Source organism: Arthrobacter sp. 10L430 (assembly GCF_056395245.1).
Window position 1 is genome coordinate 57382 of the sequence record NZ_JBFTJD010000007.1, and the last position, 57470, is coordinate 114851.

Genomic DNA, 57470 nt, shown 5'->3' on the forward strand with positions numbered 1-57470 from the left:
ACCTTGCCGGGATCCGTGACGGCGGGGAGGAACTCGATGTCCGCCTCCTCGCGGGACGGGGCGCTGCGGAACTCTTCACCGACGGTGCCGAAAATGCCCTGCTCGACGGCGGCGCGGAGTGTGCGGGCAAGGTTGGCTCCGCTGGGGCCGAGATCGTAGGCACGTCCGTCGGCGATGATGCCCCAGGTGGGGGAGCCGTCTGGGGATACGAAGCTTGCGTAGTTCATGATGGTGGTTCCTTTCGCGGCGGCGGCGCGCCGGGGAGGTGATGCAGTCCCTCCCTGTCGGCGGCTGTGCCGGGCAGGAGGAATGTGCATCCTTAAATAAGGAATACATTATCTTGGTTTTACGCATTATGGCTAGGCCGTGGGTGGAATCCCTCGTAGCAGGGCCCGGCGGCGAGCTTCGCCACGTTGATACCGCTGGCAATACGGCCGGCAGCCAACGCGATCACCTCCGGCGGACCAGGTTGCGACGCATCAACCCCCTCCTTAGGGGGTGGGAATGAGTTTTTTGCGGGTCGACTCCCATTTTTTCCTAGGGCGCGACGCTGACAGTGGGATGGTCCTGAAGTTGGTGGTTTGGGAGCCCCGCTCAGGACTACCGGGCCCGATGCACTTAACTGCACCGGACACGGCGCCAAGTCCAACGACGGTCTGAAGCAGGTCTCAAACATGCGCGATCAACGGGAAACTGGGGCGTTGACTCGCGCCTCGGCTACAAAGGTGTCCTCCAGGCGCTTCGGCGGCCACGGTTCCTCATACGGGGCAGGCAATGTTTAACGAGGCCGCGAAGGGAGAAGGACGCTCGCGGCGCTCTTTGCAGCTGCAACGCCGACGCGCGTGGAGTGCTCTTTTGTCGGCAGCCCTTGCATTCGCCGGCCTGTCCGTCAGCGGAATCGCCGCCGCGGACGTCGGCACGATTGGCCGCGACACGCTTCGGACCGGGTGGGATAGCACCGAGAGCACGCTCTCGCCGTCGTCCGTCTCGTCCTCGAACTTCGGCAAGCTGTTCTCCACGGCGGTGGACGGACAGGTCTACGCCCAGCCACTCGTTGTCGCCGGCACCGTGATTGCCGCGACGGAAAACAATACCGTTTACGGGCTGGACAGTGTCACAGGGGAGACGAAGTGGCAGCGTTCCCTCGGGCCGGCCTGGCCGGCGTCGACCGTCAGCTGCGGTGACCTCACGCCCAACATTGGAATCACCTCCACTCCGGTGTTCGACCCGGAAACAAACAGCGTCTTCCTGCTGGCGAAGACGAACGACGGAGCCAGCCCACAGCTCCCGCACTGGTACATGCACTCCCTCGACCAGGTGACCGGGGCGGAGAGGCCCGGGTTCCCCGTCCTCATCAGCGGCGCCCCCACCAACGATCCGACCCGCCCCTTCAATGCGATGACCGCCATGCAGCGGCCCGGACTGCTGCTTATGGACGGGGTGGTGTACGCGGGCTTCGCCAGCCACTGCGACTACACCCCCTTCGTCGGCTACGTCATCGGGGTGTCCACCAGCGGACGGCAGACAACGATGTGGGCCACGGAATCAGGGAACGCCAACGCGGAGGGCGGAATCTGGCAGTCCGGCGGAGGGCTGGTATCCGACGGCCCCGGTCAAATCCTGTTCGCCACCGGGAACGGCATCTCCCCGAAGGCTGGCCCGGGCAACATTCCTCCCAGCACCCTGGCGGAATCGGTGGTCAGAGTCCAGGTTGGAAGTGACGGCAACCTGAGCCCAACCGACTTCTTCAGCCCCGCCAACAACCTCAAGCTGGACCAGAGCGACGCCGACCTGGGTTCCGGGGCCCCGGTTGCCATCCCTGACGGCTATGGCACGGCCGAGCACCCGCACCTGCTGGCACAGGTCGGCAAGGACGGGCACGTCTACCTGCTGGACCGGGACAATCTGGGCGGCATGGCGCAGGGGCCGGGCGGAACCGACGCAGTCCTCGACGCAGCCGGACCGTACAACGGAGTGTGGGGACGGCCCGCGTTTCTCGGGACGGCCGACGGCGGGTATCTCTACACCGTCGAGAACAGGGGTTTTCTGCGCGCGTTCAAGCTTGTGCCGACCAGCACGGGCGGGATCCTGCTCGCCTCCGTCGGGACGTCCGCAGGCACATTCGGGTACACCTCCGGCGCGCCAGCGGTGACCTCTTCCGGCACGGACGGGTCCTCCGCCCTTGTCTGGGCGGTCTACTCCACCGGAGCAACCGGGGTCAACGCGGAACTGCGGGCCTACCGCGCCCTCCCTGACACCACCGGGTCCCTCCAACAGGTGTTCAGTGCCCCGTTAGGCACAGCCGCCAAGTTCTCCTCGGTGGCCACTGACAACGGTCGGGTGTACGTCGGCACCCGCGACGGCCACGTGCATGGCTTCGGCGCCCCGACAACTGCAGCCGTGGGCGCGGCGGACACCGACCTGGGCGCAGCCGAAGTGGGCGCCACCCAGACCGGCAATGTCACGATCACCGCCACCCGGGCGGTGACGCTCAGCTCCGTCACAACAGGGGCGCCGTTCGGGATCGGAGCTTCGAGCAGCCTGACCGGCACCCTGCAGAGTGGTGATAGCCTGACCGTCCCGGTGACCTTTTCGCCGACAGCTCCCGGGCAGGCTGACGGGACGCTGGCCGTCACGACGGCCGACGGCGAGACCGTGCTCCTGGGCATCCACGGCGTCGGCACACGAGACGGCCTGGGCGCCACCCCCGCCGCGCTCCTGTTCACTGACGTGCCGACCCTGACGAGCAGCCAGCAAACTGTCAACATCGTCAACACCGGTGCGACCGTCGTCGAGATCACCGGCGTCACCCTGCCGGCCAACGCGGAGCTTAGCGTCGACCCGACCACGCTGCCGGTGGCGGGCCAGCAGATCCAACCCCTCGCGTCGGTTCCGGTGTCTGTGACCTTCAGCCCCACGACGGCGGACCCGGTGGCCGACTCGCTGGTCATCGTCAGCGACCGCGGTTCCGTGACCGTGCCGCTGACCGCGACCGCCGTGTCCGGCACGGCGCACCTGGAGATGCCGCCCTCGCTGGACTTCGGTGACGTCCCCGTCGGAACATCGGCCACGGCGGACTTCACCATCCTCAACACCGGCAATATCCCGATGATGATCACCAAGGCGAAGGCGCCGCAGGGCGACTTCTCGACGACCGCGCCCATCTCCGAGGGCCTCACCATTCCGCCAGGTGAATCCGCGTTCCAGAGCGTGACCTTCACGCCGACGGCCCTCGGGCAGGCCGGCACACAGGACACCTTCTATCTGATCACCACCGATGACGGCCAAGGCGCGCTGAAGGTGATGCTCACCGGCAACGGCACCGACGACCCAATCGCCGTCAAGGCACAACAGATCAGTGCCGGCCGCCCCGCGTCGTCCCTCGGGCGCGCGCTCACCGGACAGTACGCCGTCGCGGATGGAAAGTGCCAGGACTTCGTCAGCGGGGTGATCTGCTGGTCACCGGCGACAGGTGCACATGAGGTCCATACAGCGATCTACACCAGCTACAAGGCCGCGGGGGGCGCCACGGGCACGTTCGGCTTCCCGACTACCGACGTGACGGTCACGCCGGATGGGGTGGGGCGGTACAGCAACTTCTCCGGTTCGGGCGGGACCTCGATCTACTGGTCGCCGAAGACCGGTGCGCATGAGGTGCACGGTGCCATCCGGGCCTTGTGGGCGTCGCTGGGCTCGGAGAAAGGCCTGCTCGGCTATCCGACCACCGACGTGACGGGCACTGCGGATGGGGCGGGACAGTACAGCCACTTCTCCGGTTCGGGTGGGGCCTCGATCTACTGGTCGCCCAAGACCGGCGCGCATGAGGTCCACGGCGGGATCCGGACCAAGTGGGCGGCGCTGGGCTGGGAGAAGGGCCCGCTCGGCTATCCAACCAGTGACGAGAAAGGCACTCCGGACCGGGTGGGGCGGTACAGCCACTTCTCAGGTTCGGGTGGGGCTTCGATCTACTGGTCGCCGAAGACCGGCTCGCATGAGGTTCACGGAGCGATACGGACCAAGTGGGCGGCGATGGGCTGGGAGAAAGGCCCGCTCGGTTATCCGCTGACTGACGAAATGGGCACCCCGGACCGGGTGGGGCGGTATGCCCACTTCTCCGGTTCGGGTGGGGCTTCGATCTACTGGTCGCCGAAGACCGGCTCGCATGAGGTCCACGGCGCGATCCGGGCCAGGTGGGCGGCGCTGGGCTGGGAGAAAGGCCGGCTCGGCTATCCAGTCACAGACGAGTACTCGGTTCCCGGCGGCCGGGAATCGGATTTCCGCGGCGGCCGGCTGGTCTGGAAGGCGCGGACAGGAGTAATTAGCGGATAGCGTGAAGGGCCCGGCGTTGGGGCGGAGGCAGGATCGGAACCGTCGACGTCGCTCTACTTCCACTCGAAAAGGCGGCCTTCGGACTTGCCGTCCGCCACCTGGTACTCGAACAAGACTGCGATCCCGTTGAGGCGGCTCAACTCGTCTGAAGTCGTTTCGTAGAACAATGCACCCCGCCAGGTGAGTTGACCCGGACCGGTGAAGCTACCGACACCGTGGCCGGTGAAGGTGGCTGTCTGCCCGCTTGCGGTGACCACAAATCCGTTTCCGTTGCCGACGACTGTGCCGCTGGGGCGAAGCGTGCCGACATAGGTGACATTGACGTCAACTTGGGCACCGCAGAGCGTGCCGACCTGATGGTCGGTCACTTCGGTGCGCGGACCGCGGCCAGTGTCTTCCAGAACCCGCGTGCTGATGGTCTCGCCGTTGAGTTCCCCGATTTGTTCTCCGAGCATGATGATCTCCTTGCCAGTTGGATCGGTGGCTGGACAGGAACGACTGCCACGTCAACGTGACGTTCCAGTCCGGATCAGCCGGGAATACGCGTCCGTGTTCAGGCAGCATCGGGAGCCGCGGACGCAGAGGGCAGACCGTCCCCGGTGCAGATTTCCCGCCCGGGGGACGGCCGCCGTCGTCGGTTATTCAGAACCGTGGGTGGCGCTATGTGGCGCTTCCCCTCGTCCTCTCCATCGCATCCCTGCCGAGCCAGAGGCCCAAACCGATCATGGCGACGCCGAGGAGCAGATGCAGCCAATTGTCGGCAGTGTTAAGCGGGACAAAGTTGGCGCCCCCGTCCATGTCAATGAACAGGCCGTAGATCCACAGAACCACGTAGACCGCGCCGCCGCCGAGCAAGAACCAGCGGGCCATCTGGGCGGTCCGGGCCATTGCAATGCCGGCCGCGCCGAACAGCAAATGGACGATGTTATGCAGTACGGACACCTGGAAGACTCCAAGCAGCATTGCCCCGGACTCATGTCCGGCAAAGTTCATGGCGCCGTAATTGGTGGTGATTCCCGGGATGAACCCGAGGACTCCAACCAGCAGGAAAACCGCACCAAGACCCATGGCGGTGTTGTGGAGGGACAGCCCCATCATGTGGTGGTGCTCGGTGGGGTGTGAAGCGGTAGTCATTGGTCTGCCTTTCACGCTGGTTACCGGCTCTTCAGATGGAGAACCGGCCTCGCGGCAGGAGTCGCCGGACTTCTGCCGACGCCCAAATCCTACTCCTGAAAACCGCGCCTGTGCAGGGAATAAAGGGGCTTTCCAGAGCATTCCGGGCGGCCGTGTTCTAGGCAGGGGAGGAGGAGGCGGATCCGCCCTCGGCCAGGCCCATGAACATGGTCCGGTGCAGGATGTCCACGTGCTTGCGGGCGACCTCGGCTTCGTCCCATTGGCCGGCGCGCAGGGCTGCCACGAGCGCGACGTGGTCGCAGTTTGATTTGTGCAGCAGCTCGATCGAGTAGGGGATGAAATAGGCATAGAGCTCGGCCAGCGTCTCGTGGTAAACCTCGACGGCGGTCCCCAACTCCGACGCGGTGCCCACCAGCCCGGTGGTGTTCGAATCCGGAAATCCTTGAGTCCGATTCTGGGACGGGTTCCAGCACTTTCCGCGTCCATATAGGACACACGGACGTGAAGTGTCAGTGGACGGACAAAAGGGATAACCGCCCACGTTGGAGGAATGCCGGCTATTTCGTCACATGGACGACAATAGCCTTATCGACGGACTGCTTGGTGCCAGGTCGGTCTATACCCGTAACTGTCCAGTTGCTGAGAAGCAGAACGGTTTTACCTGTATCGGAATTGTAGATAACCTTCTTGAATCCCAACGCGGTTAGGTCGTCGTCGAGGGCTTCGGCATTCATCCCCGCCACATCTGCAGGAATGACAGCCGTTGCTGGCACGGCCGGTGCAGCTGCTGCGGGTGCCGCGGCCATCACCTCAGCAGGCTGTGGTGCAGCTGTCACAGTTGCGGTAGCGGTGGCCGTCACGGTTTCCGTGGCTGTCTGCGTCACAACTTGGGTGACTGCGGGAGCCGCTTGCGTTGCGCCGCCGGCGCAGCCGGTGAGTGCCATACACAAGAATGCTCCAGCGGCTAATGCCTTCTTCATATAAATGGGTTCTCTTTCCATTGTCGTGAACGATAGTTTCCGGAGTGATGTAGCTGTTAATTCTTCAGCACACTGATCTTAAGGAGAATCATGTGGAGGATCCGACGCAGAAAATCCTGTCTCAATTGTTGGATCTTGATATTCATCCCATTACTCGGAATCGCAGCTTCTAAAACTATTCTCGCTCCAAAACTGCCGGGATTGGCCGAGCTTGTGCCAATCCTCAGAGAACGCTGGGGAAATGCTTACACTCGAACAGAGATACCCCGGCCAGAAACGGCCGGGGCATCTCTGAGTTCCAGCGGCGGCGTCAGGCTCGACACCATCACGAATAGAACTGAGACAGGCTGCTAGAGACCCGTCTTGCTCACTCCGTACTCGGCCTGCGCCGGAGTGTAGCCCTCGAAGGTCAGCTGGTCGATAAGCCCGGAACGCGAGAAGGCGGAGTATTCCAGGTAGCTTTTAGCCTTTTTGGCTGCCTGCTCGTTCCAGTTGACTGTCACGCGGTCCACTGCCCAGGTCGCATCTGCCGTCGAGTAGTCCTCGAACTCCAGTTGCCCGATCAGACCGGTGCGCGAGAAGGCGGAGTATTCCAGGTAGCTTCCAGCTTTCCGCAGGGCGTTCTGCTGACTGACCGTCCCGAGTTTGGCAGCGGCCTCAGCAGCAGCTTTGGCGGCAGCAGCAGCCTCAGCCTTTTCGGCCTTGGCTTTAGCGTCAGCTGCGGCCTTTTCGGCTTTGGCGTCAGCGTCAGCGTCAGCTTTAGCCTTTTCAGCTTTGGCAGCAGCGTCAGCTGCGGCCTTTTCGGCTTTGGCGTCAGCGTCAGCCTTAGCCTTTTCGGCTTTGGCCGCAGCGTCTGCTTCAGCCTTCGCGGCGGCCGGATCCTGCGTTGCGGTCTCTGCGGGGGCAGCAGCAGAGTCATTCACAGTGGAAATGGACGTTGGGGCAGCTGCGCCGCGGCTGGCGTTGAAGATAATGCTCAGGAGGAAGAAGACGCCGGTGACGATCAAGGCCACTTTCTTGTGCTTGTCGTATCCTTCCAGCGGCAGACCCTGCTTGTCGCGGGTTTTGTTCGTCAGTACGAGGATCAGGTCGATCAGGGCCCATATGCCCAGACCACCGAAGGTGATCAGCTTGAGGATGCCGGTTCCGACTTTGCCCAGATAGAAGCGATCCACGCCGAACACACCGATGAGCAGGGAGAGGAGCCAGGTAACGAGGAAAGACTTGTTGCTGACGCCGTATCCGCCCAGCACTGGGCCTCCTGGATAGGGTGCCGGGGCACCGGGGTAGAGCCCAGGGGCGCCTGAATACGGCGGTGTGGCCACTGGTGCTTGCCCGTAGGGAGTCTGCGGCTGCTGCGGCGTTCCGTAGGGGTCGGTTGAGCTCATTGGGTTCCTTTCAATGGGCGCCTCTGGGCAAGGCGCGCCCGGAGGGCGTAGTGGGTGCGGAGATGTGCGGTCTGCTGGAAGGGGTTCGCCGGTGATTCGCCGTCGGACTGTGCGGAAGGATGGCTTGGCGCCATGGCATGCACATGCGTCTATCGCTTCCCCCCAGAAGTGCGTCTACGGTGTAGCCGCCAGGGTTAAAGCATGCCTCGGTGCAGGCTTGGATATAGGCAGTATTGGCACAGGACTGTGAAAGGCTTTGCCCAGTAATGACGCATGAACAGTGTTCTGCGCAGCTTTGAGCACACCACCTGCCGTGTCATGGGAAGACTCTGGCGCCTGTGGGTGCCAGAGTCTTTGACAGAGGCTAATTTCGTGTTCGGTTCAGGTTCCATCTGGACGAAGACGAATAACTCCCGCAGCGGATTGAACTCGGGACCGAGTTGGTGTCCGGCGTTCGACGGCCCCGCAGGTTAGGGGTATAGCAGCGACCCGGAGGGCGGCAGCCACCGCCCGTCGACGCCGTCGTGCGCCGGCTGGAGTTCGTCACTCAGGCGTGGTTTGAGCTTGGCCATCCGTCAGGCCCATGAACATGCGGTGCAGGATGTCCACGACGTGGTCGCAGTTTTATTTGTGCAGCAGCTCGTCGGGTAGGGGATGAAGTAGGCGTAGCCGTCTGGTCTTGAGTCTGGAGAATCCCCATAAAGGGGCAAACGATCCCGTACACTTTCTTCGCCGTGTCCGCACTGGGGGAGGCCCCTCGCGGGGAATCGCTCCACCCGCGGGGGATAGCGCCGTTTCGCTGCCTGGATCCGGCCAAATGGGTCTTGAGCCTGACGGGAGCGATCTGACCCCAAGAACGTGTGGCTAAATGCGGGAGCAGGCCGTAGTCACTGCCGGCGTGGGCGGGCGATCCACGAACGGGAGGAGCAATGGGAATTGGCGTCCCGGCCAGACTACGCGCAGCCTCATATTCACCCCGTCCATGCCGGCCGGCATCGCGCCCTGCGGGCCTACCCGTCGCCGCGTACCGGTTCGGGGCCCGAACTAAACGAAGGTGGTGTAGTTCCACGGATACCAGGTTCGTGCCTCTGACCTGGGACGAGTTCCGAACTCCTTAGGTGGATGATTCGGGGGCGCTCTCAATACCGAAGTGCCACAGCGCGGCGTCCAGGTCCGCAGCGCGCCACCCTCGTGACTCTGCAGCAGCGCGGATCACGGCCGACATGTTGTCGTAAGAGGTGTCCTCGATACCGGCGGCCTCGGCCACTCGCCGAATCCGCACATCAGTAGTCACCCCCGTTGAGAGTCCACTGAGACTGTCGATGTAATCCAGCGTCTTAGGGCTCACATGACGTACAGCTGCGAGGGCATCACGAAGAACCGGCCTTTCTGCTGGGTCAGTGAGTCTGGCGCGGAGTTCCTCTACAGTTTCGATGCCCTGATCCTCAAACACACACGTTAAGTCGTCTATCTGAGCGAGGCGGCCCGGCGATGGCCAATCGATGACGTCCGAGAGGGTTCCCGTAGCAAGACGTTTCCGGAACCCACTCGTGGTTCTTGCATCTGGCCATGCGGCAAGAAGAGCGTCAACGCGCGGCTTCACGGTTGCCTCGTAATTTTGCCGTCGCTGCAAGGAGGCATCGACAATGATCGCTCCGATGGAAGCCCAACCACGGCTAACCTCAGTCGAGGCGTCGATGCCGTGGGAGTCAACGAAGGCTAGTAGTTTGGCGGTGTCGCCATCGATAGTCATAGGTGAATACTTCCACGGAACAAGGCGACCCCTGAGTGTCGCCGTCATCCACGTACGACGACGGCACCCGGTTTGGCCGGGGAGTTCACGTCGGCTGCGTGATCGCCCAGCGCAGATCGGATACTGCCGCGGTTGCGCCGCTCTCGGCCACGGCACACCTGTATCCTGACAATGCAGGTTGAATGGTTCCAGCGGCCATCAACCAAGCTCGGTTCGCGGCCGGATGACGGTCCGGAAGCTTGGGCCGTCGCCATCCACGTTGTCGAATCACCGCCGCAATCGTCAGTCGCCGATCGGTCCCCGGACTCTTGGAATGGATCCTTATCACTACCGACACGCCAGCTCCCGTGGGAATCCCGACGCCGGTCCTCAAGCCCGCGCGCACAGCTGCGATGAATGATCCCGCCGTCGTGACCTGGGCCGAGGCTGGTGAGAGCATGACCGCGCGATGGCGTTCGGCGAACGGCAGACCGGCGCCGACGCGCGTCGAAGTGGTCTCCGACTCTCTCACGGCCGATGATGCGAACCGGATGGCGTCACAGGGGATCGCGATGCTCTGGCACGGTGACTTCCACAACGCACGGCAGATCCTCAACGCCATGGACCGGCGGATAGGCGCCGGAAAGAAAGAGACCGCAGCAACTCCGGCCGATAACTTCTATCGGCACCGCCAGTCCCGCTCGCACCGTGCACGCATTCTCGGCCTGCTGCTGATTCCTCTTGATCCGGGTCCGGTGGTGCCGCTGCGCCGCGCACCGGACATCCGGCAGGCCGCCGCTGAAGCGTACGGTGATATCGGCGAACCTTCCATTGTGTCCCTGCACGAGCTTGTCGGGGCCATTGGCGCCCACGAGTGGCGCCGTAATGGCGTCCACGTCGATGCCCTGCAGGGCCGCATCCACCCGCACTATGGCACGTTCTTCCCCACCCGGAGCGAGTATGTGGATCTCGTGGCCGCCGCTGCGCTTCCCTCTGACACGCTGGCGTTCGACGTCGGAACCGGCACGGGGGTGCTCGCTGCCGTCCTCGCCCGCCGTGGCGTCCACCGCGTGGTGGCGACGGACAATGAACCGCGTGCAATCGCCTGCGCCGCTGAGAATTTCCGGAACCTCGGCGTCCAGGACCGTGCTGAGGCCGTCCTGACCGACATGTTCCCGCCCGGGCGGGCACCCCTCATCGTGTGCAACCCGCCCTGGATTCCGGCCACGCCGCATTCCACCCTGGACAACGCCGTCTACGACCCCGGGAGCAGGATGCTGTTCCGCTTCCTGAACGGACTCTCCGACCATCTGGAACCGGGCGGTGAGGCCTGGCTTGTCCTCTCCGACCTGGCCGAGCACCTTGGCCTGCGGACGCGTGAGGATCTGCTGACCGCCATCGCGGCGGCTGGGCTGAAGGTTGTGGAACGGCTAGACACCAAGCCAACGCATCCGAAGGCATCGGACCGCGACGATCCCCTGTTCGAGGCGCGCACGGCCGAGGTCACCTCGCTGTGGCGGCTTGTTCGCCGATAGTCCGGTGCGATAGGGCGTAGCCGTCAGGTCACCTGGCCAGCGGCCGCGGTCGGGAGTACGACGGCGGCGCGTGGGCTGGGTGCCGACGACGGCGCTGCGTGCCGCCCCAATGAACGATTCGAGGTCGGACAGGCCCGTGAGGAAACCGCCGGCCGGAGGCCAGCACCAGGGTGCGGCCGTCCTCTACCGCGCGGGTTGCCCCGACGGCGCTGGCAACGTGAGTCTCCCCACCTTATTTTGAGTAGCTCACATTAAGCCGTAAAATTAGGTACAGGCCACCGTAGCCCTTGAGTACCGCACCGGTGAACATACCCGGGCCAGCGGGGCAAGCGACACGACGCGCAACCGCCCTCCTGCTTGAGCGGCACAAGAACCTGTATGGCCCTCATCCCGAAACCCCACGGAGAACCCATGACTTTGTTGACCGAACGCCCCGCAACCTCCTCATCCACCACCGAAACCACTCTCACGAACGCTACCGGCATCACTGTCGCTGACACCGCAGTGCGCGGCGGCAGCTACGTGACTCTCCCCGCCGGCAGCGTCCCCGTCGGCGTCGAGGGCAGCTATGTCACCGTCGCCGGCGGCCGAAACTTGCCCCCCGTCACCCGTGGCAGCTATGTCACAGTGGACGGCACTCCCGTTGTTGCCGCCAGCGTCATCGAGGGCAGCTACGTATCGCTTCCAATGGCGGCATAGGGTCCAGCGGCCTGCGGGGGATAGCACCGCCGGGCATAAAAAGGAGGCCGACGGCGACACTGGGTGTCGTCGTCGGCCTCCTTTTTCGTGCCAGCCGGGCAACTACCCCGCCACCGCAGCCTTCACGGCCCGGGAGGCCTCCATCCATTCGCTCAGCCACGGGGCCCGGACGCTCGACGTGATGCGGCAGTCGGCCACGAAGGTTCCATCGGGGGGTCCTAGACGCGAGTTCTGCTGGGAAGAGGGTCTTGTCCGGTCTTGTGGCAGCGGGAAGAGCACGGCGTCGCCGGTTGATCAGCTCGCCGGCTCTTGACCCTGGCTCCGCCGCCTGCTGGCCGCGCCGGAGTGGTGGTTCAGGTTGGAAGGCTGGCCCTGATCTGGATGAGGGTGAGCTCCAACAGTGGCGTCGGGACGTTGAGGCTGCGGCCTCTGCCTGCAAGGTCGCCGAGGATGTGCTCGGCTTCCGATGGGAGCCCTGCGCTGAGGTCCCGGTACAGGGAGGAAGTGAACGCCGATCCCGGTTCAGTCAGGATACCGACCGCCTGCGCATGACCGGCGTCGGAAACGGGATGTCCTGCCGCCGCCGCCACCGCTTCGGTTTCACTGATGGCCTCCAGGATCCTGGACCGCCCGCCGGCCTCGATGATCCGTCCAACCGGCGCCCGGAACAGGCAGTTGACGATTCCCGCGGCCGCGATGAATACCCATTTCTCCCACAGGGCGCCGGCTACGTCGTCCACTACCGAGAAGTCGACGCCGGGCACGTCCAGAGCCTCGGAAACATCCGTAGGGACAAGGTTTCCGTTGAGCCCGCCCACCGTGAGGGAAGTGAGGGGCATCTGCTGGCGGACCACATCGCCGTCAAGAGTGGCGACGATCCGGGCCAGGCCGCCGAGCACGTGGCCCGGGTACAACTGCTCAAGCCGCTCCACATGGGCCATGCCGTTGAGGATGGGAATGATGCTGGTTCCAGCCCCCACGAAAGCGCCAAGCTCGCCGAGTACGCCCTCGAACGCGGTGGCTTTGACCGTGACGAGGATCAGATCGAAGGCCTCTGACCCGTCCGGTGCCGTGATGGTTTTTACCGGGTGCGTCCGGTCAGCGGTGGGGGAGATGAAGCGTAACCCGTCGCGGCGAAGGACGTCCTGCTTGCGCGGCCGCACCAAATAGGTGACATCCCGTCCCCCTTCCTGCAGGAGCGTGCCGAACGCCCCGCCTGTGGCTCCGGCTCCGACGACGAGTATCCGCATGGGTACATACCTTTCCGGGGTGGTTTTCAAGGATTAACCGGAAACAGGAGCCTGGAACAGCAGATGAGGCTTTGTATCCGATGTTCCAAGGCTAGGGGTTTCAACGGGACTGTGCGGGTGGCATTCGCCTGGCATGCCTGATCACTTCGTTATCGCCAGGGTTAGCTAGCCCGCCACCGCCGCCTTCGCCTCCTGCTTGGCCTTCATCCACTCGCTCAGCCACGGGGCCCGGACGCTCGACGTGATCCGGCAGTCGGCCACGAAGGTTCCCTTGGCTCCGGCGTCGATCCAGTCCGTGAGCGCGGAAAGGTCCGCCAGGGAGCGGATGATCGCTGACTCGGCACCGAGCGCGCGGGCGATGCCGCTGAAGTTCACCTCGGGGATCAGCATGGGCTTTTCGGTCAGGCCCTGGGAGCCGTACTGGTGGATTTCGGCTCCGTAGGCGGCATCGTTGTAGATCACAACGACGGCGCTGCTCGCCGCACCAATGAGCGATTCGAGGTCGGACAGGCCCATCAGGAAACCGCCGTCGCCGGAGACCAGCACCAGGGTGCGGCCGTCCTCCACTGCGCGGGCTGCCCCGACGGCGCTGGCCAGGCCGAGCCCGATGGCCTGGTAGGCGGTCCCCACCATGACCAGGTCCTGGGGGCGCGGGATGCGCCAGTACATGGGTGCCCAGCCGACGAAGTGCCCACCGTCCTGGACCACCGTGCGGCGCTCCGGCAGCACCGAATCCAGTGCCGTGGCAAGCGAACGCGGATCCAGCCGGCCGTCCGGGGTCTCGTCGGAGCCTGGATGGTGGGCCGGTCCTTCGGCCAGGCGCTTGCGCGCTTCCGCGCGCCAGGCTTCTGCGCGGCTGGCGTCCGGCGAGGCCGTGCCATCCAGGATCCGGAGTAGGCGTCCCGCAGCAGACTTCACGTCCGCGCTGACGAAGGTGTCCACCCGGGGGTGCGTCGGCTGCAGGGCGGCATCGATCTGGATAACGGTGCTGTCCGGGCCGAGCAGGTGCCCGAACCGCATGGTGAAGGGGCTCAGGCTTGCCCCGGCCACGAGGACCACATCAGCCTCACCCATGAGCCCGGCCGCGGTGTCCGTGCCGAAGCCGCCCGCGACGCCGAGATACCCCTCGCCCTGGAGGAGGTTGAGCGCCAGGGCGGTTCCGGCGGTCAGCGCGCCCAGGCGGTCGGCAAGCTCCCGGAGCTCCGGGCCGGCGCCGGCAAGATGCGCACCGCGGCCGGCGAGGATCAGCGGCCGCTTCGCCCCGGCGAGCAGCCGGGCTGCCTGCCCGAGCCCGCCGTCGACGTCGTCCGTAAACTTTGGTGCCGACGGCGCGGGAAGCTCTTCGTCCGCAGCTTCGAGTGCCGCGAGGTCGTAGGGAATGGCAAGGACGACGGCGGTCCGCTTGGTCAGCGCGTACTCCACCGCCTGCTGCGTGATGGAGCCCGCGGCGTCGCGGGTGACGGTGAAGGTCGCCGCGCCGAGGCCTGCAGCGATTGCCGCCTGGTCCACGTCCTGAGGCCGGGCGCCGCTGCTCGGGGCGTCCCCGGTGACCAGCACCACGGGGATCTGGGCCTGGACCGCCTCGGCGAGGGCGGTGAGTGCATTGGTGTAGCCGGGGCCGTAGGTGGTGGTGCCCGCTGCGAGGCGTCCTGATGTCCGGTAGTAGGCGTCGGCCGCGGCGATGGCGGCGCCTTCATGGCGGACGGGGGAGAAGCGGAGGCCCAGCTTTTCCGCGGCGTCCAGGAAGTAGACGTTTCCGTTGCCCATGACGCCGAATACATCGCTGAGATAGCTGCTGAGAACCTGCGCCACGCGGCCGGAGACGGTAAGTGAAGTCATGCAGGAATCTTGTGTGCTGGTTCACAGATAGGCAAGAGAGCCGAGTTGGATTGGGATATTTGGCAGGCGAGTGCCAATTGAACTGAAAATATGCGCACTTGTGGTGTGCATCACCCGCATTTAGTTCGAAGAGCGGGTTTCCTGCTCGGAAAGCCGGCTCAGGAGGCCGTCGTAGCGGGGCGGCATGAGTTCCAGTACGGAAATGGCCGTGCTGGTCCGTTGGATCCCCTCGATTTCCAGGATCTCGTTGGTGATGCGGTAGAGATCGGCCGTGCTGCGTGCCACCACCTTGGCCATGAGGTCCGCATCCCCGGTGGTGGCGTGCACCTCGATGACCTCGGGAATAGCGGCGAGCCCGTCTTCCACTGCACCTGTCCGCGTCTGGCTGATGGACAGTGAGAGGAAGGCCATCAGGTCGTATCCAAGTGCGGCGGGATCCAGCCTCCGGCTGAAGGAGCGGAGGGCGCCGCTGCGCTCGAGCCGTGCCAGCCGGGCGTGGATCGTGTTCCGTGCGACGCCGAGCGTCCGGGAGAGTGCCAGGGCGCTGGCTTCGGGATCCTTGTCGAGCGCCAGGATGATCCTGCCGTCGAGGGAATCCACGGTGCGGGGGTTCGGGATGGTCATATTTTCACCACAGAGAGTAGAAGTTGAGCAGAAGTCCCAATGGGTAGAGGGTATCTTGCAATGTGGGCCGGGTCACAATCATGATCAGTCCTCATGACCCGTGATCAGCTCCTGACCGCACCGGACACCGCGCTTCCCACCCTTCGAGGTGCGGTGGCCGGCCTCCCGCCCTACGTCCCGGGCCGGCGCAGCGCCGGCATGGACATTGCGGCCCTCGCCAGCAACGAAAGCCACTACGAGCCCCTTCCCGCTGCCACCGCCGCGGTGGCCGCAGCGGCCGGTACCATGAACCGCTACCCTGACAGTGCCGCCGTCGAACTCCGTGAACGGATTGCCCGCCACCTCGGCGTCACGGCCGGAGAGGTAGCGGTGGGACCCGGAAGCGTCGGCGTCCTCCAGCAGATCATCACCGGCCTTTGCGACGCCGGAGATGAAGTGATCTTCGCGTGGCGCTCCTTCGAGGCCTACCCCATCCTGGTTGAGCTGGCAGGCGCCCGGCCGGTCCGCATTCCGCTGGACGCCGCTGAGGGGCACGACCTCGGTGCCATGGCTGCGGCCGTCACTGACCGCACGAAGGTTATCCTGCTCTGCACCCCCAACAATCCGACCGGCGTGCCGATCAGCCAAGAACGCATCGAGGCCTTCCTGCAATCCGTCCGCTCGGACATCCTTGTGTTGGTCGACGAGGCCTACGTGGAATACGCCGAAGCGGGCAGCGGCCCCGATTCCCTGGCGCTCTACCGCCAGTACCCGAACGTTTGCATCCTGCGGACCTTCTCGAAGGCGTACGGACTCGCCGGCCTGCGCGTGGGATACGCCGTGGCGGCACCGGACATCGCCGAGGGACTGCGCCGGACAGCCCTTCCCTTCTCCGTGAGCGCGCTGGCCCAGAAGGCGGCCATCGCTTCGCTGGATGCGGGGGAGGAGATGGAAGCCCGCGTCGCCGCCGTCAAGTACGAGCGCGCACGGATGACCGCGCAGCTGGAAGCCCAGGGCTGGAAACTCCAGGCGAGCCAGGGCAACTTCCTGTGGGTCCGTGCCGATGAAAGTCTTCGGGCGAGGCTGGTGGATGCGTTTGACCGCGCGGGCATCCTGGTCCGGGCGTACCAGGGGGACGGTGTGCGGATCACCGTTGCCGACGCAGCCTCCAACGATCGCGTGCTCCGGCTCCTGGAAGCCCACACGGCCTGAAAACCGACTGACCTGAAATCCCATCCGTTCCACCTACAACCAGAGGACTCACCATGGAACAACAGACAATGACGTCTGCCCGCCCCCTGGGCGCCGCACTCAAACCTCGCCAGCTCACGATGATGGGCCTGGGAAGCGCCATCGGCGCGGGCCTCTTTATCGGCTCCGGCGCCGGCATCCAGGCGGCCGGCCCGGCCGTGCTGATCTCCTACCTCGTGGCCGGCACCCTCATCATCCTGGTGATGTGGGCCCTCGGCGAGATGGCCGCCGCCAATCCGGACAGCGGTGCCTTCTCCGTCTATACCGCCAAGGCCTACGGGCCGGTGGCCGGCGCCACGGTGGGCTGGCTGTGGTGGCTGCAGCTCGTGGTCGTGATCGCGGCCGAGGCGCTCGGTGCGGCAGGCCTGCTGGCCACCATCTTCCCGGCGCTGCCGGTGTGGCTGATGGCGTTCGTGTTCATCGTGGTGCTCACTGCCGTGAACCTCACCAGTGTGAAGAACTTCGGCGAGTTCGAGTTCTGGTTTGCGCTGCTCAAGGTGGCGGCTATCGTCGGGTTCCTCCTGGTGGGCGCTGCCCTGCTCTTCGGCTGGCTGCCGGGCGTCCCGTCGCCGGGCCTGGCCCACTTCACCGGCGACGGATTCGCGGCCAACGGTTTCGCCGGGATCGCCACGGCACTCTTCGTGGTGGCATTCGCGTTCGGCGGCACCGAGATCGTGTCCGTGGCGGCAGCTGAGACCGCCGAGCCTGCCCGCAGCGTGAAGAAAGCAGTCCGGACCGTGCTGTGGCGCATCCTGGTCTTCTACATCGGCGCCATCTTCGTCATCGCAGCCGTGGTTCCCGTCGGTTCGGCGGGGCTGAAGAGCCCGTTCGCCGCGGTCTTGGACGCGGCCGGCATGCCCGGCGCGGCCACCGCCATCACCCTGGTGGCCGTGGCGGCACTGCTTTCCGCCCTCAACGCCAACCTCTACGGCGCGTCACGGATGGCGTACTCCCTGGCCGAGCGCGGGGAAGCGCCGCGTCTGCTTGCCTCCGTGTCCAAGGCCCGGGTCCCGGTAGTCGCAGTCCTGGCCAGCGTCGCTTTCGGCGTTGTCACGGTTGTGCTGGAGTTGGCTTTCCCGGAGAAGGTCCTTCCCGTCCTGCTGAACATTGTGGGTTCGACCTGCCTGCTGGTGTGGACGTCCGCGCTCCTCGCCCAGCTCGCGCTGCGCCTCCGCGCCGACCGCGAGGGAACGGAGCTTCCCCTGCGGATGCCCGGCTTCCCGTGGCTCACGGTGTTTGGTCTGGTCATCCTCGCCGCGATCTTCACGGTGGGATTCATCGGCGAGGATTCCCGTCCCCAGCTCCTGAGCACGTTCGCACTCGTGGCGCTTTTGGCGGTGGCAAACTGGCTGCATCGCCGTTCTATGAAGCGCTCTGCCAACGCCGTCCCTGGCCGCGTCGAGTCTTCGGAGCGCGCCGAGCCTCCGGTGCTCATCGACTGAAGTCTGGCAACTTCACGGCCCCCGGAGGTCCTGATTACTCCCACCGGGCCGTGACGGTCAGCAGCTTCCCGTCCGTCACGGCCTGGCGGGAGAGCGTCTTGTAGCCCTCCTGTTCGAACAGCACGGTGATCACGGCCAGGACCTCTTTGCAGAACTGTGCTGGTCATCCGACGGGCGGCGGTTGGCAACGATCAGTGGCAGCAGGGCTGCAGGCGAGGCGACAACGGCGGCCGCCTGCGACGCTTCGCCCGCGTCCCCGTAGCCCCAGTGCGCGAATATTGTCGGGATTCCGTGGTGGGCTGCTCCGGCGATGTCGTAGCTCCGGTCTCCGACCATTACGGGACTGGAGATGTCTATGCCTTCGGATTGAAGGCGGAGCAGCAATTCGGCAATGACCTCTGCCTTGCTCGCTCTTCCGTCGCGGTCGGACGCCCCGCAGATGTTGATGAAGTGGCCTTCGATTCCAAACCTTCGTGCGAGTCTTACCGCTTGGTCTTCCACCTTGGATGTGGCCACAGCCATCGGCATGCCGGCCGAGCGCAGGTGGTCAAGCAGCTCGATGATCCCGTCGTATGGGCCAGACTGTTCAGCGCCGTGGTCGGCGTATGCCTTGCGGTAGTGTTGGAGGGCCCTTTGGGCGGTTGTGTCGTCCAACTGTGAGACTGTTCTGAATGACTCGATCATCGGCGGGCCGACGAATTGCCGCAGTTTGTCCATCGCGGGGACCGGCGCGCCTACGGCTGCCAGGGCTCGGGCAGCACTTGCCGTAACGCCGGGTGCTGAATCCAGCAGCGTCCCGTCCATGTCGAACAGGACGCAGCTAATGCCAGTGAGAGGTGGACGGTCTTGCTGCAGAAGTGTCATTTTTCGAGTGCTTTCGGTCGTGGAGTTGGTTCGGTTCTGGGTGTGCCGGGGAAAATTTTGGTGTGAAGGGTAGGCATGGATCGAGTGAGTCTTGATCAGATAGACCAGAGGATTCTTGCGGAGCTAACGAAGAACGCTCGGATGAGCCACGCGGAGCTGGCGACCAAAGTCCTGCTGTCGAGGAATGCCGTGCGCCAACGGATCGAACGGATGGAACGGCAAGGGTATATCCAGGGGTACACGATCGTTGCCGGCCCACCGGGGCAGGGGTCGGTGTCCGCCTTCCTGATGGTTTACAGGAAGGACCGGGTGCGGGGGTCGGACGTCATCACCGTACTGCGGTCGATTCCGGAAGTGGTTTTGTGTGATGTTGTGAGCGGTGACTTTGATCTGCTGGTGAGGGTCGAGGCCCGGTCGCTGGAGAGGGTTCAGGAGATCTGGGAACAGATTGCGGCCATTCCCGGCGTCGCGGACACGGTGACGGCCATGACGCTGTCCAGTTACATCAGGCGGGGCCCCGGAGGGGCCCGCGCCACGGAGTGAAGCGATCAGACTCCGGAGAGGTCCGCACTTCCGGCGGGCAGCACAGCGAGGAACTGGAGGGGGCGCACGGCGCCGCCGCGCCCCCGCCGGTTCGATCAGTTCCTGATGCAGATGACCTTTGGCTGGGTCATCTCCTCATACGCGAAATGGACGCCCTCCCTGCCCATGCTTCCGTACTTGGCCCCGCCGAACGGCATGCCGTCGAAGCGGTAATCAGAGGAGTCGTTGATCATGACGCCGCCTGCTTCGAGCTGTTGGGCTGCGTCCATGGCCCTGGCCAGGGAGTCGGTGAAAATGCCCGCATGAAGACTGAACTCGATGGCGTTGGCGACTTCGATGGCCTCTTCGAACGTGCTGAACTGGCGGAACATGACCACGGGCCCGAAAACCTCCTGCTTCCACAGCCGGCTGTCCGTCGGGACCGCTTCCAGGACGGTCGGGTGAAGCACGTTGCCGTCCGTGACATTGCCTGAAAGAAGGACAGCGCCGGCGCCGAGGGCCTCGTCCAGCTTGGTTTGGAGCTCATGCAGCGCAGCCGGGCTGATCATGGGCCCGACGTCCGTCCGTTCATCTAAAGGATCTCCGGCAACCAGCCTGGCCGCCGCCTCAAGGAAGCGCCGGCGGAACGCGCCGTACACCGGGGCGGCTATGAGAATCCGCTGCACCCCCACGCAGTTCTGGCCAGCGGCCCAAAATGCTCCGGAGACGCAGGATTCCACTGCATTTTCGATGTCGGCATCGTCCAGGACGATCACAGGTGCGTTTCCGCCGAGATCCATGGACAGCTTCTTCAAGCCCGCCGTGCGGGCGATGCTTTCACCCGTAGAGAACCCCCCGGTGAAGGACACCATTCGTACGTCCCGGGACCTGATGATTGTTTCGGCCACTTCCCGGCCGCCGTGGACAATTGTGAGGGCCTCCGGCGGGAGCCCCGAGCTCACGAGGGCGTCCGCGAGCTGCTGGGCTGACAGCGGCGTCAGCGCGGAGGGTTTGAGAATCACGGCGTTTCCTCCGGCGATTGCCGGGCCGATCTTGTGCGCCACCAGGTTGAGGGGATCGTTGAACGGGGTAATCGCGGCAATGATGCCCAGTGGTTCGCGCGAGTACCACCCGGTGCGGTCCTCTGAGCCTTCATAGGAGTCGAAGGGGATGACTTCGCCTGCGTTCCGGCGCGCTTCGGCAGCGGACAGGCGGAGCGTGTTGACCGCGCGCAGCACTTCCTTCCGTGCCTGGCGGATCGTTTTCCCGGCCTCGGACACTATCGTTAGTGCGAACTCCTCGCTGCGCTGCTCGATCTCCGTTGCGGCACCGTCCAGGATCTTCCCGCGTGCGGCGCGGGACAGGGCCCGTGCCTTCCGGGCGCCGACGCGGGCCGTTTCGATCACGGCCTTGCCGGCGGTGGCATCGGTCAGCGAAACCGCGCCGACCACGCTGCCGTCGTAGGGGCTCGTCACGTCACGGAACTGTGGCAGCGCGGTTTCTGCCGAACAGAGCGTGGATTCAGGCATTTGCGGATACCTCCGTCCTGGCTACGTGGATTGCGATGATGTCAGAGAGCAGCGCGTAGGCGGTCTCCACGCGCCCGGCTCCCGGTCCGGAGATGGTTACTGCGCCCAGAAGATCGGTCTCGAAGGACACGGCATTGGTCGCGCCGGCAACCCCTGCCAGCCCATGATCAAGGGGGAGCGCTACAGGGGATACGCCTGCAGTCACGGACCCGTCCGGATTCCGTCGTGCCGCGCCGACGAGCTTCCAGCGGCGCCCCGCGCGGGCTGCCTTCCGAATATCTTCCGGCGTCACGGTGGAAATCCCCTGCCGATGAACGTCCTTGAGCTCTATGCCGGCGTCCAGCAGTTCGTTGGCGAGGATGAGGACCTTGAGCTGAACGTCGTAGCCCTCGATGTCGGCTGCGGGGTTTGCTTCAGCGTAGCCGAGTTCCTGTGCCTCCCTGATGGCCGCGTGGAAGTCCAGGCCGGCTTCCATCCGCCCGAGCACATAGTTGCTGGTGCCGTTGAGAATGCCTTCGAAGCCGTTCAGTTTCAGCCCTGCGAACATCTTCTTGGCCAGGCGGATCACGGGGGTGCCGCTCATGACGGCGCCCTCGAACTCGAAGTGCACGCCGTTCTGTTCGGCGAGGGAGCTCAGTTCGGCGCCGCGGAGGGCAACCGGGCCCTTGTTTGTGGTGCAGACGCTCTTGCCGGATTCGAGTGCCCAGCGCACATGTGAAACTGCCGGCTCGCCGTCTTCGGGATTAGTGAAGGTGGCCTCGCAAATGATGTCCGCTGGGCAGTTGCGGATCACGGATTCGTTGTTGGTGTCGGCGGATCCGCCGTACGCTGCAAAGGTTTCATTGTCGCCGCCCAGTTTGAGGGCAACGGAGAGGTCCACGCCTTCGGGCTGGACCAAGGATCCGAAGCGTAGGTCGGTGATGGCCACGACCCGCAGGCCGAAGCCCAGTTCGGAACGAAGTCTCTCACCACGCGTAGCGATCAGTTCGGCCAGCGTCCTGTTGACGCCGCCGAAGCCGATCAGCGCAATGTCGTAGGTGGTCATGGTGCTCCTTCAGTCAGTTACATCGGTCCTCCAATGCTGACCGCATTCCATGTCCGTCAGCGCATGTGATTGTGACCGAAAAGCAGGGCGAACTGACCATCCGCCTGCCGATTCGGCATGTACACCGGAACGTAACTTACGTTCAACATAGACATGTGAAGATGTTTTTAATGACCAGAACGGCCGTTTCGTGTTACTTTCATCACTGTCGCTACTGCGCAGCCCGAGTCGGCTTGACCCACGCCAGGCCACGTGCGCATCCTTCGCATCACACCTGCCACTCACCTGGGAGAAACCATGGAACCGTCATCACCTGTCCAGCTAGAACCGCAGCCCACCATTCCGCCCTCGACCGAGTCGGGGCTCCGGCGGTCCATGGGGGCGCGGCATCTGGTCATGATCGCCATGGGCGGGGTGATCGGTTCCGGGCTTTTCCTCAGCTCGGGGTACACCATTTCCCAGGCCGGGCCGCTTGGGGCGGTCATCGCGTATCTCATCGGCGCCTTTGTTGTGTACCTGGTGATGGCCTGCCTCGGTGAACTTGCCATCGCTTATCCGGTCTCAGGGGCCTTCCATATCTACGCGGCGAGGTCGATCGGGCCGGCCACCGGGTTCACCACCGCCTGGCTCTACTGGCTCTGCTGGGCGGTGGCCATCGGATCGGAGTTCACGGCTTCCGGTCTCCTGATGCAGCGCTGGTTCCCGGGTGTTGACGTCTGGGTCTGGTGCCTTATCTTCGCCTCGGTCCTGTTCGGCTTCAATGCGGTTTCTTCGAAATTCTTCGGCGAATCTGAGTTCTGGTTTGCCATCGTCAAGGTCGGCGCCATCGTGGTTCTCATCGTTTTCGGCGGCGCGGCGCTGTTCGGCTTCCACCCGCTCAGCGAGGCGGCCAACCATCCCAGCATGTTTGAAAACTTCAACACTTCCGGCGGTCTCTTCCCCAACGGCTTCACGGGTGTCCTGGTCACTGCGCTTGCGGTGTTCTACGCCTTCTCGGGTTCAGAACTCATCGGTGTGGCGGCGGGCGAAACCGTTGACCCGGCCACCAGTATCCCCAAAGCGATGCGCAGCACCGTCATCCGTCTGCTGATCTTCTTCGTCGGGGCAATCGCTGTCATTGCCGCCACCGTCCCCTTCGAGCAGGTCGGGCTGGATGAAAGCCCGTTCGTGACGGTCTTCTCATCCATCGGCATTCCTTATGCCGCCGACATCATGAACTTCGTCATCATCACCGCACTCCTTTCAGCCGGTAACAGTGGCCTCTTCTCCTGCGCACGGATGCTTTACTCCCTTGCCGACGAGGGGCATGCGCCCCGGGCGCTGAAGAAGCTGACCCGACGCGGTATTCCCATGACTGCACTCTCCGTCAGCATGCTCGGTGGCCTGGCATCCCTCATCAGCAGCGTCGTTGCACCTGAAACGGTATATCTGGCTCTCGTATCGGTGGCGGGATTCGCCGTCGTCGGGGTCTGGATGTCCATCACCGCCTCGCATTTCTTCCACAGGAGATCCTTCGTCAAGAATGGCGGTGATGTCGCTGCGCTTCCCTACAAGGCCCCGCTGTTCCCGCTGGTGCCTGTCCTGGCCTTCTCGCTCTGTGTCATCTCGCTCATCGGCATCGCCTATGACCCGAACCAGGTGGCAGCGCTCTATTTCGGATTCACTTTCGTTGGCGCCTGCTATGCCTTCTTTTACTTCAAGTACGGACGCAAGGCGCGCGCAAACCAGACCTCCTGACGCCGTCACAAACTATCGTCCGCGTAGCTTGGTGGCGGGAGGCTTTCGTCCCCCGCCACCAAGCTCGGCGTTCTGTGGGGACATGTGAGAATAGGCGTAGTTATCAGGCGGAAGGAGCACGGAGCATGGATTCTTCCTCGGAAGCGTCATCCATGGCCCAAGGCCTTCGGATAGTTCGGCTGGTCGCAGACCGGGAGAAGTGGGGAAGGCGGCTACTCGGCGTTTCCCAGATCGCATCCGAGCTGGAGATGGACCAAAGCCGTGTCTCCCGGTTGACTCAGGAATTGTGCGAGCTGGGACTGCTGGAACGCGTCGAACGCGGGCCATTCCGGACCGGTCCACGTTTTTTTACGCTGGCAGCCGCTTTGAATACGGGCTGGGTCCGCGAATCAAGAACCGAACTTGAGGCTTTGGTGGCCTCGTTCGGCCTTAGATCCAGACTTTCCGTCCGGGAGGGCTTCCGCGTCATGCTCCTGCGGACCTCCAGCAATGACGCGGTTCCCGGCGGCTTCGTGAAACCCGGCATGGTGACACCCGTGTGGTGCACCGGGTCCGGCCGGGCTCTGCTGTGGGACGAGGAGCAGCCAGCCGTTGAGGCCCTCCTTGCGGACGTCAACTTCATTGGCGTGGGCGGTCCGGGGGCGGCCCATTCGCCGCAGGAAGTCGTCGAATTGATGGACCGGGACCGGGCGCGGGGCTTCGTTGTCGCGGAGGAAGAGTTCGAGCATGGAGTCTACGAACTGGCGGTTCCGGTCCGCACCGCCGACGGTTCCGTTCTTGCAGCGCTCAGCGTCCTGGGCAGCCGGGCCGAGATCATGTCCGGCGCAGATGACATTGCAAAGGCCCTGTGGGAAGCAGCCCAACGGCTGGGCTCCTGCCAGGGCGGCACGCGAAACAGCGCTGGCCGGAAGGGTCTTGCCAGCTAAGGCACATTCTTCGGCGGGACCTGACCCAGCATGGACTCAAGCCACCTTCCCCAGGACACGAGAGCCGTGGCGCAGGCTTCCAACCTCGGCTGCAGGCGGGTCTTGGCGCCTACGACCTGCAGCGCTGCCACCACGTCGCCCTTGAAGTCCCGAATCGGAACGGCCAGGGAATACAGCCCCGGCTCGGCTTCCTCGTCGACAATGGAGTATCCCCGCGCCCGGGCCGCGCGTAGTCGTGACAGGAAGTCCTCCACGTCAAGGGGCGTATTGGGGCCATGGCGCACGAAAGCGACACCGGAGAAAAGGGTCCGGACCTCGTCGTCGGACGTTTCCCACAGCAGAGCCTGGCCGGCATCGCTGCAGTAGGCCGGGTATGGCCGGCCCAGCCATGAACCGATCATGTTGCTACTTGCCGGAACATGCTCACCGATGGTGACGGTGCTGTCTCCGCTCAGAATTCCAAGGAAGCATCCTTCATCAGTTTCACGGGCCAAGCCTGCCAGCGCGGTGGCGCCGTCGGTCTGCAACCGTTGTTCGGACAACAGCTGCGCGTCCGTCAGGAGCGACCAGTCGACGGTGTAGGTCCGGTGGTCTTTGCGGACCAGAAACCCCTCCTGCTGGGCCGTCCGCAGGCTGCGCGCAATCTGGCTGCGGTCCTTGCCCAGGTCGGTTGCTATATCAGCGACCGTTCCGCCAGGCAGGCCTTCTGCGTTGCGGGAGCCCACCGCGAGGACAGCCATGATTCCCCGGCCCATGCTGGATGTCTTAGACATGGGTCCGATTCTAGTCACTGGAGGAACGCCTCCTAATGGATGGCGAAGACCCGGGCAGGAAAACCGCTGCCCCGCAGTGGCTTGGGCCACGTGGCAATGAGGGCAGCGCCCGCTTCTGGAAGTCCGTCCAGGTTCGCCATCAGCTCGATCTGCCACCGGTTCTGTGCCAGGACGTAGGTCTCCAGCGTGAAATCCTGGCGGGATGTGGCCAGTCCCGGGTCTGTGTCCGTCTGCTCATGACCGACGGCGGTAACCGACCGCTCCTCAATCAGGAAGGAGAGGACTTCCTGCGACCAGCCCGGTGTATGGCTGACACCGTGATCGTCCCTGTTTGCCATGGCGGCAGCGTCAGGCCAACGGTCACTCCAGCCTGTCCGCAATGCCACAAAGGCCCCGGGTGGGATGGCGCCATTGCGGTGTTCCCAGGCCTGGACGTCCTCCATCTGGGGAGTGGCGTCCGCATTAGCGATGACGCGCTCGGTGATGTCCAAGAGGACCAGCGGAAGGACCATCTCCTCCACGGGAATCTGGTCCAGGGTCCTTCCTCCTGAGATGAAATGCGAGGGAGGATCAACGTGTGTTCCCCATTGTCCGATGATCGAGTAGCGGTGAGCGGTGAAACCGTCACCTTTCTCCAGATCGAAGACGGGCTCCCTGATTTCGTCGGGGAATGCCGGGAAGTGTGGCTGGCCGGGGTGGAAGGCGTGCGTCAGGTCAGTGAACGATCTGCCGGCAATCAGCGTCTGCAGGCCGTCCCAGAGGGCGGTTGTGGTGACTTGAGTCATGACGTGGCCTGGCTTTCAACCAATGCAGGAAGCGCAGTGTTGGAAACGCTGATTGGCCCTGTCAGCTCAATGACGGGCACCTCCCAAGGGTGGATATCCACGATGTGCTGCAGGAAGCGTTCCACGGCAGCGTCGTCGAGCGCAGCATCGAAATACGTCGTCAAGACGAGGGTCGGCGAAATTGTCTGCTGACCAACCTGCCCCAACGTAGGATTGGCGCCTTCAGCGCAAGTGAACCCCTCAAAACCCAAACCGGATTCGAAGACATGCCGGTAGTTGCCAAAGTCCCCGAGGTCAGGGGATTCCGCGACAGCGTCGAGCAGGGCCGCAATGCCCGCTTCGTCTTTGAATGCTTCTGCGTCGCCGCTGGCGAGCCGCGAGAAGGTTTCCGAAGCTACGGGCCAATGCACACGCAGCTTGCGTACTGGTTTCATTTCAATCTTCAAGGGAAGTCTCCTGATCGGTCCGTAACGTGTTTGCATGCCATCGTGGCACGGTGTGATGATCATTACAAGCATTGAAAAATGCTTATTATGAACATAGCCATCGTGCATAACGCGTGCACCACGTGCACCGTGCCCGACAGCCATGGACGAACGAACCGCTTGGAGCCCAAACAATGCCCAGTAACACCAAGCTCTCCCGCATGCTTGATGCCGGAGCGATCCTGACCGTGGACGGCGCACTTGCCACCGAGCTGGAAGCGCACGGCTGCGATCTGGACGACCCCTTGTGGTCGGCCAAAGTCCTCCTGGAACAGCCGCAGCTCGTCAAGCGCGTGCACCGCGATTACTTCCGCGCCGGAGCAGCGGTGGCGATCACGGCGAGCTATCAGGCAACACCCCAGGGATTTGCGCGGCGCGGCATTGGCGAAGGAGAGGCCCTGGAGTTGGTGGCATTGAGTGTCCGCCTGGCCGACGAGGCTCGCAGCGAGCACCTGGCCGAAAACCCGGGTGCAGGCCCCCTGCTGATTGCAGGATCGGTCGGTCCGTACGGCGCATACCTGGCCGATGGGTCGGAATACCGGGGAGACTACTTCCTCAGCCGAAACGAGTTCATGGAGTTCCACCGGCCGCGAATTGCCGCGTTGGTGGACGCCGGAGCGGACTTTCTTGCCTGTGAGACGCTGCCGTCCTTGCCGGAGGCCGAGGCCCTGATGGCACTCATGAAAGAGTTCGACGTCGAAGGCTGGCTCTCCTTCACGCTGCGGGACGGAGGGCACATCAGCGACGGCACACCGCTGGCTCAGGTGGCAAAGCTCGCCAGGGCGCAGCCGTCCGTCGTGGCCATTGGCGTGAACTGTGTGCCGCTGGAGCTGGTTTCCCCCGCCCTGGGCGCCCTGGGCAAAGCCACGGACACGCCCCTGATCGCGTATCCAAATTCTGGCGAAATCTACGACGCGGTCACCAAAAAGTGGCGGCCGGCCGCGGCCGGGGACACATCTGGGGGAGCCGGCAACAAGCAGCCCGCAAGCCTGGCCGAAGGAGCCGCCGTCTGGCGTGAACTTGGTGCCCGGCTCCTCGGCGGGTGCTGCCGGACGACCCCCAAGGACATTGCCGCCGTGGCCAGGCTGACGGGAAATCCCTGACGGCTGGCTGCCTCAGCAGGCCGGAACCCCCGCATCCCGCTCGCCCGGGCACTGCGGACCAACAGGACCACGCCCATCGCCGTTCCGCGGTAGACCGGGGGAATCGCCTGCAGCAGCGGCTGCCCAGGCGTCCGGTTGCGCCAGATCACGACGGCGGTCCACGCCGCCGTCGCCAGCATGCCTAAGTCGCCAGCATGCCTAAGTAGAGGGCCGCGTGCCACGGGGTGAAAAACGTCTCCAGGCTCGGCAGGTTGATGTGCGCCCAGCCGTCGAGGAAAACGGCCAGCAACACACAGGCCAAGGAGTTCGGTGACCATGTCGCCGCGTGCGTCCGTACCGGTGTTGCGAGCAGTCGCGGGCATCGGCGCGTCAATGTACTGGTCGACGCGCGGGTCTTTGCTGTAGTCCAACCTGTCAGCCCCTGAGGATCTGTTCGCGGAGAATGTCCGCGTGCCCGCAGTGCTGGGCGAGCTCGCGCAGCATGTGCAGGTACACCCAGCGCAGCGGCAGCGGGCCCCGCCGATTCCCGTTGACAAAGTCGTCGAGGTGCAGCGCGGATGCCGCCCGGCGCGACGCCTCGCAAGCGTCGCGGTGGGCGGACTGGATGCTGTCAATCGAATCCTGGTCACTCAGGATGAATGACTCGTCCGGCGTGGCCGGGATGCCGATGTCTGCGCGGGAGCGGCAGTTGATCGCTTCGTCGAACCAGACCTTTTCCACGAAGGTCGCATGCTTGACCAGTCCCAGCAGCGTGGTCCGCGAGGGCACCAAAGTCCGGCGCGCCTGCTCCTCGGTCAGGCCGTCCAGGCAGGCATTGAGCCTGCTGCGGTGCTCATCGAGGAAGGCCTCGAACTGGATCCGCACCGGCTCGTTGATGACGTCCTCGGCGGAAGTGGCTGGAAGTGAAGGCATGCACGCAGTATGCCAAGGGGGCCGCGCGGCGGCAACGGATGGCACGGTCAGTGCGGGCCTCATTTGTCCGTTCGCTCTGCCAGGCCCATGAACATGGTCCGGTGCAGGATGTCCACGTGCTTGCGGGCGATCTCCACCGCTTCGTCGCCGTGGCCGGCACGCAGGGCAGCCACAAGCGCGACGTGGTCGCAGTTTGATTTGTGCAGCAGCTCGATCGGGTAGGGGATGAAGTAGGCGTAGAGCTCCGCCAGCGTCTCGTAATAAACCTCGACGGCGGTCCCCAGCCCCGACGCCGTGCCCACCAGCTGGTGGAACTGCTCGTCTGCCTGATGGTAGTCGGACCAGTCGGTGGATTCGGCCATGTCATTGGTCAGCCGGTCGAGCTCGTCCAGCTGTTCAGCCGTGGCGTTGAGCACCGCGTAGTGCGTCACAGCGCATTCAAAGAGCAGCCTCCGGTCCACCAGCCGGTTCACGGCCTGGGATTCGGCAGGTGATGCCGAGAGCTCGGCCAGCACATTCCGCGGCGGCTCATCGGCCACGAACGTTCCGCCGCCCCGGCCGCGGCGGCGGACCACCACGCCCTGTTCCGCCAGGCTCGCCAGCGCCCGGCGGGCGGTGATCGGGCTGACGGACAGGCCCAGGGCCACGTCCTCCTGGTCGGGCAGGCGTTCACCTGGTTTCAGCAGCCCAAGCGAAATCGCCATGCCGATCCGTAGCCGCACGGCGTCGATGGCGCTGCGCCGGTCGATGCCGGCCAGCCTCCCTGCGCCGATGGGCGAGGTGTCGGCGGTGTCCTCCAACTGACGGGTCATATCCGCTACTTTATGGCCCAAACCCCCCCTCCCATAATTGGATCATTCTGATCTAATATAACTCCGATCACATCCCCAACGTGGAGATAACCATGCAACGCACCCTTCCCCTCATCGCAGCCCAAGCGCCGCCGCGCCTCATCGGTGAACCCGTGTCGGCCTTCGCGGACGAGGTCACCGCCGCCCTCGCCGCCCAGCCGCAAAGCAAGCTCATCGTCTTCCCCGAACTGCACCTCTTTGGAGATCAGGACCGACCAGCAGCGCACAAAAATGCTCCAGGCCGCCGCGGAACCGCTGGAGGGTCCCCGGGTCAAGGAGCTGAAGCAGCTCGCCGCGGACCTGGGCATCTGGCTGGTCCCGGGCAGCGTGTGCGAACGTGGTCCCGAGGGGCAGCTGTTCAACACCCAGCTGGTCCTGTCCCCGGAAGGAGAGCTCGCCGGCTACTACCGGAAGGTCTTCCCCTGGCGCCCGTTCGAGCCCTACGACCCCGGCGACCGGTTCACCACCGTGGACCTGGCCGGCGTCGGCAGGGTGGGCCTGAACATCTGCTACGACGCCTGGTTCCCGGAGGTGTCCCGCCAACTCGCCTGGATGGGCGCCGAGGTGATCCTCAACGTCGTCAAAACCACGACGCCGGACCGCCGCCAGGAGCTGGTGCTCGCCAAAGCCAACGCCATCGTGAACCAGGTCTTCGTGGTCAGCGTCAACTGCGCCGGCCCCACCGGCAAAGGCCTGAGCATCATCGTCGACCCCGAGGGCAACACCCTCGCCGAGGCCCCCGATGACGCACCAGTGCTGCTCACCGCGGAACTGGACCTTGCCGCCGTCGAGCACGTCAGGACCCACGGCACCGAAAACCTCAACCGCCCCTGGTCCCAGTTCCGCGACTGCGAGGACGCCGTCGAACTGCCCGTCTACCAGGGCCGGATCAGCCCGGCCACCTGGGCTCCCCAGTCCTTCAACGCCTAAGGAATCACCCGTGACAACTTCACCCACGCTCACCCGCACGCTGAAACTGCCCAGCCTGGTCCTGTTCGGCCTGGCGTACCTGACCCCGCTGATCGTCCTGGGGATTTTCGGCATCATCGCCGAAACCACCGGCGGGGCATCCCCGGCGGCCTACCTGGTGGCAATGGTCGCCATGCTGTTCACGGCGCACAGCTGCGGCCGGATGGCCATCGCGTACCCCGTGGCCGGCTCCGCGTACACCTACGTCCGCCGCTCCATCGATCCCCGGGTGGGGTTCCTCGTGGGCTGGGCCATCCTGCTGGACTACCTCTTCTCGCCGCGATCGACCGGTTCGCCGCAGAGGCAGCGCTCGACGGCGCCGCGCTGGTCGTCTTCCCGGAGTACGCCACCTACGAGAAGAAGAAGGTGGACGCGACATTCCCGGAGAAGGCCGAGCCGCTGGACGGCGCTATTTGCCAGGAACTCGCCAGTACCGCGGCCCGCCACCGCCCACCAGAATCAACAATGGTATAAGAGGAATCAGTCTCTAGAGGAACGTTTCCTGCCTCGTATCCGGCCTTCCTGCCATCCTGGCAGGGCAGTATCAAGAGCCGTCCGTTTAGCTTTGTGTAGTGCGCAGCGGGCATTTTTGAACCGTTGAGTATGCAGCCACACACCCAGAACATGTTCCTCCGCGGTCGCGGTCTTCTTGTGGCGCGGCCAATCCTCGCCCTTTGCGCGGTACTCGATCAGAGCGGTCAAGCGTTCCTGCCATCTCGATTCGTCTGACCAGGCACGTGTGTTTGCCTCCCACCCCGACAAGGCCTGCAGTCCTTCGCGAAAGGCTGGGGCAAGCGTCCCGGCTGCAGCGTTACGCCGACGCCTCTGCAACCACATAGCCAGGGTGCGTTCCTCCGTTGACGTGGAACTGTATGTGGGGTATCGCCCCTCAACCTTTACGAAGTCGATTAGTTTGGTCATGGACTTCAAGCCGCGTTGCGTGACCGGCGTGCCCTTCTTGCCGACCTTTGCGGCCTCATGTTCGTTGGCGAGACCAGCGTCAAGGCCCCTAGCGACGGTTAGATGATAGCCGACCGTACTGGCGGGAGCGCCTACGAGAACTGCGATGCGGGATCTCGTCAGGCCAAGGCGGTACATCAACACCCACTCCGGGTTCGGAGCCCGCCGCGCTTTATCATGCATCGGGACTATCATGCCACGCAGTAGCGCTCTGATCGCGCCATGTCCAGGAGGAAAAGGGATTCTTGGAACTTTGAGCGCTACTGGGGAAGCTTGGGCTTGCTGCTCTGGATTACGGCCCAAAGCTGGCGCCAATGTGCTTTAGCAGAACTTGGGAGAAGCATGTACGCCGAAAACTGTATTCCTCGGATCAAGTACGAAACTGCGCTGATCCGCTCATGGGTAGCAGGGAATTCGAGTGTTCTGAATATGAACCGGGATGAACTATCGGTGCCCGACGCCAGCGTCGAAAACCCGTGGATTGGGGGGAAAGTCATCCGGTGGCGTCATCAGGATTTTCTGTCTCCAGACCAGCGTATTCAATTAGCTCCATAGACACGAGCGTGGCTGCCACGCTCCAACGCATATCTTCGACGAAGACAAGCCCTCAGGATGTCCCGGTCATCCTTGGGAAGGTCGTTTGCCGATGTTGACGCAATCGTCAAGCTAGTCCGATGGGACGGCTGGAACAACACCAAAGAAGGCGACAAGGCCGTCCGCATCGCCATTCGCAAGGTCCTGGTCCGCTATGGGCTGCCTGCTTCCGGGTGCTTAATGGTCGGGCTCACGCCTGCGTGTCGCTCAAGGCCGTTGGTTATTGCAACTCATACGAAATACCCTGGCGCAGTGACTAACTTCATTGGGGGAATGGCAGCGGATGGGCTGCCCGAAGGATTGTATGAACTCCTGAACACGGATGTACTCGGCAATCTACTGAACAGGGAATTGGGGCTGCGGCCCGTGTTCGCGGACATCGAAGACGAAGACACTCCGGACGTCCTATCCCGCCACGTTGCCAACGCTGTCCGCCAAGCCCTCGCGGCAGCCAAGCCTGCAGACAGAGTCGCCCTAGCCAACCGGCTCCTTCAAGAATTGAACACCCCAGACCGAATCGCAGAAGGTCCAACCCAACTCCAGTCCCTCCAGCGGCCTGACACGCTCAAGCGCCGACAAGTTCGCCGCCCCACCACAAAGCTGAGTGATTCCGCACTTCTCACCAACAGCAGGGACGACCCGAACCTCGCGGCGGAGCTCCGGGCAGAGATTGATTCGGCCAACACTGTTGACCTGCTCTGCGCCTTCGTCCGGTGGACGGGCCTACGCCTTCTCCAGCCGGCGCTGGAGCAACTCAAGGAGCGCGGCGCCAAACTCCGCGTCATCACCACCACGTACATGGGCGCCACGGAACGCCGCGCCATCGACGAGCTGGTCAACCGCTATGGCGCCGACGTGAAAATCAACTACGAAACCCAGGCCACCCGGCTGCACGCCAAGGCTTGGTTGTTTCGCAGGAACTCCGGCTTCGACACCGCCTACGTCGGCAGCTCCAACCTGAGCCAGGCAGCCCTGCTGGATGGCCTCGAATGGAACGTCAGGCTCAGCTCCGTCGGAACGCCGACGTTGCTGCAGAAGTTCGAGGTCACCTTCGACAGTTACTGGGAGCAGCGCGCCTTCCAAAGCTACGATCCGGAACGCGACGGCGAGAAACTGGACGCCGCCCTCGAACGCAACGGCGGCCGGCGCACTGCCGTCCCTGGCGCAGCCACTGGCCTCGAAGTCCAGCCGTTCCTCCACCAGGAAGAGATGCTCGAGGAACTGGAAGCCGAGCGACTCAAAGGCTTTAACCACAACCTCCTGGTCGCAGCTACCGGCACTGGTAAGACCGTGATCGCGGCCCTCGACTATAAACGCCTAAGCGAAGCTGCCGGTCGCGATCTGAAGCTGCTCTTCGTCGCCCACCGGCAGGAAATCCTGAAGCAAGCGATGCGCACTTACAGGGACGTCATGCAGGACGGCACCTTTGGCGAACTCTGCGTTGGGGAGCACAAGCCTCAGCAGTGGAAGCACATCTTCGCCTCGGTCCAGTCGCTGTCATCTCTCGGCATCGATCAGCTGGAGCCAGACTTATTCGACGTCGTCGTCATCGATGAATTCCACCACGCCATGGCACCCACCTACCGGCGCTTGCTGGACCACCTGCAGCCGCAGCAGCTCCTCGGGCTGACTGCGACGCCGGAACGCGGTGACGGCGTCGACGTCGCGAATCTGTTCTTCGCCGGTCGCACAGCCAGCGAACTGAGGCTTTGGGACGCCCTGGACGCCGACCTGCTGGTGCCGTTCCACTACTTCGGCGTCTCGGACGACGTCGACCTGAGCCAGCTGGAATGGAAGCGCGGCAACTACGACACCACACAGCTGAACAACCTCTACACCGGCAACGACGCCCGCGCCGCCAAGGTGATTCGCGAACTCCGTGACAAGGTCACCAGCACCGACCAGATGCGCGCCATCGGCTTCTGTGTCTCGGTCCAGCACGCGCACTACATGGCCGAAGTGTTCAACCGCGCCGGTATCGCCTCCGTTGCCGTCGACGGCAGCACCGACGACGCCGACCGCGCCGCGGCGCTTGAGCGCCTCCGCCGGCGGGAGATCAACTGCATCTTCGCCGTGGACCTTTTCAACGAGGGCCTGGACCTGCCGCAGGTGGATACCATCCTGCTGCTCCGGCCCACGCAGAGCGCCACGATCTTCCTCCAGCAGCTGGGACGTGGGCTGCGCCGTGCCGAGGGCAAGGCAGTGCTGACGGTCATGGATTTCATTGGCCAGCAGCGCCGAGAGTTCCGCTTCGACCTGCGCTACCGGGCGCTCACGGGCTACGGGAGGAAGGAGCTGGAGAAGGCTGTCGAGGACGAGTTCCCGTACCTGCCGTCGGGCTCACAGATAGTGCTGGACCGGGTGGCGCAGAAGGTGGTGCTGGACAACATCAAGGCACAGCTGCGGTTCAACAGGGCACAGCTGGTCCGGGACATCGCGTCGTATGCGGAGACCGAGCTGGTGGCCTATCTGGAGCAGTCCGGGAACGACGTGAAGTCGATCTACCGTTCCACCAGGGACTCATGGACCGGGTACCTTCGACAGGCGGGGCTGATCGAAGGGTTCTCGCCGTTGAAAGCGGCCCTTAGAGGGAGGAACCAGGAGCACTCGGATGCCGAGGAGAAGAAGCTCCTCGCCCGTATGGCTGCTCTGATCCATGTGGACGATCCGGAACGTGCTGAAGCGTATTCGATGCTGGTCAGCCCGGATGCGCCCCGCTACGCGGAGCTTGGAATGCGTGAGCAAACATTCGCCCGGATGCTGTTCTACACCCTGTGGGACGACGGCGGCGGTTTCCAGACGTACGACGCCGGCCTGGACAATCTTCGCGGCTACCAGTATGTGTGCAGCGAGATCCGACAGATCGTAAAGCTCGGAGTGGCCGCGTCCAAGCATGCTGCCAAGAGTCTTGGGGTCGGGTTGCAGCATGTTCCGTTGCTCTCGCACGCGACCTACCGGCGCGAAGAGGTCCTGGCGGCGCTGCAATATGGATCGCTGGAGCTTGGCAAGAATGTGCAGCACCGCGAGGGCGTTGCATGGTGCCAGGCGACTTCCACCGATGCCTTCTTTGTCACGCTCAACAAGGACGACAAGAAACACTCGGCTACGACGATGTACAAGGACTACGCCATAAGCCCTGAGCTGTTCCACTGGGAGTCGCAGAACGCGACCTCGCCGGGTAGCCCGACGGGCATGCGGTATCTGGACCGGGCTGCTCAAGGCTCGAAAGTTCTAATCTTCACCAGGGATACGGCGGACGACGAGACGGGCCTGACCGTTCCCTATACGTGCCTCGGTCAGGTGGATTACGTACAGCACGTGGGCGAGAGACCAATCGCAATCACTTGGAAGCTGCACCGGCCGATGCCGGCGGATGTGTACGTGACTGCGGCTGCTCAAGCGCAATGAGTGTCAACCCATTGCGGTGACAGGCTGGTGAACCCGGCGATGGTCGTGTCTACTCCGTGTTCGCTGGCTAGGGGCCCGTTCAAATGTATTGGACGCACTCAAAGGCAACCAAAACCCACTAGCTGGTTGTTTATCTGCGTGCTCGACAGCAGGTTAGAGGATTGCCAGGCATGCTCCCTATTGACGCGATGGCGAGAGACCTCCCGAAGAAACAGCCATTCGTCCCGGTGTTGGCCGCTTGGGCAACAAGAGTGGCAGCTCCTCAAGGATCACGCCGCCCACCTTCCGCCTGGGCAGGCCTCAATTGGCGCTGCGGATGGGCCAACAGACCGACTTCAAACTTGGGTCCCATTCAGACAAGGCATCGGGTATTCGACGGCGCTATGAATGACTTGGTCCTTCATAGCGCCGGCAAGCTGCCCCTAATTCGTGTCGAGGCGCTAGAGTCGGAATCCTGATCGCGGGTGGACGGAGAATTGGACTCGCATGGTGGCTGGAACTGAAAGGACTGCGTGAGATATTTCAACTTCAGAGTGTGGGATCGAAGCCTAGGAACGTGGCACTACTTCAGCCTTCATCCCCTGGATGGCCTGTTCGATCTTGATGATCGTGCTATTGATGGCTCCAGTTTGACTCAAATGACCGGCCTGAAGGATAAGAACGGTAAAGACATCTTTGAAGGCGATGTGCTGCAAGACCGTCTAGGCGGTCGCTGCGTCGTGCGGTTCGAGTCCGCTCGGTACATCCTGGTGCAGGCTCGGGGCGCTGTATATTGGCCGCTATCCTCCGATAGCAGTAGCCACTATGAGATCATCGGCAACGTCATCGAGTCGCCACAACTCATCGACTAATACAAGAAGAGCCGTACTCAAGAACTGAACTGGTCCCCGAAGGTTAGAACTGAATTCTCAGTCCAACTTTCGGGGAGCAGTTCAAACCCGCGCCGACTCTTGTTGTTGCAGTTAGTGTTTCACTAGCTCCAGTGTCTCCATCTCAATTTCATCTTCCAGGGGTGCATCATCCTCTGCATCGGGTACGACAGGCCAGTTGACAGCGCCGCCTTCGTAGCCCTTATGGACTTTGCCCCGAACTTCTTCTCCTTGAGATTCATTACCCCACACATGCCAACCCTCATGTTGGTTGCGAGCAAACATCTCTAGGTACGGACCAGGAGAACAGTTCGTGATGAAGTCGTACTGTTCGTCTGGTTTACGTGAGTGCTCACGCTTGCGCGTCTCGATCATGTTGACTTGGCTGCGAGCAGGGGGAAGCGTTCGCATAGAGCCGCGAACACCAAAGAGCAGAATCTCGGTGACGTTGCGGAAGTAGAAGCCGACGCCTCGACCATCCGGGCCGCCGTCTTTGCGACGCTTAGCCCAGATGACGTTGCTGACATATCGGAATCCCCAAGCCTTCATGACTTCAAGACCTTCAGGCAGCAGCGCGTTCGGTACCCACAAGTAGAGGTGAGCGTTCTTTGCAAGGCTCGCTTCAACCGGCAATGCCTTGATGTCTTCTAGGGTCATCGTGTCGTATCGGTCGAGCCGGCGGTGCTCGGGAGCAACCTTGCCGGTGCGGTTCTGGAAGCGCCACGGCGGATCAGCCAGCAAAGTCTGGAAGCCGCCCTCTACTGATGGCAGGGGAGTGAACGGTGTTGGCTCTACGTCAGCGCGCAACGGAGCGGGGGAAATCTTAGGCATAGTCGGACTATTCTATTCGGCTTCTTCAAGGATTGCCGCAAACTGTGCATCTGTCATCGGCGTTGCGCCCTCGGGAACCTCGAACTCGTCGTCGGGAGGTCCGTCAAACTGTGTGCCATCCCACGTCCTGTCAGTCACTCCAATTATGATCACGGGGCAGTTGCCGGCCCCGCCGCGCTTGACCCTAATCTCTGCTTTGTCGAAGGCGGTCACAGTTGACGTTTGCAAGTCGATGGGAAGCTTCCTGACGCGCTCCTCCATGGGTAGCGTCATTTGGTAGTCGTCCCAGATAAGTCGTGCCAGCTTCAGCAGTGGCAGCCGATCCTTGGTGATGATGACCGCACCGTCAATTAGTCCGTACTCGTACCAGGAACGGTAGGCCGCGAGGTCGCGGTCAAGGTTACCGTCCTTAGCGTTCCATTCAATGTCGACGATCATGCGCCCCTTGTGGTTGTCCACTCTGAAACCTTCGCTGTAAACAGATGGCACTTTTCTCTCCGTCTGAGCCACGTAGTCTCTGCCCCTCTTCTGAAAGTCCGTGAAGAAGTAACCCCTGATCTCTGTGTCGATCCGTGTTTCTTTCCAGCCGAGCCTCCTGAAGCGGCGATCCAAGTTATCGGCGATATCGCCCTTGTTGCCACCCTTTACCAGCCACTCGTTCGGCGTCAGCACGAAGTCGTGAAGCACCCTGAGCAAGTCGTCAAACTCTTCAGGTGCTACGGCGTTCAGGATCGAGGCAGCGTTGCCGATTTCTAGCCATTCGTAGCGTTCACGGATATATGGGGGAACAACCGCCGGGTCGTCAAAACTGGAAGTGATGTACATGCTCTGACCCTATTAGGGCTGCCGTCGGTTTGTTGGATCCTCGACCTAGCGAGCTCGTGCTCGTGGGAGGATGGTGACTAGTCCCACGGCTTGTGCAGTGGAGCTCCGTCAGGAAGTTATTGATCTGGCCCGCAAGGGCGAGACGCCGATGGCGCAGATTGCGAAGGATTTCGGGCTGTCGGTTACGACGTCGAAGCGCTGATATGTAGTTCTCGCTGTCAAGAGGCAGGAATGAGCGACCCTCTGGATTTGGTTCCGGGGGCCGCTCATTCTGTGCCGGCCGGTTGCGGGCGGGGGTGTCGGCGAGTCTTTTTCGACTGGCATTGTCAGGCTGACATTCGCGGGTTGGTTACCGCATGACGATTTGTTCGGCTGGGGCATTATCGGGTGTCTAGAATCGAGCGTCGACGGGGGTAGATGCGTCTGCTCATAGTGCTGTCCCGGGTTAGCTCCGGTGCTGCCATCACTCATCCGTCACCTTCGGCGGCACGTTCATGGGTCAGGCCGCATCCATGCGTTCTCCTTGTTGAAGTGGGGCGGCAAGTGACCAGCACCAGCCGGCCAGCTCGCGGGCGATCGCGGTGTTGGCCTTCACGGACGTCTTGTGGCGTTCATCGAAGTGTTCCCATTTGCGGTGCAGCCTGTGGTTACCTTCGAGGGCGCGGATCCGGGTTGGCGGGGTAACGAGCTTGAGTTGGCGCAGCAGCCGTTCCCCTGGCCGGGCGTAGGGGCGCCGGTGCACCCACGCCGCCTCGATCAGGAGCTTACGGGCGTAGGTGTTCCTGGCCTTGGTGATCGGGCCCTGGTGCCGGGACTGGCCGGAGGATTGCTCGCTGGGGAGGAGTCCGTGATAGGAGCCTATGGACGAGCCGGTGAAGCGCGTCCAGTCCCCGATCTCCACGGCGAGTCCGAACGCTGTCGTGAGCTGGATGCCGCGCAGACACATGAGCGCGTTAATCACAGGGGTGTAGCGGCAGGCTGCCGCCGTGGCGGTCACCTGTTTGTCGATGTGTGCCAGATGGATGGCGAGCAGCTCGGCCTGTTCGACATCGGCGTTGTAGGTGAACTGCAGCGCCGGTTCGTCAAAGTGTTGGCGGCGTAGCCACCGGCCGTGTTCCTGCGTCCATCTGGTATTTTCCGGGTAGCGAATGCCGTGCCGGAGTAGGAGGGAATTCACGCGTTGGCGGGCGTGGGCGAGATCCTTGGCGGTGCCGGAGCGCAGCCGGGACAGGTCCCGAAGGGCCTCTTCGTCCGGTTCCGGGATGTGCACCTCGGTGACCGAGCCGACCGCTAGCATTTCAGCCAAAACCCTTGCGTCTCTTCGGTCGGTTTTCACCCGGTCCCCGGGAGCGCGCAGCAGCTTCGACGAAGCTGCCACCACGCAGGTGATTCCAGCAGCCTGCAGGTAGCGGGCCAGGACAAAACCGGTCGGACCTGATTCATACACGACCTTGACAGGCGGCTCGAAGCGGCCGACCCACTCCAGCACCACCGCCGGGTCGGCAGCCATCGAGTGGCTCTTGACTTCGCCGGTATCCGGGTTCAGCGCATGGGCAACGATGTTGACCGCGTGAACATCCAGACCAATGAAAGTATGCTCAAACATAGCCGGGACCTCCCAAATCTCACATGTGGCACTACCATTGCACCCCCGAAAGGGCCGTGCAGCCCACGGGAGCTGCAGATGGCAACCCACGGACACTGTGAAACAGAAGGCCCCGGCCCCTGAACTGTCAGAACCTGCCCGTCCGGGATAAAGGACATCACCGCCGGGTAAAGGCCCGGCAGCGCCACACCCGGCCAGCACGATGCAACTGAACCAGTTCACGCCGGCGCTGCCGGACCGCCCCGGCGATAATGGCCGACCCGGACGGGCAGGACCAATCACACTTCATATGGTCTAGATTGCCGCCGCGGAATGTAAGGACTCGAAGGGGCGGGCCCGGCAGCGGCGGAGCCGGCCGGGATTAGGGGCCTTCTAGCAGAGCAGGTAGTTCTTCATCCTCTCAGCCAACAGCCGGTGTATCCGACCCACTCTTAAGCGCGGCCCGGTCTGGGAAACCGAGTTCAGCAGCTCGCTCGTGAAAAGTGCAGCGTTTGCCCGGGTGTACCTTCTGCCACGCGCGCCTGAAGGAGTCGAGACACCGAGCCTAATTAGTAACATGTGACCTTACTTCTCACCATCCCGCCGACTTGGGCCGCGAACTTGATCTGCAGAGCTGTGGCGGCTGTGCACACGGGATTCAAAACTCATATGTTGCAGCTAAGCTCCTGTAAGTGGCGACGGTTGATTCGCTGTTGAGGTGGTCCGGGCAAGTTGTGAGGGAATGATGAATAATTTTCAAGAGGGCACTGTCCCAGCTCTTCGTGTCAGGCAGTGGTTAGCCGCATGGGATGCCGTCTCTTATGATGCGGAGCAAAATCAGACGCGCCCGAAGGAACATTTTTATCTCTTTTCGATGCCGGCTTCACAATTACGCGCCTTGGCGGGTATCAACAGGAGAAATACTGACTCACTCACTCCCCGGAAGGACGACCTAGGAATTCAGCGCCGGCATGACCCCGAAAGAAGCCTCGAGATACGCCGTTACGTTGAAGGGGGATATCCATGGTCAAGCTTAAGTGACGCTAAAAGGCGAAAAATAGAATATGACAACCTAAGAAAACCAGGGTGGCTCCCAACTGCAGTCGTGGTCAACATACTAGAGGCGGGTGACGAGCGTTCCGGCACCGTTCTCGAGGATGAGCATGTCATAAAGGTCCTGGACCATGGCGATAGCCCATCTGCTGAATTGAGAATCCCACAGATTCCGGCTGATACTGGAGGGTTTCCTCCGCTGGAAGTCATCGATGGGCAGCATAGACTTTATGCATTTGATGATGGTGACAGCGCTGTCGAGGACTACCATCTGCCGGTCGTGGCGTTCCATGGACTTGATATATCTTGGCAGGCCTACTTGTTTTGGACTATCAATATTAAGCCCAAGAAGATAAATCCCTCCCTCGCGTTCGACTTGTATCCTTTGCTTCGCGAACAGGACTGGTTGGATAGCGGCGACGTTGTCCATGTATACCGAGAAAGCCGCGCTCAAGAGCTCACTGAGGTTCTTTGGGCTACCCCGAGTAGCCCGTGGTATAGAAGAATTAATATGCTCGGTGGGCCTCGCAAAGAAAACGGCCCCGTGACACAGGCAGCTTTTATTCGAAGTCTTACCGCCAGCATGGTTAAGTCGTGGCGTTCAAATCGCGGCTCCTTAGGCGGAATATTCGGAGGTACCCCGGACATGAAGCAGGGGCTTTCATGGACTCGGCTCCAACAGGCTGCATTGTTGCTGACAGCCTGGAGAACTCTTGCCGAGGAGATCCGGGAGGCAGATGAGCCTTGGATGAAGTCTCTAGTTGAGACTGATGTGCCAATGGACGGCGATCTGTTCGCTTCCGATAGATATGACGAACCTACTTTCACGAGCAGTGGTTCACTCTTGGCTACCGACCAGGGCGTCAGAGGTTTCCAATCAATTGTGAATGATCTCCTTTATATTCGTCATAGGGACCTCAAACTCCAAGATTGGCGAGATGACTCTGATTTTTCGGATGTCACTCCGGAGGCTGTCACAGCCATGTCAACCGAGTTTGAGACCCTCCCTGCCTACGCATTTCTTGTCGATGTTTGTCGCAGTCTGAGTACTTTCGACTGGCGATCCAGCAGCGCTCCGGGACTTAGTGAAGATGAGCGGCGAAATCGGGCCGGGTTGAGAGGAAGCGGCGGCTACAAAGAGCTCAGAAGTCAGCTCGCAAGACATCTTCAAACTCATGCAACTGGTGACGTCCAGTCAGCAGCTACCCAGCTGGCGGGGTGATTCCTTGTCACCTCGTGGTAGAAATCCCTCCTACTTCAGTAACGTGGATAAGGCGGACCGAAACAACTTGGTCTCTGCCCTTGCCGGAATTACCGTATCCGTCGACGGCGACTGGCTCGATTCTAGTAACGTTTATGCCGCTGGCGCTGGACGGCGCCTAAGGAATGACGATATGACCGTACCCGCCTCATCCATCTCCGACTTTACTGAATATCTCGCTGCCGGCGTATTTGTGCATTGTGGTGACGCTTGGAGTTATCTCGGCCGGGCCCTCGACGCACTATTGCGCGGCGACCTGCATGCGGCTGTACACATGACGTATTATGCCGAGCTTCGCGGCGCAATGTCACTTCTTTGGGCGGAAGGAATTTACGTAGGCGACTACTACAGTTGTGCCCTTGATTCAAACGGAGACACAGTTTTTATCAGTGAACTCGGGACTCATCAAGCGATCTGGAAATGTTTAGACGCATGGAGCGGATTAACACGGTCCCAAAGCATGATTGGGATGCTGATTCGGCCAGGTGGCGTGGCCTTGGAGGAATGGCTGAGTAGTCTTCCGGGCGGGTCGGGGAGTCCTTTTGTCTCGAATCTACTCGCCAGAATGAAATTCGACCTAGAGTCTTTTTCGGATGATAGGATTCGCAGGAACGCCGCGAGTTACAACCCGTCCCGGATCAAGCCGGAGGATTTAGATGCCGCTGTAATCAAGCGAATTATTCGGAATATTTGGTCTGCCTTGGAGCCTGATGCCAAAGGGACTTTTCCTGTACTGGATCGGCTATTATTGCGGGACGTCCTCATTTCTGATTACGGTTCCAAACACAAGTTCTTGGACGCCGATGGCGAACCGACAGACGACACTGATTGGAGCCGCTGGGCTTCCTGGCTTAGAAATGCCGTTCCGACTCAGATATACGGAACCTCATTATATGAGGAACTCCTGAGTGCATCGAGCGAAAGCGATTCGCATTCGTTTTTGGCGGCTGCTTACCGAGAGCAGTCGACGAGCCAAGGACCAAGAGCGTATGTCGAAGGCATGCTTCTAAGAACTACGGTTCTTCTCCGGCTGGCTACCGGTGCCTCTCTCGCTCTGCTTAAGGACTCGGGGTTGGACGACGCTGACATTGTGCCCTGGGCGGAGTCGCTAAGTGAAGTTCGTGGGCTCTGGCCCATGAACGAGGGGCCGGATGACAAATTGGACCTCTGGGCAGATACAGAAGTTGCATTGGAGGCTTTAGGTGACGATGACAGCGTCGACGTGCACGGCCTGCTGGCTAAAGTGGCGCAACATATCCCGACATTAGGACAGGCCGAGCGTGTCGTGGCTTGGAACTTTGCGTAGTGAGCGAGCTGGTTGCGGCAGAATGCTGCTTAGGCGCATTGCCGAATCGGCAAGTCGACACAACTCAGCGCCTGTGCGGCCGCTGAACAAACCGGCTCAATTCACCTCCTACTCAGTCACAGGATGGTCGCCGTGTCCCTAGCTGAAGGCGTTGCAGTTACGGACACGACTACTTCTCTAGTCGCCCTGGCAGACGTATTGCCAGGGTTGGTTTCGGCTGTTTCTGACCCACAGCCGTCTTTTCTAGTGGAGGTTCTCTGACAAGCGAAGACAAACCCTTGGGGTCCCCGTATCCTTCCGGCTTACGTTCCTCCAGGCGTGATGCGTTGGTGAAAACTTGCCAAGTTGTTCCGTGCATTCGGGCCAACGTCGAGGAATTGTAGGCGTATCGCGGCCCCGATCCCGCGCACTTCGTATGGCTCCGGGAGCGCTTGGCCGTTGGGCAGCACGATAGGGTAGACCAGAGCCGTACCCGCGCCATGCCACAACGGTTGCTGTCGGTAGGCGGCCATCTGATAGACGTCCGATCGGGAAACTCGGATTTTCGGGCCGCTGTCGCCAACTGTTAGGGTGTCATCTTCGCTGCTGACGATTTTCAAAGACTCCTTATACTTCGCGTCGAACAACATCACACCGCCCGCTCCCCGCAGCACGTAATCAGGATCGATCTTTGAAGAAGTAAGCCTTCTCGCAGAGCCGTTGTAAATCGATGCGCTTGGGCGTACCGACTTGTCGACGGTGTAATCTTCTGAAGCTTCAAGAATGCCACGCAAGGCTTCCTGAAACAGCGCAGGCATAGACCACAAGAATGAACTGACTTGATTTGTACCCGCCTGAGCTCCGAGCTGCCGGCCGCCAAGCAGATCGGCGGTGGTTTGCAGTAAGGAGGCGTAGTGTCGTTCGGGCCCACGAATTGATGTGGCTCGAAGTTCCCTAGGGCCAATGAGCGTATCGGTAACCCCTGCGAACATCGGTAAGGCAGCATTCACTGCCCTCTTGACGGCTTTTCCTGCAGCCGGGACAGGCAGCACCGATGAGAGTTTGGCGACTTCTCTGAGTCCGGCTTTCAAAAGTCGGTTGTTCGCTGTGTCAATAGTTCGTTCCGTAACCACGCATGGAATGTCGGCATTGCGCGCTGTTGGGAGGCTCTGTGTAACATATCTCGGAACTAGGAAACGCCCTCGCACCTGACCAGTAAGAACGGTTTCCTTTGTCCGATAGCTCCGCCGCAGCCACCGGGTTGCGAACTCTGTAAGGGTGTCGACGTACCAAATTAGTAAAGCCGCAATGGGATCCGAGTAGGCGTTGTCGATGCCCACTTTTGCACTTTTTAGTTGCCGCAGAACTGCGCCGCGCTGTCCGTATGCATGTTCGGCTAAGAACAGCACGTCGGCGCCAGTCAGCTTCGGTTCTATTACTACGGTCAGGTCGAGTCCTGCGCTTCGATACCGGGCTATTCCTGACAGCGCCTCGGCCCTTAGGCGCCAGCCAGCATCCTTGGGATGGCGAACGGCAGTGATTGATAGCTCGTTCCAGAATGACTCGTCAACAAGCTGGATCAGTTCATCATCAACTATGGCCGTTTCGTACTCCTGGAGCCTTAGGGTTTCAACTCGCATTGGCTTCCAGCTCGGCTGCTTGAGTTTCGCGCGGATTAGCGTCTAGTAGGATGAGCTTCTCAATCACTGCGGTGCATTTCAGCCCAGACGACTCGTCATCTAGTCCCAGAATGCTCTTGAACTTGTCCAAGGCGGCGGGCTCCACCTCTCCTTCTAGAGTGTATTCGGAGAGCAGAGGAAGGACTTCGTAAATCAAGCTGTCAGCAAGGCCGGCTATGACATCAGCCTCGTTCTTTGCGGAGCTGTCTGGCATAAAATAGGACGGCCCAACCTGGATGCCGATCGTTGCCCCCGCGACCAACTCTTCCACCAAGGAGAAAAGTTGCACTGCTATCCCCTTTGCCCGACTTGTCTTGTAATTGAGGCTAGACCTGATGGGTGCATCTGACGCTGGCACATCAAGGAAGACGAACCGACGACGGAGTGCGTAGTCGATAACGGCGATGGATCGGTCTGCTGTGTTCATTGTTCCAATGATCTGCAACGATTTGGGTACGGCGATGGACGTACTTCCGTCGACGGAATAGGGCGTAGCCACTGGCTCGTCCCGATACTCGAGTGCATAGAGGAGCTCACCGAAGATCGCCGGGATGTTTCCACGGTTCAGTTCATCTAGGACTAGGATCAATTCTGTGCTCTCGCCCCGTCTTTCAAGCTCGATGCCTAGAGCACTCATGAAGCTCAAGATTCGATGCTTCGGAGTGAACGTGACGCCTCCCGCCACCGGTTCCGCTACCAATGCACGAACGAAGTCCGTATATTCGTAGCTGGGATGTATCTGAACGATCTCCCATACCGCGCTAAGCCCGCGTCGCACGATTTCGTCAGCCACTTTCTCCACGGTTCTCTCATGCAGGGGAACCCTATCGAGAATGCGCTGCAGGTGCCCTTGGTCTCTCCGGTCGCCTGTCGCCCAAGAGATATATGACTTCGCCAGATAGGTTTTGCCGGTACCAGGAGGCCCTTGGAGAACCACTTGTCCCTTGCGGCTGAGTTGAGAGCGCAGCTCTGACAAAGCGACGGGCAGATCGGCCCGTGGGACTGGCGGCGTCGCTGGTGGCGGATTCGCTGCGCTGCGGAACTCATTGCGCGAGAGACTAAGCCAATGATTGGCTCCAACTGATAGTGCGAAATCAAGAACGCCGCCGTCCTGGGGGCGGAACCATGATTTCCATGCCCAGGCGCGTTCACGAATAAGTGACAGTAGACCCGGCACGGCGTATGCCGTAGGTCGGAAATACTCTACACCGGTAACACTGCCACCATTCCTAGCAAGCACCAGAAGTTTGCACGTCTCCAGGTAGGAAAGAATGTTGGTCGTCGGTTTGGGGTTGTCCGGCGGGGTGATGTTCAGTTGAACCAGGCGGGTTTGGAGTTCATTGCGGTTCACCATAGCCGGAATGATGCGGCCGTCCGAATCGGTTAGGTGCTCCCGAACCACCATCTCAAACCGGGAGTCGGCCAGCAAGTGCGCACACCAGACGAGAAGATGTGCATCGGGGCGGTTATTCCGGGCAGCCCGTAACAGCTCATCGTCCAAAAGAATCTGACCAGCTGCCCTGTCGGACTTTTCAAGTTTCGGCTCGTATGTGAAGAGATCATTCCACAGCTCCTTGATCGCCCCAGCGTCTTCGAGCTTTGCCTCAACGCCCCTGGCCGTGTCGACGCCCGGAACAAGTTCCTTCAGGAGTTCGATAAACTCTTCAACTTTGAAAAACTTCGTCAACGAGACAACGCCCGGAGATTCGATCGGTGGCATTAGACTCTCCAGGTAGGCGGCATGCGTAGTAATTTGGTCGTCTTCAACCTAATACTACAGAGGCAGAGGGAAGTATTCGAGCCAAGGGGACGGCTCTGCGAACGCACCTGGGCAACATTCGTAATTGATCGAACATGTGTGCCCTTAGGACTCACGCCGATCCGTAAATGTGTCGGGAGGTAACGGTCAATTTCGAAATTAACGTCCCATTACTAGTTGCATCAAAGAAACGCGACTGACCTTACATGTTGTCGCCCGCGGGCATCGAGATCGCTCGAAATATCTTCTCGTTATGGTAATCAATACTTGTCTGCGACAGACTGTGCCCTTCGATCTGGCGAAGACTTTTCAGCACAAGTCTCATCAAGCCCATATCCATCTCTGCGTGATGGTTGGGGCACAGTATAAGGATGTTCGACAACGTATCCGGGCCTTTGTGTACACCACCGAGGGGTATTATGTGGTGTGCTTCAGCGTATCTTTTGCCGTCTTTCATTTCGATCGTGTAACCACACACCTGGCAACGGCTCCGGTGAAGTAGTTTGATCTGTCTCGCGAGCTTAGTGTCGCGCAGAATTCGATAAGTTTCTGTTCGCACTCGGCCCGGAGACGCGCTTCCTGTTGCTGTTACCCCGGACCCGCTCTCACCGGAGTCCACGAGATCAAAAGTTGCTAGATCCGGAGGTATCTCACTTGACGGCGTCGTCACCTCTGCTAATTCTCGTAGCCCCCAGATACCTTTTCCAATTCCTTCAACAGCGAAGAATAAGTCCAGACCCCTGCTGTTAGCGGAAAATGCGCGGGAGTCTGATGAACTTTTTTGAATGGTTCGTCTTACAATTTCTTGCCACGCTGGCGGCAGTTCGGATTCCCGCGAGTTTTCGATTTCTTTATACAGTTCTGCATATGTGGCAGTGCCGCCCAGGTGCCGCAGGGTGCTTACTATCTCCTCAAGCCACGTTTTTGTCAACTGAATAGCCCCTTCTCGAGCGCCCCTGATTTTGGCTCCGACCGTGTCTATTATGCACGTACAAACAGCCGCCCTGCCGCGTGCTGCACAGCGCACCCTGTTGGCAGGGCTGAGAAGTTATAACTTGTTACTTAAACTCGCCTGGGACGCCGATCAAGCCGTTCCGCGCCAGAGATAAGTTGCAGTCCACGTCGGAGACTTGCACACGGCCCTGGTCCAGCTTGGACGAGTCAGCCAGCACATACACAACATTCCCGCAGCGGGCAATGAGTTCCTTGAGGCGGGTCTGGGCGTGGTATCCCTCCTCGGTGCCCTCAGTCTCGGCCACTTCCTGCGTGGCACCGATGCCCGTCCCCTGGGGGCGCGGATTCTGAGGCAGCGGCTCGCTTTTCCTCATGCCCCTCCGACACCGGGATCGCCCAACTTAGGCCGCTACGACGGCGCAGTGTAGTTCCAGTCCATGTAGCAATGCAGGACTTAGATCACGCGGTGGGCCAGTGGCTTCTTTAGTTGAGACTTGTAGTCCGGAAGTGCGCGCCCAACGTACACTCCGGATATGACTTCTCGGGGGACCAGGAAGGCCCCGATCTGGTTGATCGTGGTTCTATCCTTTATTGCAATTGCCGTTGCGGCCGGAGCCATCGCTGCTGGCGTGGTTGAGGCGGGTATGAAGTCCCCGATTGGGGCGGTGCCAACAGCACCAGCGAAGCAACCCGCGTTGTTGACCACCTATCCTGTCCAGCCACCGACGGCTACAGCAACCAGAAGCGACGCAGCAGCCTCACCTGCTCCTACGGCACGGATTGAGACGGCAGAAGTTGTCGCCACCGTGCCCGATGTAGGCCAGACCCTGCAGGCTTCAGTCCCCGCGCAGCAGCAAGAGCACCGTCCTGCCCAGACCTCGCAGCAGCCGATGTGCCCGTCCGGAACGGTGATCTCGGGCCTGAGCTACGTGACGGTGACAGGGGAGCGGGAGTGGATGGTGGGTACTCTTCTCGATCTCGTTGGTCATGGTGTCATCAGTAACGGCACCACGGCACCGGTGAACATCCCTCTGTATTTGCCATATATCCCAGGGTTGGACGCCACCGGCCGACTCACCATGAATTCCTTCTCCGGCGACTTTGACTACACCCCGCCGCCCGGACAGCCTAGGCATGCGACAATTTCCCTTGCGCCTGGGCAAAGTATCACCTACACCTTCGTCGCGAAGGAGGTAACATCCAAAACAGTGTCCGCGACAGTGGCCTGGTACAGCAACCCCGAATTTTCTGTCTCGGGATTCTCAGATATCCCGTCCACAATGTTTTGTCCTGGTCCTGCGGTTTCGTCGCCACCTGGCGGGGCGAGCATCATGAATACGTACGTGCCTCAGGGCCAGTAGGCGCACCCATAGCGAGTGTCGCCGGCGTGCCCTACAAGTCCAGTCGGAAGACCCACAGCAGCACATCCCCGCCGGGCACGTACCAGTCACGGTCCGGAACCCTGCGGAAGCCCAAGGATTCGTAAAGGCCGTGGGCCCGTTCCATAAACGTCGCACTGGTAATGCTGATGGCCCGGATCGCCGGCAACGACTGCGCGTGTTTGATGATCCGGCGGACAACGGCACGCCCAATCCCGCCGCCTTGAACAGCAGGATCAACTGCGAGCATCCGGAACTCGAGCTCTTTTTCCATCGCGATCTCGCTGTACGGCTGGCCCGCGAAGGTAACCGTCACCGCCGCGACCACCGCGCCGGCGGCTTCGGCCACCCACACCTCGGCATTCTCGGCCCGATGCTCCACCTCGTCGAGCACACTCATGTACGGGTGGTCGGCGTCGAAATGCCCGGCATGGAGATACGCCTCCCGGGTGATTCTCCGAACCTCTGAATATTCGGCGGGCGTTGCCGGCCTGAAAACCAGGTTCATGGCGCAGCAACCTCGGCTCCAGCCACTCGGGCAACGTACTCCTCCAGCGGAGCCAGGGACGGCTGTGATGACGTATCGCCCACAGCATCCGCACCCACCGCATTGGCCAAGGCCAGCGCCGTGGATTGGTCGAGCCCGGCCCGCAGCGCCAGGACCAGGGCCGCGCAAAACGCGTCGCCCGCGCCGATGGTGTTCGCCACCGTCACGGCAGCAACCGGCGCCTCGGCCACCCTCCGCCCGTACTCGAACATCGCGGACCCGTCCTTCCCGTACGTCACGGCAACCAGCTTCGCGTCTGCCAGCGCCGGGATCAGCTCGTACTCGGTCTCGTTGACGATCACCAGATCGCAGCGCTCCAGCAGCTCCGCCGGCAGGTCCATCGCCGGGGCCGCGTTCAGCACGAAGAATCCGGCGGAACGCCGGGCGGCCTCCAGCACCACCGGCAGGCCGACCTCGAGCTGGCACAGCACCGTCTCGTCCGGCGTAAACTCCACGCCCTCCAACGAAAACGCAGCGTTCGCCCCCGGACACACCACGATCTGGTTTTCGCCGTCGCCGTCCACCACGATCAGCGCGGTACCCGTCGCGCCGCCGTCGAGCACTGCCACATCAGTGGTGTTTACTCCCGCTCCGGAAAGTGACTCCAGCATCAGGCGGCCGGAGGCGTCATCGCCCACCGCCCCGATCATCCGGGCGCTGGCGCCCAGGCGGGCGGCCGCCACCGCCTGGTTGGCCCCCTTGCCGCCCGGCTGCTGCTGGAGAACACCGCCGCCGAGGGTCTCGCCGGCGGTGGGGAGCCGGTCCGCGGAGGCGATGATGTCGAGGTTGATGCTGCCGACGACGGTGACGGCAGGAAGTCGAGTGCTCATGGGAAGTCCTATCGGGTGAAGCCAGGGCGGCTGAATTAGAAGATAGTGTACGCCATGGTTGTACTTGTTCGTCATACATGGTTGTATAACAACTCACATCCCAAAGGCAGGACCCCGCCTGCAGAACAAAGGAGTTTGATGTGAACAGCCCAGCCCCGGTCACCACCTCGCCGCCAGCCGTCGCCGGCAACGAAACAAGCGCGGACCAGCCACAGTTCGCCGGCCGCCGTGCGGCCCTCCTCATTTCCACGCTGCTGCTCGGCGTGCTGTCCTTCCAGCTCAACGCCAGCATGGTCACCCCGGCCCTGCCCCAGATCGCCGCCAGCTTCGGCCTAAACGCCGACAGCGCCGCCCCTGTGCAGTCCATGTTCTTCCTCGCCGGTGCCATCGCCGGCCCGGTGATCGGACGGTGGAGCGACTTCATCGGCCGCCGCGCCGCGCTGCTGCTGGTCCTCGGCATCATGGGCGCCGGAACCCTTCTCTGCATCGCGGCCCCGACGCTGCCTGTGCTCGTCGCCGGGAGGTTCCTCCAGGGAGTCTCCAGCGCGGTCTTCGCCCTCGCGTACATCGTCCTTAGCGAGAACCTGCACGCCCGCCTCTTCGGCACCTCCGTCGGCGTCATCGCCGCCATCAACGGGGGAGTGGGCGGCGTGGACGGCTACGTCGGCGGCCTCATGGCCGAGACCCTCGGCTTCCGGTCCATCTTCGTCGTCGTTGTGGTGCTGACCGCCGTCGCCGCCGGCTGCATCCTCAAAACCGTCCCGAAGGGACGGCCCCAGGGCGTCCGCGGCGCTATGGACTGGTGGGGCGCGGGCTCGCTCTCGGTGTTCCTCGTCTTCATCACCTACTTCGTCTCCGGCGGATCGGCCGCCGGCTGGACCGCCCCCAGCACCCTGGGCCTGCTGGCCGGCACCGTCGCGTCCTTCGCCGCCTTCTGGACGATCGAGAAGAAGCGCAGCCACCCCCTGATCGCCGTCCACCACCTGCGCTCCCGCCAGGTCTGGCCCGTCATCGCGACCACCGTACTGACCCTGGCCGGCATCTTCGCCGTCATCAACTTCACCGTGGTCCTGCTCAGCCAGGACATCCACGAGGGCTTCGGGTTCAGCGCATCCGTCTCCGCCCTGCTGTTCCTGACGCCGGCCGCGCTCATCGGCGTCTTCGCCGCTCCGCTCGCCGGCTGGCTCGCCGACCGCCGCGGCTGGATCAAGACCCTCCGCGCCGGAACCGGGCTGAGCCTGGGCTGCGCCATCGCCACCGCCACGTTCGCCGACAACCAGGTAGCCGTGATGATCGCCGTCGCATCCCTCGGCATCTTCTACAACGGCTTCTTCCTGACCGCCATCAACGGACTCTCCGTCCTGCTCTCGCCCAAGGAAGCCCCGGCCGCCCTGCCCGGCATCAACGGAGCCTCCTTCGGCATCGGGGCGAGCCTCGGCGTCGTGCTCGTGGCACCGTTCGCCGCGCAGGCCACCTCCGCCGGCTACGCCACGGCGCTCTGGATCTCGGTGGCCATCACGGCGGCAGCGTTCATCGTCAGCCTCTTCGTCGCCGCCCCCAAGGGCGAATCCCTCTGACGTCCCATCCCAAACCCAGCACCAACGAAACGAGAACCACCGCAATGACCACACCCACCAGCCACCCGTTCTACCTCGACTGCGACACCGGCATCGACGACGCCCTCGCCCTGGCCTACCTGCTCGCCTCCCCGCAGGCGGACGTGCGGGGGATCGGCACCGTCAGCGGCAACGTCAGTGCCGCCGTCGGCGCCCGGAACACCCTGGACCTGCTCCAGCTCGCCGGCCACGCGCACATCCCCGTCGCACTCGGAGCCCACAACCCGCAGACCGGCACGTTCCGCGGCGGGGCGCCGCACGTCCACGGCGCCAACGGCATCGGCGAGGTCTCGCTTTCGACGGCGGCTGCCGGGCTGGCAGCGGAAACCGCGGCGGAAATGCTGGTGCGGCTCGCCCACGAACACCCCGGCACGCTGCGGGTCCTGGCCATCGGCCCGCTCACCAACATTGCCGAGGCCCTGCGGCTGGAACCGGAGCTGCCCCGGCTGGTGGAGGAGATCACCATCATGGGCGGGGCTGCGCTGGCCCCCGGCAACATCACGGCGGTGGCGGAGGCGAACATCGCCAACGACCCCGAGGCCGCCGCGGATGTCCTCGCCGCCGACTGGAACATCACCCTGGTGCCGCTGGACGTGACCATGTCCAACGTGCTGGAGGAAAGCCACCGGCAGGAGCTGCTGGCCGCCGGCCACCCGGTTCCGCAGGCGCTGGGGGAGATGCTCGGCTACTACTTCCGGTTCTACGAGGGCATCTTCGGCCGGGCCTGCTCGGCCATGCACGACCCCCTCGCGGCGGCGCTCGCGGTGGGCGGCGTCACGGCCGCCGTCGCCCCGCTGGTGCGTGTCGACGTCGACACCACCGACGGCCCCGGCCGCGGCCAGACCGTCTGCGACCTCCGCGGACTCTACCTGGACTACCCGGAACAGCCCGGCGCCCGCTGCCGGGTGGTGCTGGCGCTCGACGGCGACTTCGCGCCGCACCTGGTGGGGACGCTGCTCTCCTTCTCTGAAAGTACGACGGCGGCGCTCGCCTCCGCGGTCACGTCACCGGCCTGAGCATGTTATCCGAGGCGAAGCCCCGGTATGCCGGGTCGTGCAGGCGCCCCGCCAGTACGTGCGGGGCGCCTGCTTTGGTATCAACGCTGACGCTTATGCCTGTGCTCCCACTAGGTGGCCGGCCGTGAGGGGCAAGCGCTGCCCGTTGATCTGTTCCGCCTCCAGGTCGAAGATCTGCTGTACAGCGTCGGCAAGGACACTGACATCGGTGAAGCCCGGAAATTTCCGTTCCGGCTGGGCTGCGCGCATCCGGTCATCGACCAGGGCCTTGACGACGAAGACCAGGGCGGCTGAGTGCTGGGCGGAGTGGGGGCTTTCGTTTCCTCCCTGCAGGTGCCGGAATCCGTCGGCCACGGCCAGGGTCCATGCCTCAGCGGCGGACTTGACGGCGGCATAGGCGGCGCCGTCCGCTGTCGGCGAGGAAGCGGACTGTGCGGAAACGATGGCCAGGCGACCCACAGGGGAGGTCGCCAAGTCATGGTAAAACGCGCGACTGGTGTTCCTCAGGGTGGTGAGGACGCTGGTGTGCAGGAAGTCCCAGTCTTCATCCGTCTGGCCTTTAATGCCGGTACCGCCTCGCCACCCTCCTACAAGATGGATAAGGCCGTCCACGGGACCCAGATCGTTCCGGACAGACGTCGCCAAGTCCTCAACGGCTTGCAGGTCCGCGAGGTTGCAGACATAGCCCGTGACGTTGCAGTACGCTGCCGAGAGCTCCTGCACTCGGTCCTCAAGAATGTCCACGGCGGCCACGCGTGCCCCTGCTTGCGAGAGGGTGCGGACTACCGCGACGCCGGCAGCGCTTGTCGAACCGGCTACGACGACCGTACGGCCCGAGAGGTCCTGGCTCATGCGCCCGCCTCGCCCTCAGTCTTCACAGGGCTCTTACCGGTGATCCCGGCAGTTGATTCAATGACCGAGGACATCTTCTTCTCCAGTGCCTCGTAGAACATCGACAGGGGGAATTCGTCATCAAGGATCTGGTCCGTCAGACCCCGGGGAGGGCCTTCGAGCGGAAGGGCCTCCGGTCCCTTGGCCCACGCGGAGGCCGGGTGGGGGGTGAGGGTTTCCGAGACGAGCTCGTAGGCAGCCAGCCAGTGTGCGGTCTTCGGCCGGTCGATTGAACGCCAGTAGAGTTCCTCGATGCGGAGACCCAGCTCGACGACCACGCCGGCGACGTCCTTCCAGTCGATGCTCAGCTTTCCATCGGTCCAGTGCAGGACCCGGTGCTGGTGCATCCAGGCGAACAGCAATTGGCCGCCCACGGCGTCGTAGTTACGGACCCGGTTCCCGGTAATCGCGAAGCGGAAAATGCGGTCGAAGATCACGGCGTACTGGACCAGCTTGGCGTGCTTGCGGGCGTCCTCGGAAGCCGTTTCGTCCCGCTCGATGAGGACTGATTCGCGGAAGGCGGTCAGGTCACAGCGGAGCTCCTCCAGGGAGTACAGGAAATACGGCATCCGCTGCTTGATCATGAACGGGTCAAAGGGCAGGTCACCGCGCATGTGGGTCCGGTCATGGATCAGATCCCACATCACGAAGGTCTTCTCCGTAAGGTGCTGGTCGTCGATGAATTCCGCGGCGTCAGCCGGCAGGTCCAGGGAAGTGATGTCGGCAGCAGCTTTTAGGACGCGACGGAACCGGGCAGCTTCGCGGTCCGCGAAAATGCCTCCCCAAGTGAAGGAGGGGGTGCTCCGGACCGCAACGCTCTCGGGGAAGAGAACTGCGGAGTTCGTGTCATAACCGGGCGTGAAATCGACGAAGCTGATGGGGACGAACAGCTTGTTGGAGTAGTTTGCTGCCTCCAGTTCAGCGACGAAAGAAGGCCAAATGACCTCGATGAGGACGGCCTCGAAGTAGCGGTTGGTGCTGCCGTTCTGCGTGTACATGGGGAACACAACCAGGTGCGGCAGCCCATCGATGCGCCACTGCTCGGGGTGGAAGGCTACCAATGAGTCGAGGAAATCCGGTACGACGAAGCCCTCGGACGCCCACCGCTGGAAGTCCTGCACAAGCAGTTCAAGGTAGTCCGAGTCGTGGGGGAGGTGGGGGCGCAGCTCGTTGATTGAGTCAGTAATGATGCCGACATTCTGGCGGGCCTGGTCGTGGTCAGCGGGTTCCGGAACGGAACCGTCCTGCACTTGAACCTGCTGCAGTCCGATGACGGCTGCCTTCAGTGCCTGCCATGCCGGGAGCGCCTTGAGGTCTTCTGCCCGGGTGGTTATCACTTCCGGGTTTGCGATTACAGACATGCTCGTTCCTTCCGTTGAGGGGATTCCTGAAGAAGCTAGCAGTGCGTAAGCATTCGTGAAGGATCCTTTCCTCATGCATAAGAAATACTTTTGCTCGGGGCCGGCTCCTCACCGCTATGCCTGCGCTTGACCTTAAGGTCGGGTGTCTTTGGGACTTCTTGTGCATCTTTACCCCTGGCATCATTCGCCTAACGCCGGCCACCGGCCATAGCAGATCGTCAGAGCTGCTTACTTACCGAGCGAAATCAAATCAGGAACTCTTACGCTCAAATCGGGTAACCCATGCCTATGCGTAAGGACTTGACCCGTCGGACGTGCAACATTCGCCACGCCAAAGGTCGCTTCCATCACGTGTGTTAGCTTGATCACCATCCTTCCCGGCCCGGGGGCTCCGGAAGGCTTAAATCCACCGCAGCTACCTTTTCGGAGGCACCATGGGACTTGGCTCCCACACGCAAATAATTGATCGGGCTATTGCTCCCGGCACCCCTGAAACCGCTCTTTGCTCCGGTTCAGGACTGTTTCTTAGCTCGGGGTCCACCACCGCGCAGGCAGGACCACGCGGGAACGCTATGGCCTACCTGCTCGACACAGCAGTCGCAGAAGCCTGCACCGGTCGAGCCGCTGGTGGCACCGGGAACCCGACCCGGCTCGCATTGATACCCCTTGGCGGTGTTGCATGACACCAACGAGCGGAACTGCCGTAGACATCAAACCCCAGGAAACAGCACAACAGGGGCCCTCCCTTGCGATAGGGGCAGATCGCGCTTCCGGCGAAACCACCAACGAACTCAAGCGCGGGCTAAACAACCGCCACCTGCAGATGATTGCTATCGGCGGTGCGATCGGTACCGGGCTGTTCGTGGCCTCGGGCAGTACCATTGCCCAGGCGGGTCCCGGCGGTGCGTTGGTCGCCTATGCGCTGGTCGGGCTGATGGTATTCCTGTTGATGCAGTCACTGGGCGAGATGGCGGCCAAAATTCCGGTCGCCGGTTCTTTCCAGTCCTTTGCCGCCCGTTTCGTCTCCCCGTCCTTTGGGTTCGCGATCGGCTGGAACTATTGGTTCAACTGGGCCATCACGGTGGCCGCCGAGCTGGTCGCGGCCGGGATCATCATGGACTTCTGGTTCCCGGGGGTCCCGGGATGGGTGTGGGCCGGGATCTTCCTGCTGGTGTTGACCGGGCTCAATGCCCTCTCGGCGAAGTCCTTTGGTGAGTCGGAGTTCTGGCTCTCCCTGGTCAAGGTCAGCGCAGTGGTGCTCTTCCTGATCGCCGGCGTGCTGATGATTTTCGGCATCCTCGGGGATAACTCTCCGGGACTGAGCAACTGGGAAAACCGCGATGACGTGTTCCACGGGGGTTGGGTCTCGATCATCTCGGTCTTCATGGTTGCCGGGTTCTCCTTCCAGGGCACCGAGCTCGTGGGAGTCGCTGCAGGCGAAGCCAAGAACCCGCGTCGCGAAGTGCCGAAGGCTATCCGCACTGTCTTCTGGCGCATCATGCTTTTCTACATTGGTGCCATCTTTATCATCGGCTGCCTGATCCCGTTCACCGATCCGAGCCTGCTGGCCTCCGGCGAGTCCGATATTGCAGCGTCGCCGTTTTCCCTGGTCTTCTCGCGCGCCGGAATCGCCTTCGCAGCGGCCTTGATGAACGCCGTGATCCTGACCGCAATCCTGTCCGCGGGCAACTCCGGACTGTATGCCTCCACCCGGATGCTTTACGCCATGGCCCATGACGGCATGGCTCCGAAGATCTTCGGCCGGACCAATGCGCGTGGTGTGCCGATCCCGGCGTTGCTGGCGACCGCGGCCGTGGGACTCTTCGGGTTCCTCTCCGCGATCGTCGGTCAGGGCGCGGCCTACTCTTGGCTGCTGAACATGTCAGGCCTGTGCGGCTTCATCGTCTGGGCGGGAACCGCGGTCTCCCACTATCGTTTCAGGCGCGGCTTCCTGGCCCAGGGAAACAAAGTCAGCGACCTGCCATACAAAGCATCGCTGTTCCCCATTGGCCCACTGCTGGCCTTCGCCCTGCTGATACTGGTAATCGCGGGACAGAACTACGAGGCTGTGCTTGCCGGACGGA

47 protein-coding genes and 2 pseudogenes (2 of these 49 only partly in view) are annotated in these 57470 nt (G+C 62.5%); 20 read left to right on the forward strand and 29 right to left on the reverse strand.

Annotated elements, in window-relative coordinates:
* Positions 1-227: the beginning of a fumarylacetoacetate hydrolase family protein gene (locus AC1DDG_RS09580; RefSeq protein WP_476875896.1), read on the reverse strand. It extends 625 nt beyond the left edge of the window; only the first 227 of its 852 coding nucleotides appear in the window; its start codon is at positions 225-227; the stop codon falls past the left edge of the window.
* A 628-nt stretch (positions 228-855) separates the two neighbouring features.
* Between AC1DDG_RS09580 and AC1DDG_RS09585 the strand changes: the two genes are divergently transcribed.
* Positions 856-4329 (forward strand): Ig-like domain-containing protein, encoded by a 3474-nt coding sequence (locus tag AC1DDG_RS09585; protein ID WP_476875897.1) that lies wholly within the window; start codon positions 856-858, stop codon positions 4327-4329.
* Between the two features lie 53 nt (positions 4330-4382).
* On the opposite strand, the gene AC1DDG_RS09590 is transcribed toward AC1DDG_RS09585, so the two are convergent.
* The 6 genes from AC1DDG_RS09590 to AC1DDG_RS09615 all read right to left on the reverse strand — a co-directional run bounded on the left by AC1DDG_RS09590 (position 4383) and on the right by AC1DDG_RS09615 (position 9584).
* Positions 4383-4784 (reverse strand): hypothetical protein, encoded by a 402-nt coding sequence (locus AC1DDG_RS09590; protein ID WP_476875898.1) that lies wholly within the window; start codon positions 4782-4784, stop codon positions 4383-4385.
* Between the two features lie 205 nt (positions 4785-4989).
* Entirely contained in the window at positions 4990-5463 is a 474-nt protein-coding gene (locus tag AC1DDG_RS09595) for a DUF4383 domain-containing protein (RefSeq protein WP_230117388.1), read from the reverse strand.
* Positions 5464-5620: 157 nt separating this feature from the next.
* Positions 5621-5875 (reverse strand): hypothetical protein, encoded by a 255-nt coding sequence (locus AC1DDG_RS09600; RefSeq protein ID WP_476875899.1) that lies wholly within the window; start codon positions 5873-5875, stop codon positions 5621-5623.
* A gap of 145 nt (positions 5876-6020) precedes the next feature.
* Complete coding sequence (locus AC1DDG_RS09605; RefSeq protein ID WP_476875900.1) at positions 6021-6464, reverse strand: hypothetical protein; 444 nt, start codon at positions 6462-6464, stop codon at positions 6021-6023.
* Between the two features lie 329 nt (positions 6465-6793).
* Complete coding sequence (locus tag AC1DDG_RS09610) at positions 6794-7831, reverse strand: Ltp family lipoprotein (RefSeq protein ID WP_476875901.1); 1038 nt, start codon at positions 7829-7831, stop codon at positions 6794-6796.
* Positions 7832-8945: 1114 nt separating this feature from the next.
* Positions 8946-9584 carry a hypothetical protein gene (locus tag AC1DDG_RS09615; RefSeq protein ID WP_476875902.1) on the reverse strand — a complete coding sequence of 213 codons (639 nt, stop codon included), beginning with the start codon at positions 9582-9584 and terminating at the stop codon, positions 8946-8948.
* Positions 9585-10021: 437 nt separating this feature from the next.
* Here AC1DDG_RS09615 and AC1DDG_RS09620 point away from each other — a divergent pair, with 437 nt between their 5' ends.
* Together AC1DDG_RS09620 and AC1DDG_RS09625 are read left to right on the forward strand one after the other, a co-directional pair.
* A complete protein-coding gene (locus AC1DDG_RS09620; protein ID WP_476875903.1) occupies positions 10022-11098 on the forward strand; it encodes a methyltransferase in 1077 nt (358 codons plus the stop codon).
* Between the two features lie 411 nt (positions 11099-11509).
* Positions 11510-11797 carry a hypothetical protein gene (locus AC1DDG_RS09625; RefSeq protein ID WP_476875904.1) on the forward strand — a complete coding sequence of 96 codons (288 nt, stop codon included), beginning with the start codon at positions 11510-11512 and terminating at the stop codon, positions 11795-11797.
* Positions 11798-12150: 353 nt separating this feature from the next.
* Here the strand turns inward: AC1DDG_RS09625 and AC1DDG_RS09630 are convergent, their stop codons facing one another.
* The 3 genes from AC1DDG_RS09630 to AC1DDG_RS09640 form a co-directional block, all read right to left on the reverse strand.
* Positions 12151-13047, reverse strand: a complete 897-nt coding sequence (locus AC1DDG_RS09630) for a ketopantoate reductase family protein (protein ID WP_476875905.1) — start codon at positions 13045-13047, stop codon at positions 12151-12153.
* Positions 13048-13212: 165 nt separating this feature from the next.
* Positions 13213-14886 (reverse strand): thiamine pyrophosphate-binding protein, encoded by a 1674-nt coding sequence (locus AC1DDG_RS09635; RefSeq protein ID WP_476875906.1) that lies wholly within the window; start codon positions 14884-14886, stop codon positions 13213-13215.
* Positions 14887-15006: 120 nt separating this feature from the next.
* Positions 15007-15510, reverse strand: coding sequence for an Lrp/AsnC family transcriptional regulator (locus AC1DDG_RS09640; RefSeq protein WP_476875907.1), 504 nt, complete (start codon positions 15508-15510; stop codon positions 15007-15009).
* A gap of 93 nt (positions 15511-15603) precedes the next feature.
* Between AC1DDG_RS09640 and hisC the strand changes: the two genes are divergently transcribed.
* Positions 15604-16701, forward strand: a complete 1098-nt coding sequence (hisC, locus tag AC1DDG_RS09645) for a histidinol-phosphate transaminase (protein WP_476875908.1) — start codon at positions 15604-15606, stop codon at positions 16699-16701.
* 53 nt (positions 16702-16754) lie between these two features.
* On the forward strand, positions 16755-18182 hold the full coding sequence (locus AC1DDG_RS09650; protein WP_476875909.1) for an amino acid permease: 1428 nt from the start codon (positions 16755-16757) through the stop codon (positions 18180-18182).
* A gap of 129 nt (positions 18183-18311) precedes the next feature.
* On the opposite strand, the gene AC1DDG_RS09655 is transcribed toward AC1DDG_RS09650, so the two are convergent.
* Positions 18312-19046: an HAD hydrolase-like protein gene (locus tag AC1DDG_RS09655; protein WP_476875910.1), complete on the reverse strand. Its 735-nt coding sequence runs from the start codon at positions 19044-19046 to the stop codon at positions 18312-18314.
* Between the two features lie 75 nt (positions 19047-19121).
* Here AC1DDG_RS09655 and AC1DDG_RS09660 point away from each other — a divergent pair, with 75 nt between their 5' ends.
* A complete protein-coding gene (locus AC1DDG_RS09660) occupies positions 19122-19589 on the forward strand; it encodes an Lrp/AsnC family transcriptional regulator (protein ID WP_476875911.1) in 468 nt (155 codons plus the stop codon).
* A gap of 95 nt (positions 19590-19684) precedes the next feature.
* Here the strand turns inward: AC1DDG_RS09660 and AC1DDG_RS09665 are convergent, their stop codons facing one another.
* On the reverse strand, positions 19685-21097 hold the full coding sequence (locus AC1DDG_RS09665; protein WP_476875912.1) for an aldehyde dehydrogenase family protein: 1413 nt from the start codon (positions 21095-21097) through the stop codon (positions 19685-19687).
* A complete protein-coding gene (locus AC1DDG_RS09670) occupies positions 21090-22142 on the reverse strand; it encodes a homoserine dehydrogenase (protein ID WP_476875913.1) in 1053 nt (350 codons plus the stop codon). Before AC1DDG_RS09670 ends, AC1DDG_RS09665 begins: the two co-directional genes overlap by 8 nt.
* 297 nt (positions 22143-22439) lie before the next feature.
* Here AC1DDG_RS09670 and AC1DDG_RS09675 point away from each other — a divergent pair, with 297 nt between their 5' ends.
* Positions 22440-23879 (forward strand): amino acid permease, encoded by a 1440-nt coding sequence (locus AC1DDG_RS09675; protein WP_476875914.1) that lies wholly within the window; start codon positions 22440-22442, stop codon positions 23877-23879.
* A gap of 125 nt (positions 23880-24004) precedes the next feature.
* On the forward strand, positions 24005-24805 hold the full coding sequence (locus tag AC1DDG_RS09680) for an IclR family transcriptional regulator (protein WP_476875915.1): 801 nt from the start codon (positions 24005-24007) through the stop codon (positions 24803-24805).
* On the opposite strand, the gene AC1DDG_RS09685 is transcribed toward AC1DDG_RS09680, so the two are convergent.
* From AC1DDG_RS09685 to AC1DDG_RS09695, 3 genes are read right to left on the reverse strand one after another with little or no spacing between them, the layout of a single operon-like run.
* A complete protein-coding gene (locus AC1DDG_RS09685; protein WP_476875916.1) occupies positions 24802-25578 on the reverse strand; it encodes an IclR family transcriptional regulator in 777 nt (258 codons plus the stop codon). The two genes, AC1DDG_RS09680 and AC1DDG_RS09685, sit on opposite strands and share 4 nt — an antisense overlap.
* 32 nt (positions 25579-25610) lie before the next feature.
* A complete protein-coding gene (locus AC1DDG_RS09690; protein ID WP_476875917.1) occupies positions 25611-26363 on the reverse strand; it encodes a cyclase family protein in 753 nt (250 codons plus the stop codon).
* A complete protein-coding gene (locus AC1DDG_RS09695; protein WP_476875918.1) occupies positions 26360-26809 on the reverse strand; it encodes a hypothetical protein in 450 nt (149 codons plus the stop codon). The genes AC1DDG_RS09690 and AC1DDG_RS09695 overlap by 4 nt, the downstream gene beginning before the upstream one ends.
* Before the next feature lie 173 nt (positions 26810-26982).
* Between AC1DDG_RS09695 and mmuM the strand changes: the two genes are divergently transcribed.
* Positions 26983-27951 carry a homocysteine S-methyltransferase gene (gene mmuM / locus AC1DDG_RS09700; RefSeq protein ID WP_476875919.1) on the forward strand — a complete coding sequence of 323 codons (969 nt, stop codon included), beginning with the start codon at positions 26983-26985 and terminating at the stop codon, positions 27949-27951.
* Between the two features lie 414 nt (positions 27952-28365).
* On the opposite strand, the gene AC1DDG_RS09705 is transcribed toward mmuM, so the two are convergent.
* Positions 28366-28863, reverse strand: a complete 498-nt coding sequence (locus AC1DDG_RS09705) for a DinB family protein (protein ID WP_476875920.1) — start codon at positions 28861-28863, stop codon at positions 28366-28368.
* Between the two features lie 59 nt (positions 28864-28922).
* Positions 28923-29675 (reverse strand): FadR/GntR family transcriptional regulator, encoded by a 753-nt coding sequence (locus AC1DDG_RS09710; protein ID WP_476875921.1) that lies wholly within the window; start codon positions 29673-29675, stop codon positions 28923-28925.
* A gap of 237 nt (positions 29676-29912) precedes the next feature.
* Here AC1DDG_RS09710 and AC1DDG_RS09715 point away from each other — a divergent pair, with 237 nt between their 5' ends.
* The 4 genes from AC1DDG_RS09715 to AC1DDG_RS09730 all read left to right on the forward strand — a co-directional run bounded on the left by AC1DDG_RS09715 (position 29913) and on the right by AC1DDG_RS09730 (position 36496).
* The gene (locus AC1DDG_RS09715; RefSeq protein ID WP_476875922.1) at positions 29913-30644 is read left to right on the forward strand and encodes a carbon-nitrogen hydrolase family protein; all 732 of its coding nucleotides are present in this window, start codon (positions 29913-29915) and stop codon (positions 30642-30644) included.
* Between the two features lie 10 nt (positions 30645-30654).
* Positions 30655-31284, forward strand: coding sequence for an APC family permease (locus AC1DDG_RS09720; RefSeq protein ID WP_476875923.1), 630 nt, complete (start codon positions 30655-30657; stop codon positions 31282-31284).
* 1226 nt (positions 31285-32510) lie between these two features.
* On the forward strand, positions 32511-35645 hold the full coding sequence (locus tag AC1DDG_RS09725) for a DEAD/DEAH box helicase (protein ID WP_476875955.1): 3135 nt from the start codon (positions 32511-32513) through the stop codon (positions 35643-35645).
* Between the two features lie 512 nt (positions 35646-36157).
* On the forward strand, positions 36158-36496 hold the full coding sequence (locus AC1DDG_RS09730) for a YopX family protein (RefSeq protein WP_476875924.1): 339 nt from the start codon (positions 36158-36160) through the stop codon (positions 36494-36496).
* A gap of 111 nt (positions 36497-36607) precedes the next feature.
* Here the strand turns inward: AC1DDG_RS09730 and AC1DDG_RS09735 are convergent, their stop codons facing one another.
* Both AC1DDG_RS09735 and AC1DDG_RS09740 read right to left on the reverse strand, forming a co-directional pair.
* Positions 36608-37345, reverse strand: a complete 738-nt coding sequence (locus tag AC1DDG_RS09735; protein WP_476875925.1) for an MT-A70 family methyltransferase — start codon at positions 37343-37345, stop codon at positions 36608-36610.
* Between the two features lie 12 nt (positions 37346-37357).
* Positions 37358-38170 carry a BglII/BstYI family type II restriction endonuclease gene (locus AC1DDG_RS09740; RefSeq protein ID WP_476875926.1) on the reverse strand — a complete coding sequence of 271 codons (813 nt, stop codon included), beginning with the start codon at positions 38168-38170 and terminating at the stop codon, positions 37358-37360.
* A 70-nt stretch (positions 38171-38240) separates the two neighbouring features.
* Here AC1DDG_RS09740 and AC1DDG_RS09745 point away from each other — a divergent pair.
* Positions 38241-38369: pseudogene (locus tag AC1DDG_RS09745) on the forward strand (IS3 family transposase); the annotation flags it as partial.
* 300 nt (positions 38370-38669) lie between these two features.
* Here the strand turns inward: AC1DDG_RS09745 and AC1DDG_RS09750 are convergent.
* Positions 38670-39776, reverse strand: a complete 1107-nt coding sequence (locus AC1DDG_RS09750) for an IS110 family RNA-guided transposase (protein WP_476875927.1) — start codon at positions 39774-39776, stop codon at positions 38670-38672.
* A 721-nt stretch (positions 39777-40497) separates the two neighbouring features.
* Between AC1DDG_RS09750 and AC1DDG_RS09755 the strand changes: the two genes are divergently transcribed.
* Both AC1DDG_RS09755 and AC1DDG_RS09760 read left to right on the forward strand, forming a co-directional pair.
* On the forward strand, positions 40498-42030 hold the full coding sequence (locus AC1DDG_RS09755) for a DGQHR domain-containing protein (protein ID WP_476875928.1): 1533 nt from the start codon (positions 40498-40500) through the stop codon (positions 42028-42030).
* Positions 42031-42202: 172 nt separating this feature from the next.
* On the forward strand, positions 42203-43375 hold the full coding sequence (locus AC1DDG_RS09760; RefSeq protein ID WP_476875929.1) for a hypothetical protein: 1173 nt from the start codon (positions 42203-42205) through the stop codon (positions 43373-43375).
* A 302-nt stretch (positions 43376-43677) separates the two neighbouring features.
* On the opposite strand, the gene AC1DDG_RS09765 is transcribed toward AC1DDG_RS09760, so the two are convergent.
* From AC1DDG_RS09765 to AC1DDG_RS09780, 4 genes and pseudogenes are all read right to left on the reverse strand, one after another.
* Complete coding sequence (locus tag AC1DDG_RS09765) at positions 43678-44994, reverse strand: 5-methylcytosine restriction system specificity protein McrC (RefSeq protein ID WP_476875930.1); 1317 nt, start codon at positions 44992-44994, stop codon at positions 43678-43680.
* The gene (locus tag AC1DDG_RS09770) at positions 44984-46753 is read right to left on the reverse strand and encodes an McrB family protein (RefSeq protein WP_476875931.1); all 1770 of its coding nucleotides are present in this window, start codon (positions 46751-46753) and stop codon (positions 44984-44986) included. The genes AC1DDG_RS09765 and AC1DDG_RS09770 overlap by 11 nt, the downstream gene beginning before the upstream one ends.
* A gap of 241 nt (positions 46754-46994) precedes the next feature.
* Positions 46995-47723 (reverse strand): HNH endonuclease, encoded by a 729-nt coding sequence (locus tag AC1DDG_RS09775; RefSeq protein ID WP_476875932.1) that lies wholly within the window; start codon positions 47721-47723, stop codon positions 46995-46997.
* 217 nt (positions 47724-47940) lie between these two features.
* Positions 47941-48027: pseudogene (locus AC1DDG_RS09780) on the reverse strand (DeoR/GlpR family DNA-binding transcription regulator); the annotation flags it as partial.
* Positions 48028-48279: 252 nt separating this feature from the next.
* Here AC1DDG_RS09780 and AC1DDG_RS09785 point away from each other — a divergent pair.
* On the forward strand, positions 48280-49107 hold the full coding sequence (locus AC1DDG_RS09785) for a hypothetical protein (protein WP_476875933.1): 828 nt from the start codon (positions 48280-48282) through the stop codon (positions 49105-49107).
* A gap of 31 nt (positions 49108-49138) precedes the next feature.
* On the opposite strand, the gene AC1DDG_RS09790 is transcribed toward AC1DDG_RS09785, so the two are convergent.
* Together AC1DDG_RS09790 and AC1DDG_RS09795 are read right to left on the reverse strand one after the other, a co-directional pair.
* Positions 49139-49633 (reverse strand): GNAT family N-acetyltransferase, encoded by a 495-nt coding sequence (locus tag AC1DDG_RS09790; RefSeq protein WP_476875934.1) that lies wholly within the window; start codon positions 49631-49633, stop codon positions 49139-49141.
* Entirely contained in the window at positions 49630-50502 is an 873-nt protein-coding gene (locus AC1DDG_RS09795; RefSeq protein WP_476875935.1) for a ribokinase, read from the reverse strand. The genes AC1DDG_RS09790 and AC1DDG_RS09795 overlap by 4 nt, the downstream gene beginning before the upstream one ends.
* Before the next feature lie 140 nt (positions 50503-50642).
* Between AC1DDG_RS09795 and AC1DDG_RS09800 the strand changes: the two genes are divergently transcribed.
* A complete protein-coding gene (locus AC1DDG_RS09800; RefSeq protein ID WP_476875936.1) occupies positions 50643-52079 on the forward strand; it encodes an MFS transporter in 1437 nt (478 codons plus the stop codon).
* A 44-nt stretch (positions 52080-52123) separates the two neighbouring features.
* Entirely contained in the window at positions 52124-53134 is a 1011-nt protein-coding gene (locus AC1DDG_RS09805) for a nucleoside hydrolase (protein ID WP_476875937.1), read from the forward strand.
* Between the two features lie 93 nt (positions 53135-53227).
* Here the strand turns inward: AC1DDG_RS09805 and AC1DDG_RS09810 are convergent, their stop codons facing one another.
* Complete coding sequence (locus AC1DDG_RS09810; protein WP_476875938.1) at positions 53228-53986, reverse strand: SDR family NAD(P)-dependent oxidoreductase; 759 nt, start codon at positions 53984-53986, stop codon at positions 53228-53230.
* Positions 53983-55386 carry a DUF6421 family protein gene (locus AC1DDG_RS09815; protein ID WP_476875939.1) on the reverse strand — a complete coding sequence of 468 codons (1404 nt, stop codon included), beginning with the start codon at positions 55384-55386 and terminating at the stop codon, positions 53983-53985. Before AC1DDG_RS09815 ends, AC1DDG_RS09810 begins: the two co-directional genes overlap by 4 nt.
* 679 nt (positions 55387-56065) lie before the next feature.
* Between AC1DDG_RS09815 and AC1DDG_RS09820 the strand changes: the two genes are divergently transcribed.
* Positions 56066-57470, forward strand: the 5' portion of a protein-coding gene (locus AC1DDG_RS09820) for an amino acid permease (protein ID WP_476875940.1). It continues 158 nt past the right edge of the window; only the first 1405 of its 1563 coding nucleotides appear in the window; it begins with the start codon at positions 56066-56068; the stop codon falls past the right edge of the window.

What these genes read in the sequence shown, in the direction of transcription:
- AC1DDG_RS09590 (WP_476875898.1), bottom strand. Translation starts at nt 4,784, where the DNA reads ATGCTCGGAGAACAAATCGGGGAACTCAACGGCGAGACCATCAGCACG.
- AC1DDG_RS09595 (WP_230117388.1), bottom strand. Translation starts at nt 5,463, where the DNA reads ATGACTACCGCTTCACACCCCACCGAGCACCACCACATGATGGGGCTG.
- AC1DDG_RS09605 (WP_476875900.1), bottom strand. Translation starts at nt 6,464, where the DNA reads ATGGAAAGAGAACCCATTTATATGAAGAAGGCATTAGCCGCTGGAGCA.
- AC1DDG_RS09610 (WP_476875901.1), bottom strand. Translation starts at nt 7,831, where the DNA reads ATGAGCTCAACCGACCCCTACGGAACGCCGCAGCAGCCGCAGACTCCC.
- AC1DDG_RS09615 (WP_476875902.1), bottom strand. Translation starts at nt 9,584, where the DNA reads ATGACTATCGATGGCGACACCGCCAAACTACTAGCCTTCGTTGACTCC.
- AC1DDG_RS09620 (WP_476875903.1), top strand. Translation starts at nt 10,022, where the DNA reads ATGACCGCGCGATGGCGTTCGGCGAACGGCAGACCGGCGCCGACGCGC.
- AC1DDG_RS09625 (WP_476875904.1), top strand. Translation starts at nt 11,510, where the DNA reads ATGACTTTGTTGACCGAACGCCCCGCAACCTCCTCATCCACCACCGAA.
- AC1DDG_RS09630 (WP_476875905.1), bottom strand. Translation starts at nt 13,047, where the DNA reads ATGCGGATACTCGTCGTCGGAGCCGGAGCCACAGGCGGGGCGTTCGGC.
- AC1DDG_RS09635 (WP_476875906.1), bottom strand. Translation starts at nt 14,886, where the DNA reads ATGACTTCACTTACCGTCTCCGGCCGCGTGGCGCAGGTTCTCAGCAGC.
- AC1DDG_RS09640 (WP_476875907.1), bottom strand. Translation starts at nt 15,510, where the DNA reads ATGACCATCCCGAACCCCCGCACCGTGGATTCCCTCGACGGCAGGATC.
- hisC (WP_476875908.1), top strand. Translation starts at nt 15,604, where the DNA reads ATGACCCGTGATCAGCTCCTGACCGCACCGGACACCGCGCTTCCCACC.
- AC1DDG_RS09650 (WP_476875909.1), top strand. Translation starts at nt 16,755, where the DNA reads ATGGAACAACAGACAATGACGTCTGCCCGCCCCCTGGGCGCCGCACTC.
- AC1DDG_RS09655 (WP_476875910.1), bottom strand. Translation starts at nt 19,046, where the DNA reads ATGACACTTCTGCAGCAAGACCGTCCACCTCTCACTGGCATTAGCTGC.
- AC1DDG_RS09660 (WP_476875911.1), top strand. Translation starts at nt 19,122, where the DNA reads ATGGATCGAGTGAGTCTTGATCAGATAGACCAGAGGATTCTTGCGGAG.
- AC1DDG_RS09665 (WP_476875912.1), bottom strand. Translation starts at nt 21,097, where the DNA reads ATGCCTGAATCCACGCTCTGTTCGGCAGAAACCGCGCTGCCACAGTTC.
- AC1DDG_RS09670 (WP_476875913.1), bottom strand. Translation starts at nt 22,142, where the DNA reads ATGACCACCTACGACATTGCGCTGATCGGCTTCGGCGGCGTCAACAGG.
- AC1DDG_RS09675 (WP_476875914.1), top strand. Translation starts at nt 22,440, where the DNA reads ATGGAACCGTCATCACCTGTCCAGCTAGAACCGCAGCCCACCATTCCG.
- AC1DDG_RS09680 (WP_476875915.1), top strand. Translation starts at nt 24,005, where the DNA reads ATGGATTCTTCCTCGGAAGCGTCATCCATGGCCCAAGGCCTTCGGATA.
- AC1DDG_RS09685 (WP_476875916.1), bottom strand. Translation starts at nt 25,578, where the DNA reads ATGTCTAAGACATCCAGCATGGGCCGGGGAATCATGGCTGTCCTCGCG.
- AC1DDG_RS09690 (WP_476875917.1), bottom strand. Translation starts at nt 26,363, where the DNA reads ATGACTCAAGTCACCACAACCGCCCTCTGGGACGGCCTGCAGACGCTG.
- mmuM (WP_476875919.1), top strand. Translation starts at nt 26,983, where the DNA reads ATGCCCAGTAACACCAAGCTCTCCCGCATGCTTGATGCCGGAGCGATC.
- AC1DDG_RS09705 (WP_476875920.1), bottom strand. Translation starts at nt 28,863, where the DNA reads ATGCCTTCACTTCCAGCCACTTCCGCCGAGGACGTCATCAACGAGCCG.
- AC1DDG_RS09710 (WP_476875921.1), bottom strand. Translation starts at nt 29,675, where the DNA reads ATGACCCGTCAGTTGGAGGACACCGCCGACACCTCGCCCATCGGCGCA.
- AC1DDG_RS09725 (WP_476875955.1), top strand. Translation starts at nt 32,511, where the DNA reads ATGGCAGCGGATGGGCTGCCCGAAGGATTGTATGAACTCCTGAACACG.
- AC1DDG_RS09735 (WP_476875925.1), bottom strand. Translation starts at nt 37,345, where the DNA reads ATGCCTAAGATTTCCCCCGCTCCGTTGCGCGCTGACGTAGAGCCAACA.
- AC1DDG_RS09740 (WP_476875926.1), bottom strand. Translation starts at nt 38,170, where the DNA reads ATGTACATCACTTCCAGTTTTGACGACCCGGCGGTTGTTCCCCCATAT.
- AC1DDG_RS09750 (WP_476875927.1), bottom strand. Translation starts at nt 39,776, where the DNA reads ATGTTTGAGCATACTTTCATTGGTCTGGATGTTCACGCGGTCAACATC.
- AC1DDG_RS09755 (WP_476875928.1), top strand. Translation starts at nt 40,498, where the DNA reads ATGATGAATAATTTTCAAGAGGGCACTGTCCCAGCTCTTCGTGTCAGG.
- AC1DDG_RS09760 (WP_476875929.1), top strand. Translation starts at nt 42,203, where the DNA reads ATGACCGTACCCGCCTCATCCATCTCCGACTTTACTGAATATCTCGCT.
- AC1DDG_RS09765 (WP_476875930.1), bottom strand. Translation starts at nt 44,994, where the DNA reads ATGCGAGTTGAAACCCTAAGGCTCCAGGAGTACGAAACGGCCATAGTT.
- AC1DDG_RS09770 (WP_476875931.1), bottom strand. Translation starts at nt 46,753, where the DNA reads ATGCCACCGATCGAATCTCCGGGCGTTGTCTCGTTGACGAAGTTTTTC.
- AC1DDG_RS09785 (WP_476875933.1), top strand. Translation starts at nt 48,280, where the DNA reads ATGACTTCTCGGGGGACCAGGAAGGCCCCGATCTGGTTGATCGTGGTT.
- AC1DDG_RS09790 (WP_476875934.1), bottom strand. Translation starts at nt 49,633, where the DNA reads ATGAACCTGGTTTTCAGGCCGGCAACGCCCGCCGAATATTCAGAGGTT.
- AC1DDG_RS09795 (WP_476875935.1), bottom strand. Translation starts at nt 50,502, where the DNA reads ATGAGCACTCGACTTCCTGCCGTCACCGTCGTCGGCAGCATCAACCTC.
- AC1DDG_RS09805 (WP_476875937.1), top strand. Translation starts at nt 52,124, where the DNA reads ATGACCACACCCACCAGCCACCCGTTCTACCTCGACTGCGACACCGGC.
- AC1DDG_RS09810 (WP_476875938.1), bottom strand. Translation starts at nt 53,986, where the DNA reads ATGAGCCAGGACCTCTCGGGCCGTACGGTCGTCGTAGCCGGTTCGACA.
- AC1DDG_RS09815 (WP_476875939.1), bottom strand. Translation starts at nt 55,386, where the DNA reads ATGTCTGTAATCGCAAACCCGGAAGTGATAACCACCCGGGCAGAAGAC.